The organism is Streptomyces sp. NPDC126497 (genome assembly GCF_040302425.1).
Lineage (GTDB): Bacteria > Actinomycetota > Actinomycetes > Streptomycetales > Streptomycetaceae > Streptomyces.
Genome location: NZ_JBEORT010000041.1, coordinates 1 through 54,653, shown reverse-complemented (window position 1 = coordinate 54,653; position 54,653 = coordinate 1). Strand labels below are relative to the sequence as shown.

The following is a 54,653-nucleotide window of genomic DNA, read 5'->3' as shown; positions in this document are numbered from 1 at the left end:
GGGGCCTCGGGCCCCCGCCCGGGCGCGTACGCACCGAAGCCCCGGGCCTCGCCCTCGAGGTCGCGGGCCGGGTGGTCGCGGGAGCCGTGGTCCCGGCCCGTCGGGGGCATCGGGATCTCCGCGCCCCGGCCCACCGCACGGCGGTGGTGTGCGTCGGCGTCGTCCACGACGACGCACACCCCGGCCGGGCCCGCGCCCGCCATGACGGTCACTCCCGGTGCCCGGCGCGCGCCGAACGTCCGGACGGCGTGCGGTGCGGGGCCGGCCACCGACGGTGACCGGGCGCGTCCGCGGGCGGAAAAGCGGTTGCACGGCCCCGTTAGAATGGCTCGCATGGCCATTCTCCTCGCGCATTAGACGGCGGGAACGCCCTCAGCCGTCCACCGCCACCCCACACCCGCCCAGGAGTCTGTCCGTGATCTCCGCCTCCGGCATCGAGCTGCGCGCCGGTGCCCGCGTCCTCATCGAAAGCGCCACCTTCCGCGTCGCCAAGGGCGACCGCATCGGCCTCGTCGGCCGCAACGGCGCGGGCAAGACCACCCTCACCAAGGTCCTCGCCGGCCAGGGCATCCCCGCCGGCGGCACCGTCACCCGCTCCGGCGAGGTCGGCTACCTCCCGCAGGACCCCCGCACCGGTGACCTCGACGTCCTCGCCCGCGACCGCATCCTCTCCGCGCGCGGCCTCGACGCGCTGATCCGCAAGATGCGCGACAACGAGCAGCGCATCGCCAACGGCCAGGGCGCCACCCGGGAGAAGGCGCTCCGGCAGTACGAGCGCCAGGAGACCGAGTTCCTCACCAAGGGCGGGTACGCCGCCGAGGCCGAGGCCGCCACCATCGCCGCCGCACTGAACCTGCCCGACCGGGTGCTCGGCCAGCCCCTGCACACCCTCTCCGGCGGTCAGCGCCGCCGCGTCGAACTGGCCCGCATCCTGTTCTCCGACGCGGACACCCTGCTCCTCGACGAGCCGACCAACCACCTCGACGCCGACTCGATCGCCTGGCTGCGCGACTACCTCAAGACCTACCGCGGCGGCTTCATCGTGATCTCCCACGACGTCGACCTGGTCGAGACGGTGGTGAACAAGGTGTTCTACCTGGACGCCAACCGCGCCACCATCGACGTCTACAACATGGGCTGGAAGCTCTACCAGCAGCAGCGCGAGGCCGACGAGAAGCGCCGCCGGCGCGAGCGGCAGAACGCCGAGAAGAAGGCCGCCGCGCTCAACGCGCAGGCCGACAAGATGCGCGCCAAGGCCACCAAGACGGTCGCCGCGCAGAACATGGCCCGCCGCGCGGAGAAGCTGCTGTCCGGGCTGGAGGAGGTCCGCCAGTCCGACAAGGTCGCCAAGCTGCGCTTCCCGGAGCCCTCGCCCTGCGGCAGGACCCCGCTGATGGCCGAGGGCCTGTCGAAGTCGTACGGCTCCCTGGAGATCTTCACCGACGTCAGCCTGGCCATCGACAAGGGCTCCCGGGTCGTCATCCTCGGCCTCAACGGCGCCGGCAAGACGACCCTGCTGCGCCTCCTGGGCGGTGTCGAACAGCCCGACACCGGCGCCGTCGTCCCCGGCCACGGCCTCAAGCTCGGCTACTACGCCCAGGAGCACGAGACCCTCGACCCCGACCGCACGGTCCTGGAGAACATGCGCTCCGCCGCGCCCGACATGGACCTCGTCGAGGTCCGCAAGGTGCTCGGTTCGTTCCTGTTCTCCGGCGACGACGTGGACAAGCCGGCCGGTGTCCTCTCCGGCGGTGAGAAGACCCGTCTGGCGCTGGCGACCCTGGTGGTCTCCTCCGCCAACGTGCTGCTCCTCGACGAGCCGACCAACAACCTCGACCCGGCCAGCCGCGAGGAGATCCTCGGCGCGCTGCGCACGTACAAGGGCGCGGTCGTCCTCGTCACGCACGACGAGGGCGCCGTCGAGGCGCTCCAGCCGGAGCGGATCATCCTGCTGCCGGACGGCGTCGAGGACCTGTGGGGCGCCGACTACGCGGACCTGGTCGCCCTCGCCTGAGAGGAGCCGGGCGGGCCGTCCGAAGAGGTGATCCACCGCGTATGGATCATTCGGCCCATCGGTGATCCATCATTCGTGTGAGATCTCCTCATCACGAGGTGTGTCCTACACGCTTTTCGCGGCCGGGCCCCCGGTGAACCGGGGCTCGGCCGTCGCGCCTTTCTGACCTGCCGCTTTGTGGGAGAACCCGTTCGGGGGTACCGCCGACACACTGTGGAATGCCTTATTCCGCATGTGGGGACGTGCTCCCGTCGTCACAACCTTGTCTCACGGACCTTGCCGAATGGGTGGCCATGAGGGCCGGGAGGGGTGATCATGAGGAGACCAGAGCGCACTTCCCATGAGGAGGCACGGGTGGCCGAGACTCTGAAGAAGGGCAGCCGGGTGACCGGCGCCGCGCGCGACAAGCTCGCGGCAGACCTGAAGAAGAAGTACGACGCCGGTGCGAGCATCCGGGCGTTGGCCGAGGAGACCGGCCGCTCGTATGGCTTCGTGCACCGCATGCTCAGTGAGTCGGGCGTCACGCTGCGAGGGCGTGGCGGGGCGACACGGGGCAAGAAGGCCCCCTCGGCCTGACCCCGGGCGTCCACCGTTCCGATGGTGGCCACCCGGTCGGGCAGATGGCCGGCCGGGTGGTTACTGTGCAGTCACTTGACTGACCGCACCCATCGGAGGCGCCCCATGGCTTCGTCCGCCCAGGACCTCGGTCCCGCACTCGACAAGGACGGCGTACGGCTCACCGTCGACGACGCGATCGCCACGGTGACGCTGACCAATCCGGCCAAGCGCAACGCGCAGAGCCCCGCCCTGTGGCGCGCGCTGACCGAGGCGGGCCGGCTGCTGCCCGGCTCCGTCCGGGTCGTGGTGCTGCGCGGGGAGGGCAAGTCCTTCTCCGCCGGGCTCGACCGGCGGATGCTCTCGCCCGAGGGGATCGAGGGCGAGCCGTCGTTCGTCGACCTCGCGCGCCGTGACGACGCCGCGCTGGACGCGACCATCGCCGAGTACCAGGAGGCGTTCACCTGGTGGCGGCGCAGCGACATCGTGTCGATCGCGGCTGTCCAGGGACACGCCATCGGGGCCGGCTTCCAGCTGGCCCTCGCCTGTGACCTGCGCGTCGTCGCGGACGACGTGCAGTTCGCCATGCGCGAGACCGGCCTGGGTCTCGTCCCCGACCTGACCGGCACGCACCCCCTGGTCGGCCTCGTCGGCTACGCCCGCGCGCTGGAGATCTGCGCGACCGGGCGCTTCGTCACGGCCGAGGAGTCCGTGAACACCGGCCTCGCCAACCTCGCCGTGCCCGCGGCCGACCTGGACGCGGCGGTCCGGGACCTGGCCGCCGCCCTGCTGGCGGCCCCCCGCGACGCCGTCATCGAGACCAAGAACCTGCTCCGCGGCGCCCGGGACCGCACCTACGACGAGCAGCGCGCCGCGGAGCGCGCCGCCCAGACCCGCCGTCTCCGCGACCTGGCCGGCCTGGGCGAATAGCCCCGGTCACGCTCCCCCGCACCGCCCCGAGGGCAGTCGTGCCTCCCCGGTGCCTTCCGCTCGGGCGAAGCCGAGGGATGGGGGAGGGCGGGCACCGGGGAGGCCGGCCTCGGGGAACATCGGTGCAGCGGTTATCGGTGAGACCGATCATGGTCGGGGCGCGGGTGCGCCGACCCGGTTCTCGTACTCGCGGCGGGCCTTGCGCTGGGCCGGGACTGCGGGGAGGCCCTGGCCGCCGTCGAGAGGCTGGCAGCGGGCGAGGAGCCCTCGGTGTACGGCGGGGACGGCGCTGACGCGCAGGGTGCAGCCCTGGCCGCGCCGTACGGTCACCCCCTGGTCGAGCGCCGCACGCTCGGCGGGCTCCAACTCCGTGGTGCGGAGGTGGTTGGCGACCTTGCCCGGCATGTCGAGGGTGACCGGCAGCTCCGGGGCGGGCGCGTCTTCCTCGTTGACGGTGTGGTCGGGCAGGAGGCCGGCGACGGCCGTGCGGACGGCGCCGCGGCTGACCCGGTACGCGCGGGCGAGGGCTGCGATGGAGCGCCCTTCCAGGTACGCGGTGCGTACGTCGTCGGTCTTCGAGGCCGCCACCGCGGGGCGGCGCCCGCCCTTGTTGCCCTTGGCCCCGGCGGCGCGCAGCCCGTCGTAGGCCAGCTCGCGCTGGAGGTCGCGCTGGAGTTCGCCGGCGGCGGCGAGGGTCTGCACCATGAACTTCACGGCGGACAGCAGCTCGCCGGTGCGCGGGTGGCGAGCGGTGAGGTCCATCGCGGAGAACGCGCCGTCGTGGATGCGCAGCGCGAGACGGTCACGGTGGAGGACGTCGAGCACGTCGAGGATGTGGTCGGTGCCGCGCACGAGGCGGAGCATCTCGGAGATGTGCACGGTGTCGCCCGGCCGGGCGTAGTCGAGGAGCGCGCGGAACTTCGGCCGCTGGAGGGGGTGGAGGCGGCTGGAGGTCCCCGGTTCTTCCTCGAAGACGACCGCGTCCTCGATCCCGGCCTCGTCCAGGACGGGGTTCTGCCGGGCGGTGGACTGCTGATCGGTCGAAACCCGCTTATGGACCAGGTCCGCCACCGAAGGGCCCCTTCCGTACGGAGGATCGGACCCCGTCTGTCGCCGAACCCTGTCAGCGATCACCAACGGATCCGATGGGATTCCCGCTGCCGCGAACCCCCGGATCGCACGGGCTCATTGGACGCGCCTGCCCCCTGTCGGCAAACGACCGTTTGCCGACAGGGGGGCGAGGCTTGATCCGGCCGTTCGGCCCTCGTGGAGTCCGGGCACGCCCTCGTCCGCCACGCGGGCCTTGTGTATGCACATTGATCTGTGCGGTTCTACGCGTCTTGCCGTGCGGATGCGGGCACGGGTGCGGCAGCTTGGGGCTTGGGTGCGGTGGGTTCGGGCAGGACGCGGAAGAGGAGCCAGCTCAGGGCGGGCATGGCGATCAGGGGGGTGAGGGCGGTCTTCAGGGAGGTGGTGTCGGCGAGGTGTCCCAGCAGGGGGCTGATGAGGCCGCCGATGCTGACGGTGAGGCCGAGGGTGACGCCGCTGGCGGTACCGATGTGGGAGGGCAGGTAGTCCTGGCCGAGGGTGACCTGGAGGGAGAAGGGGACGTACAGGCCGGCTGAGGTGAGGGCCACGAAGAGGAACATGGCCGGGCCGGGTGCGTAGACCACTCCGGTGACGGCGGCGATGGAGAGCAGGTAGGACCAGCGCGAGACGCGGACGCGGTCGTAGCGGTTGGCCAGCGATCCGCCCACGACCGAGCCGACGGCACCGCCCAGGAACAGCAGGAACAGGGCGACGGTGCCCGCGGTGGTGCTGCCCTGCATGCGCTGCTGGGCGTAGAGGGAGATGAAGGTGCTCAGGCCGGTGAAGACGATGGAACGGAAGACGACCGCCAGGGACAGCTTCATGAACGACGCCACATCATCGGCGCCCCGCGGCGTCTCGGTCTTGGCCGTCCCGGCCTCGGGCCGGGCGAGCATCCGGAGCACGGGCACGCACAGGGCGGCGCCGGCGAGCGCCGGGAGGACGAGGACGGGTGTCCAGTGCAAAGAGCCGTGTCCGATCGCGGCCGCGACCATGAGCGGGGCGAGCGCGAAGCCGATGTTGCCGCCGAGGGAGAACCAGCCCATCGCGCTGTGACTGCCCGCGCTGGCCAGCCGGGCTACGCGGGCCGACTCCGGGTGGTAGGCGGCCACGCCGATGCCGGAGACGGCGACGAAGAACAGGGTGAGGCCGTAGGAGCCGCTCAGGCCGCTGAGCGCGATGCCCACCCCGCCCAGCAGGGTGCTGACCGGCAGCAGCCACGGCATCGCCCACCGGTCGGTGAGTGCGCCGAACACCGGCTGGGCCACCGATGACAGCAGGGACGCGGCCAGCACGATGCCGGAGGCGACTGCATAGGTGTAGTCCCGTTCGGCCACGAAGAACGGGATGAGTGCCGCGACGGCACCCTGGTAGATGTCGACGCAGGCGTGTCCCACGGCCAGCAGGGAGATCGATGTATTCCTTTGCACCCCACCCATCCTGGGAGAAGCACCTAGTGTCGCGCTTTCGGTAGATTGACAGATGATGCAGAAAATCCGCCACGAATCCGTTGCGCCGACCCGGACCCAGCGCCTGGTCTCCGGCGGAGAGATCGACGCGCACCGCCATGACGACCACCAGATCGTGTACGCCGGCCGGGGCGCTATCGCGGTGACCACCGACGCCGGTTCCTGGATCGCCCCCGCCACCCGCGCGCTCTGGATCCCCGCCGGCACCGTCCATCAGCACCAGGCCCACGGCGAACTCGATCTCCACCTCGTCGGCCTGCCCATCACCGACAACCCCCTCGGCCTGGACGAACCCGCCGTCCTTACCGTCAGTCCCCTCCTGCGCGAGCTCATCGTCGCCCACACCCGCGACCCCGCCGACGACAGCCCACCCCACCGTCGCCTGCGCGCTGTCATGCTCGACCAGCTCGTCCTCTCCTCTGAACAGCCCCTGCACCTGCCGGTCCCCACCGACCCCCTGCTCCGCGAACTGCACGAGATTCTGCACGCCGACGCGGCCGACAACCGTTCCCTCGACGACCTCGGACGTCAGATCGGCGCCAGCGCACGCACTCTCTCGCGCCGCCTCCGCGACGACCTCGGCCTCACGTACCCCCAGTGGCGCACCCAGATCAGGCTCCATCACGCCCTGATCCTCCTGGCCGACGGCACCCCCGTCACCACCGTCGCCCACCGCTGCGGCTGGTCATCCGCCAGCAGCTTCATCGACGTCTTCCGCCGTACCTTCGGCCATACCCCCGGTACCCGCCCCAGCACCTGACCCGGTCGGCGGACAGGGCCTAGCCCTGTGGGCGACGGCGGCGGCGATGTACTTCGTGGTCCACAGCACGATGGTGTTGAGGACCGGGCCGGGCGCGCCGAGCTGGTCCTCCATGCCGTCGCGGTACGCCTGGTGGATGGTGCCGCGCTTGCCGTGGCACACGTCCCTCGCGAGCTTGTGGCGGGACTCCTGCACGGTGAGCCGGCGGTTCATCTGCCGGCGGTAGGTGTCGTCCACCGGGTCGACCACCCGCAGCAGGTGCTCGGCCCTGGCGATCCGCCCGTACTCGGCGAACGCCGCCCCGAGCGGCGTCGGCGCCCCTCGCGTCCGAACATGCGCAGCAGGTCGTAGGCGCGGACCTGGTTGGTGACCAGGGAACCGGCGGCCTTCAGCATGTCCGGCCAGTGCGTGATCACCTTGTTCAGGCGCACGCGGTTGCGGGCCAGGTCCTCCGCCACGCCGTACGTGCCGGTGGTGACGCCGGGCATCGTGGCCCGCCAGAACCGCTGGTCGTCCAGGTCGCGGAACCGCGGGCTGAAGTTGTAGCCGAGGATCTTGAACAGGTCGAACACCATGTCGGAGTACGAGGCGTTGTCGGTCGCCACCGTCTCCGGCTTCACGCCGCCGTCGAGGTTCAGCAGGGCGTCCAGGATGTGCAGGGAGTCGCGCGGGGTACCGGGGACGACCATCTGCCCGATGCCCGCGACCTGGTCGTTGACGGCGTTGAGCCAGGTGATGCCGCGCTTGAAGCCGAAGTACTTCGGCGACGGGGCGGCGTTGACGGTGCGCACCGGCACCTGGAAGCGCAGTCCGTCCACGGAGGCGAGCAGCCCGTCACCCCAGCGGCGCACGATCGGGATGCCGGCCTGGGCGGTGATGAGAGCTGCGTTCGCCGCGGCGATGGTGCCGGCGCGCAGGCAGTACTGGTCGACGTGCACGAGCCGGGCCCGGGTCAGGGCCTCGTAGCCGGGGTTGACCACCGGGGCCAGGCCGATGTTGCACGCCTCGGACACCAGCAGCGCGACCACCGGGGTGGGCAGGTCCTTCATCCGGGTCTTGCCGTCCCCGAGGTGCACGAACGCGTCGAGGAAGCCGGTCCAGGCGTTCACCTCGAACAGCGGGTCCGGCAGGTCGGCCTTCGGGAGCATCTTCTCGACCCGCCGGCGCAGCCAGGTCAGGGACTTCGGTTCGCCGAGGGCGTCGAGCTTGTCGACGTTCAGCTTCACCCGCCCGTCGTCCTGCACCTCGATGGAGACCTTCGCCGCCGGCCCTGCTTCTTCCAGGCGTGTCGCGAGCTGCTTCCATCCGGCGTCCAGGCCCCGCGCCAGCTCCGCCAAGTGCTCGGTGGCGGGCATGTCCAGGCTCAGGGCCGCCAGGACGTCCTCCTCGACCGCGTCCCAGTCGGGCCGTACAGCAGGCAGGCGCGCGGGTTGGACCAGCGGCGCGAGGGCGAGGCGAAGACGTCGCGGTTGTTCAGGGCCCGGCGCAGCTGCTCCGGTACGCACACCACGTACGCGTCCCGGTCCACCGCGCCCTGCGGCAGAGCGGGGTTGGCATACACCGCCTCCGGACGGCCGGGGCGGCCCCGGTCAGTCGGCCGCCGTGATCAGCACGGCCACCGTGGGCCCGTCCGGGAGCACGGACGCCACCGCCGCCCGAACCTCCCGGGCCACGTCGAGAGCACGGGCGTCCGCCACGACCGCGAGGTCCACGCGCGCGTGACGGCGGGGCAGGGCCGCGCCCCGCCCCGGCTCCCCGGTCAGCCGGACCGACTGCCCCAGCACCTCCGTCAGCCGGCTCACCCCCGCCACCCCGAGCGCCGCCGCGGCGACACGCCCCGCCTCGGGGTCCCCCGGAACCGCCGGCCCGGACGCCCGCTCCCGCCGCGGCGCCGCACCCCGCCCCGGCGCCGCCTCCGGCCCGGGCTCCGCGTCCAGCAGCTCCGTCACCCGCAGATCCACCTCCGCGACGGACAGCCCGATCCCTTCCACCGCCGCTTCGGCCAGCACCGCCCGCAGACGCGCCGCCGTCACCGGTACCGGCCGCGCCGCCGCGGCCGCGAACCCGGCGGTCAGCCGCAACGCCCCCGGCGGCAGCGCGCCCGGCGGAGGCGGTACGACCGCCTCCGCCGCCTCCTGCGCGTCGACGAGCCCGATCCGCACACCGTCCAGCCGTACGTCCGGCGCCTCCCGCGCCACCGTGCGCCGCAGGACCGCCTCCGCCGCCCGCTCCGCGATCCACGCGCCGTCGCACGGCTCTCCCAGGGCCAGGATCCTGCCCAGCCCCACCCGCTGCCGCACCGCCCGAGCCCACCGGTCCGCCGTCATTCCTCCAGCCTGACGCATCCCCTGCGCGGTACCGGGCAACCGCGCATACCGTGGTCGGTGGAGGACGACCGAAGGGACGCACGGCGATGACCGACATGACCGAGGGCGGCTCGGTACGGGCCCCCGACCCGGAGAAGAACCTCCTGGAGACCGCCCCCCGCAGGGACCGGGGAACCCGGCGCGGCGGCGGTGACCCCGCGACCCGCGGCCGCACCACCATCGCCGACGGCGTGGTGGAGAAGATCGCGGGGCTGGCCGCGCGGGACGTGCTCGGCGTGCACGCCATGGGCAGCGGCCTGTCACGGACCTTCGGCGCCGTGCGCGACCGGGTGCCCGGCGGCTCGAAGTCGGCGACGCGCGGGGTGAAGGCCGAGGTCGGCGAGGTGCAGACCGCGCTCGACCTGGAGATCGTCGTCGACTACGGGGTGTCCATCGCCGACGTCGCCAGGGCCGTGCGGGAGAACGTCGTCGCGGCGGTCGAGCGGATGACCGGACTGGAGGTCGTCGAGGTCAACATCGCGGTGAGCGACGTGAAGCTGCCCGAGGAGGAGGACGAGGAGCCGGAGACCCGCATCCAGTGAGACCCGGTGAGCGGAGGAGTACACCATGAACACGGCCGTGGTCGGCATGATCGTCGGCATGGCGTTGGGATTCGCCGGATACTTCGGCGGATTCGGGGCGTTTCTGCTGGTGGCCGCCCTGGGCGCCGTCGGGTTCGTCGTCGGGCGGTTCCTCGAGGGGGACCTGGAACCCGGCGACTTCCTCCGGGCCCGTGACGAACGGCGGCGGTGACGGCGGTGGGCACGGCCGTCGAGCCCGGCCGGGGCCCGGCCGCCGTCGCGGCGGGCGAGCGCGGCGCGACCAGGATCGCCGACCGGGTGGTCGCGAAGATCGCCTCCCGGGCGGCCCGCGAGGCGATCGGCCCCCTGCCGCCGGGCGCCGCCCCCGCGCACGCCACGGTGGTCGTGCGCCACGAGGCGGTCCGGGTCCGGGTGCACGTCGAACTCGGCTACCCCGGCGACATCGGCGGCCGGTGCGCGCGGGTGCGGCGCCGGGTGGTCGACCGGGTGCGCTCCCTGACGGGGATGCACGTGCCGGAGGTCGTCGTCCTGGTGGAACGGCTGCACCTGGCGGCCGCACGGGAAGCGGCCGGGGAGCGGACCCGATGAGCGGACCCGGGGACACGGCCCCGGAGGAGGGCACGCCGCCCGCCCGGAGGCCCGGCGGACACCGGCGCCTCTGGTCGGCCCGCCGGGCCCCCGCGGGTCTGGTCGCGCTGCTGATCCTGCTGGCCGCGGGGGCGTTCCTGTACGACGTCGTCGCCGTACGGGCCCGTCGTCCCGCGCCGGGCTGGCGCCGGGAACTGGCCCGGCAGCTCGCCGGACGGCCCCTGGACGACATCTGGGTGCTGACCGGCGCCGGCGCCGCCACCGCCCTCGGGCTCTGGCTGCTGCTGCTCGCGGCGACCCCCGGCCTGCGCGCCCTGCTCCCGATGCGCCCCACGGACCCCGACGTCCGCGCGGGCCTGCACCGGGACGCCGCCGCCATGGTGCTGCGGGACCGGGCCCTGGAGGTGGCCGGGGTGCGGTCGGTGCGGGTCAGGGTGGGACGTGCCCGGGCGGACGTCCGTGCGGTGTCGCACTTCCGTGACCCGGACGACGTGCGCGCCGACCTGACCGCGGTGCTCGACGACGCGGTGGAGGGGCTGGGTCTGGCCCGGCCGCCCTCGCTGTCGCTGCGCGTACGGCGGCCCGGCCGGAAGGGGCGGTAGCGGTGCTCAAGGGTGTCAACCGGGTGCTGCTGGGGATGGCGGGGCTGGTGCTGGCCGTCCTCGGCGGATCCGTGCTGGCGATCGGGCTGGGGGCGCCGGCGCCCTCCTGGTGGCCGCACGACGGACGGCACGACGTGCTGCTGGACGACGCCGAGCGGACCCGGTGGCGGGACGAGGGCTGGTGGTGGCCGGCCGTCGTCGCCGTGCTCGCCGTCCTGGTCCTGCTCTCCCTGTGGTGGCTGCTCGCGGTGGTGCGCCGGCGACGTCCGGCCGAGGTGCCGCTCGACACCGGGGACGGCGAGGGCGCGTCACTGCGCGGGAGGGCGCTGGAACAGGCCCTCGCCGAGGAGGCGAGCCGCCTGGACGGCGTGGACCGGGCCCACGTCCTCCTCACCGGCCGCCGCAGCACCCCCAGAACGCGCGTCCTGCTCCACCTGCGGCCCCACGCCGACCCCCGGACCACCCTGCGGGCCCTGGCCGAGGGCCCCCTCGCCCACGCCCGCGACTCGGCCGGCCTCCCCGCCCTCCCCACGGAGACCCGCCTGCACGCGGTGAGACACCGCCCGGAACGAGTGACCTAGGGGCGTCGTCCGGATCCTGCCGGTCTCGCGGGGCCCGGTACCGTACCTCTGCCGCGGGCGGTCGTGCCTCCCCCCCCCCGGCGCATCGAGGGCCCGGGAGGCATCCCGTGGACGCCGGGCCGTGCGGCCTCCCCCGCCCGTACCGGCACGGCACGCCCGCCGGCCCCGGCGTCAGAACCCGTGCCGGAAACCCCCGTCCACCGGCAGCATCACGCCGGACAGGTACGACGCCGCCGGCGACAGCAGGAACGCCGCCGTACGCCCGAACTCCTCCGGCGTCCCGTACCGCCGCAGCGGAATCCGCGACTCCGCCGCCTGCCGCGTGGCCTCCGGGTCCGCGGACAACGCGTCCAGCTGCCGCACCCGGTCCGTGTCGATGCGCCCGGGCAGCAGCCCCACCACCCGGATCCCCTGCGGTCCCAGCTCGTCCGCCAGCGACTTCGCGAACCCGGCCAGCCCCGGCCGCAGGCCGTTGGAGATGGTCAGCCCGGGAATCGGCTCGTGCACCGAACCGGACAGCACGAACCCGATGACGCCCCCCGCACCCAGCTCCGCCGCGGCCGTCCGCGCCATCCGCACCGCACCCAGGAACACCGACTCGAACGCCGTCCGCCACTGCTCGTCGGTGGCGTCGGCGACGAACCCCGGCGGCGGCCCGCCCACGCTGACGAGGACGCCGTCGAAGCGCCCGAACCGCTCCCGCGCGGTGGCGATCAGCCGCTCCGGCGCTTCCGGGTCGGCGTTGTCGACGGCCACCCCCGCCGCGTCCGGACCCAGCGCGGACGCCGCCTCGGCGACGGACTCCTCCTCCCGCCCCGTGACGACCACCTTCGCACCGTCGGCGACGAGCTCCCGCGCGGCGGCGTTGCCCAGCCCGCGGGTCGCCCCGGTGACGACGTACACCCGGTCCCTCAGTCCAAGATCCATGGCCCTATCCTGCCCCCTCGTCGCCGAACAGGGCGAGAGCGGTGTTCACCAGGCCGATGTGACTGAACGCCTGCGGGAAGTTCCCCAGCAGCCGCCCGCTCACCGGGTCGTACTCCTCCGCCAGCAGCCCCACGTCGTTGGCGAGCCCCAGCAGCCGTTCGAACAGCTCGCGCGCCTCCCGGGTCCTGCCGGTCATGTGCAGGGCGTCCGCGAGCCAGAACGAGCACACCAGGAACGTGCCCTCCCGGCCGGGCAGCCCGTCGACGGCGTCGGCGTCCGGCGTGTAGCGGTGCACGAGCCCGTCCCGCCCCAGCTCCGCGTGGACCGCGTCGATGGTGCCGAGCACCCGGGGGTCGTCGGGCGGCAGGAAGCCCACCCGGGGGATCAGCAGCAGCGCCGCGTCGAGTTCGCGCGAGCCGTACGCCTGCGTGAAGGTGTTCCGCGCGGGGTCGTACCCCTTCTCGCACACCTCCCGGTGCACCTCGTCGCGCAGCTCCCGCCAGCCCTCCAGGTCCCCGTCGAGCTCCGGGGACTCCTCCAGGGCGCGCACCGCGCGGTCGGCGGCCACCCACACCATCACCTTGGAGTGCACGAAGTGCCGCCGGCCGCCGCGCACCTCCCACAGCCCCTCGTCCGGCTGCCGCCACGCCGTGCGCAGGAAGTCCAGCAGCACCGACTGCAGCGCCCACACGTCCGGCTGCACGGACAGCCCCGAACGCCGGGCCAGCGCCAGGGAGTCCACGACCTCGCCGTACACGTCCAGCTGGAGCTGGTTCACGGCGTCGTTGCCGACCCGTACCGGCGCGGCGCCGCCGAAGCCGGGCAGCCACGCCAGTTCGAACTCCGGCAGCCGCCGCTCGCCCGCGAGCCCGTACATGATCTGCAGGTCCGCCGGATCGCCCGCGACCGCGCGCAGCAGCCAGTTGCGCCAGGCCTCCGCCTCCTCCTTGTACCCGGCGGCCAGCAGCGCGTTCAGGGTCAGCGTGGAGTCGCGCAGCCAGCAGAAGCGGTAGTCCCAGTTGCGCACCCCGCCCGGCTCCTCCGGCAGCGAGGTGGTGGGCGCGGCCACGATGCCGCCGGTGGGACGGTAGGTGAGCGCCTTGAGGGTGATCAGCGACCGGACGACCGCGTCCCGGTGCGGGCCGTCGTAACGGCACCGGGCCGCCCAGGCGCGCCAGTCCGCGACGCTGTGCCGCAGCGAGGAGTACGGGTCGACCAGCGGGGGCCGCGGCTCGTGGGAGGGGTGCCAGGTGAGCACGAACGCGACCTGTTCGCCCTCCCGCACCGTGAACTCCGAGACGGTGGCCCGGTCCTCGCCCCGGGTGTCCACCTCCGGGACGCTGCGCAGCCACGCCGAGTCCGGTCCGGCCACCGCCACCCGGTGGCCGTCCGCCCGGCGCACCCACGGCACGACCGAGCCGTAGTCGAAGCGCAGCCGCAGCGTGCTGCGCACGGTCACCTCGCCCCGTACGCCCCGCACGATCCGCACCAGGTCCGGGGCGAGGTGGCGCTGCGGCATCAGGTCGGTGACCCGTACCGCTCCCCGGGGGGTCTCCCACTCGGTGTCCAGGACCAGCGTGTCCTTGCGGTAGGCACGGCGGGCGCACCGGTCGGCACCGACCGGGGCGATGCGCCAGTGCCCGTTCTCCTCGTCCCCCAGCAGCCGCGCGAAGCAGGCCGCCGAGTCGAAGCGGGGCAGGCAGAGCCAGTCGACCGAGCCGTCCGTGCCCACCAGGGCGGCGGACTGCTCGTCGCCGATGAGCGCGTAGTCCTCGATACGATGCACGGGGTGCGGGTGCCCGGCAGTCCGCCGCGGCAATCCGGGACCGTGGCCGGGGAAGCGGCGGACCGTGCTCCTCCTCGCCGGCCGGGGCCGCTACACCGCCGCCGGCTGCGCCTCCTCGGCGTCCGTCTCCCCGGCCGCCGCCCGGGCCCGCTCCCGCGCCTCGCGGCGGACCAGCACCAGCCAGCCGACCGGCACCGCCGCCGCGAACAGCCACCACTGTATGGCGTAGGCGTAGTTCAGCGCGGAGTTCTCCTCGCCGGGGTCGCCGAGCCGCTCCGGGGTGCCGTCCTTCGGCTCGGGCGCCGTCTGCGCCACATAGCCGCCGAGCACCCGGGCGCCGAGGCGCTTCGCCTCCCGCTCGCTGTTGATCAGCATGATCTGGCGGTCCGGCAGGCCCTCGAGGTCCTTGATGCCGCTCGCCTCGGTCGTCTCGTCCGGCATCAGCCGGCCCTTGATGGTGATCTCGCCGCGCGGCGGCGCGGGGATCTCGGGGAACGCGGTCCGGCCCGCCTCCGCGGGGATCCAGCCCCGGTTGACGAGCAGGACCTTCCCGTCACCGAGGACGAAGGGGGTGAGGACGTGGAAGCCGACCCGGTCGTCGGCGTTGGTGCGGCGGCGGACGACGACCTCGTCATCGGTGTCGAAGCGGCCCTCGGCGGTCACGGTGCGGTACCGCTCGGCGCGGGTCACGGCGTGCCCGGGGGAGGCCAGCCGCTCCACGGGCACCGGGTCGGCGGCCAGCGCGTCGGCGACCAGCCGGTTGCGGGCGTCGCGCTCCTCGTAGCGGTCCATCTGCCATATGCCCAGCCTGATCATCGTAGGGATGAGGAGCAGGGCGACCAGGGTGATGATCACCCATTGGCGGGACAACAGGAAGCGGTACACCCCACGACCGTACAACCCGGCCGCGGGGCGCATTCATGCGGGTACGTCCCCCGCACCCGGCCGACGCGGCGCCGTCGGTTTGCGAGCGCCCTTCCGGCGGCCGACCATGCTGTTTATGACACGTTGCGAAGTGTGCGGGAACGACTACGCGCTGGCGTTCACCGTCGAGACCCAGGACGGTGCCCGTCACGTCTTCGACTCGTTCGCCTGCGCGATCCACCGCATGGCCCCGATCTGCGAGCACTGCCGGGTGCAGATCATCGGCCAGGGCGTCGAGGCCGACGGTCACTGGTACTGCGGCGCCCACTGCGCCCGCGCGGAGGGCAGGGCGGGCATCGTCGACAAGGTGGGGTCGCCGACGTAGGGGTCCGCGCGGCCGCACCGGTGTCCCCGTCAGCCCTCCGACGCGGGTTCGACGTTCCCGAGCAGCTGGCCGAACGCGGCCTCGTCGACGACCGGAGTGCCGTACTGCCGGGCCTTGACCGCCTTGGACGTGCCCGAGTCCGGATCATTGGTGACGAGGAGACTGGTCAGCCGGGACAGGCTGGTGGCGACGTGCAGGCCCGCCTCCGTCGCGCGGTCCTCCAGCAGGTCCCGCTCGGTCGAGGTGTCCCCGGAGAACGCCACCCGCATGCCCTGCTTGAGCCGCGCGCCCGGTTCGTAGCGCCCGGGGTTGGGGTACGGGCACGCGGGCCGCCTGCGGGACGGGCGCCAACCGGCCGGCCGGTGGCCGCCCCGGTCCGCCTGCTGCCCGGTGCGGGGCCCGTCCGTCCACTCGGTCAGCGGCCGGCACTCGAGCAGCGGCAGCCGCACGCCGCCCGCCGCCGCGGCCCGCAGGCTGGGCCGGAACGCCTCCGCCAGCACGCGCGCGTCGTCCAGCGCGTGGTGCGCCCGCCGCTGGACGACACCGAAGTGCGCGGCGAGGGACTCCAGCTTGTGGTTGGGCAGCGGAAGCCTCAGCTCCTTGGAGAGGGCGATGGTGCACAGCCGCTGCTTCACCGGCGCCTCGCTCCGCGCGCGGGCGTACTCCCGGGCGATCATCTGCCAGTCGAAGACCGCGTTGTGCGCGACCAGCACCCGGCCCTCCAGCCGGGCGGCGAACTCCTCGGCGACGTCCTGGAAGAGGGGCGCCCCCTCCAGCACGTCGCTCGTCAGGCCGTGTATCCACACCGGGCCCGGGTCCCGCTCCGGATTGACCATCGTGTACCAGTGGTCCTCGACCTCGCCGCGCGCGTCCAGCCGGTAGACGGCCGCGGAGATGATGCGGTCGTCCCGGGCCAGCCCCGTGGTCTCCACGTCGACGACCGCGTACCCCTGCGGATACGCGGCCGGCCACGGGACGGGGGAGGACGCTGCGGTCGTGAGGTCATCGAGCATGGTTCACGAGGATACGGGCCGGGACCGACACCGCCGACCGACAGGTCCCCCGCGCGGCCCGCGCGTCCGGACGCCGGGAATGTCCGTACGAGTCGGGAAACCCCGTTCACCAGCGGATCGGCACCGGGAGCGCCGTCAGCAGTCCCGACACCGCGACCACCACGCCGAGTGCGTACAGCTCCGCCCGCGCGGGGGAGCACGCGGTCAGCGGGTCCTGCGCGCGGGCCAGCCGGACCCGGGCCCACAGGGCGAGGGCGGCGACCCCGGCCGTCAGGATCACCTTGGCGAGCAGGACCCGTCCGTACGCCGTGTCCGTCAGCTGCCCCAGGACCGTCTCCGGCGGCATCCGGCGCAGCGAACTGCACACGCCCGTCGCGGTGACGGCGGCGAGCAGGACGGCCGCCACGCGCGCGTAGCGCCCCAGCAGCGCGGCGCCCGCCTCCGCCCGCCGCCACAGCCGCAGGGTGCGCAGCGTGTACAGCAGGCCCCCCGCCCAGAGGGACGCGCAGACCAGGTGCACCAGGGTCAGCCCGGAGCCGACGAGCGGGCTGTGCTCGGTCGTCGGATGGGCGCGCAGCGCCTCCGCGACCATCACCGCGGCCAGCGGCCACCCCTGCGTGCCGGGACGGGCGGACGCCGCGCACAGGGCCGCCGCGAGGAAGGCGTTGACCTCCAGGAGGGCGAGTCTGCCGTCCCTGGAGCCGTAGAGGCCGCCGACGTCGATGTCGGCGAGGCCGCCGGGCACCAGGTTGCCGGTGGCCACGACGCAGGCGAGTCCGAGGGCGGCCACGAAGCCGACGGAGTTCGCCGCGGTGGACCAGCCGCGGGGCGCGGCGGGGGGAGCGCCGGGCACGGAACGCGCCAGTCGCCGCACGAACAGCTCGCCGACGGACAGGGAGAGCGCCGCGAACAGCACCGTCCGCAACAGGGCCACGCCCCCGCTGCCGGGCGCGCCGGCCTCCCCGGTGCCGTGCAGCGCGGGCGAGGGACCGAGCAGCGGTATCGACGCGCCCACCCCCACCAGCACGAGCACGGCGACGGCCCGTCCCGGCCCGCTCCGGTCCGCCCCGGCCCTGGATTCCATGAGACTCACCCCAGGATCTTCACAAGCGCGCACAGAACCGGGCAAGTCCGTGGGCGAAGGCGGCTGTTCCGTCGCGGCCGCGGGCAATGGCGCCCCCCAGTGCCCCGAGAAGGCCCGGGAGGCCCCCGGGCGGCACGGGTGGGCGCGGCGGTGTCCCGCCGGCGCCGGCGGGACGCCCCCCGCGGCCCCTCAGGCCCACCGGGCCGGATCGGCCCCCCAGCGACCGGGCGGTCGCGCCCAGTCACGGGGTCCGCCCTCGAACGTCACCGGGGGCAGCGCGTACCGCAGCCTCCCCAGCGCACTGTCCCGCTCCGCGAGCCACCGTCCGGCGGGCACGCCACCGGAGGGCCCGGCGGGCCCGGGAACCGCGCCCTCCAGCAACCACCCGGCCGTCCGCGCCAGCGCCACCCGCACCAGCCGGCTCCCGCCCTCCTCCGCCTGCTCACCGAGCGCCCGCAACACCCCCGCCGCCAGCAGGTACCCCGTGCCGTGATCGAGCGCCTGCGCCGGCAGCGCCCCCGGCCGCCCCTCCGGGGACCCCTCCACCGCCGCGATCCCCGTGGCCGCCTGCACCAGGCTGTCGAACCCCCGCCGGTCACCCCACGGCCCGTACGCGCCCCACGCCGACAGCTGCGCCACCACCACCCCCGGCCGCCGCCCGGCGAGCGCCCCGGGGGCCAGTCCGAAGCGGTCCAGGGCGCCCGGACGGTACCCCGTCACCACCACGTCCGCCGTCGCGAGCAGTTCCTCGAACACCTCCCGGCCGGCCGGGAGGTCCAGCAGCGCCGACCGCTTCCCGAAACCCGTGTCGGCGTGCTGGCCGGCGAGTTCGGGCAGCCCCGGCGGGTCCAGGCGCAGCACGTCCGCGCCGAGCAGGGCGAGCGTGCGGGTGGCGACCGGGCCCGCGATCACCCGGGTGAGGTCCAGCACCCGCAGCCCCGCCGCGGGCAGCAGCGGGTCCCGGCCCACCGGGGCGAGCACCCGCGCGGGGGCCGAGTCCAGCCGCTCGCGTTCCACCAGGGGACGCCCGGCCACCTCCGCGCCCTGCGCGTGCGCCGCCCACTCCCCGGGCGTCCGCACGGCGACGGCGAGACCCCCGGCCGCGTACACCGTCTCCTCGACCTCACGCGCGGACCGCTCCGCGAGCGCCGCGGCCACCGCGTCCGGGTCCTCCGGCACGCCCAGCGCGGACAGCAGCCGGGCCCGGTGGTGCGGGTAGTTGGCGTGCGTGCGCACCCACCCGTCGGCCGTGCGCCAGAACCGGGACAGCGGCGCGAACGTCTCCGGGGCCCGCCCGTCGACCAGCAGGTGCCGTTCGCTGACGAACGCCGTGGCCACCGCCCCGTCGTCCACCCGCACCGCCGGCACCCCGCCGCCCGTCCGCCGCGCCCCCAGCTCGGCGGCGGCCAGCGCGCACGCGCCCGCACAGGCACGCGCCGGCCCCCGCACCGGCAGCCGGGAGGGGAGCGCACCGGGCCGTTCGACGGCCGACACGCGCGCGAGGAGGGCGGGATCGCCGCCCAGGGCGGACCACACGGATGCGAGATCGGTCATGGGCGCACTATGCCGCGGAGGGGGCCGGGCGATCACGCCCGGCCCCCTCCGCCCACGCTCCGTGCGGTTACCGCGTCACCGCGTCCAGCGCGTCGGCCGTGCCCCGGCCGTAGAAGCCGTTGCGGTTCTTCGGGCCCTCGCACACCGCGTCGACCTTGCCGTCGCCGTCGATGTCGTACGGGTCCGTGCACGCGGTGGCGTCGGCCTGCGCGTAGAGCAGGGCCTTCACCAGCGCCGGCGAGGCGTACGGGTGCGTGGACTTGATCAGCGCGGCGACGCCCGCGACGTGCGGGGAGGCCATCGAGGTGCCGGCCATGTAGCCCCACGAACCGCCGGGCAGCGTGCCCAGGATCAGGCCGCTGGTGGCGGGCGCCTGAGGCGTCTGGTACTTCGTCGAGTCACCGCCGGGCGCGGCGATGTCGATCACTCCCCGGCCGTAGTTGGAGAACGACGACTTCAGCCCCTTGGCGCCGGTCGACGCGACCGTCACCACACCCGGCAGCTGGGTCGGGATGTCGAGGCACTCGGACGGGTCGACCACCCGGTCCGACGGGGTGCCGTCGTTCGGGGAGGACGGGTCGGTGATCTCGTCGGCCGCGAGGTCGTAGTTCTCGTTGCCGGCCGCGGCCACGTTCACCGCGCCCTTGCGCTCCGCGTACCGCGACGCCCGGGAGACGGCCTCGACGAGCGCCTTCTGGTCCGGGTCGTCCGTGCAGTTGAAGTACCAGGGGTCGGTGTAATAGCTGTTGTTGGTGACGTCGACCCCGTGTTCGGCAGCCCACACGAAGCCGCACACCACGGCCTCGGTGTAGAAGTAGCCGTCCGGGTTGGACACCTTGATGCCCGACACCTTCACGCCCGGGGCGACACCGGTCATGCCGACGCCGTTCTTCGCGGCGGCGATCTCACCGGCGACGTGCGTGCCGTGCGGGCTCTCCTCGGCGCTCGGCCGCCAGGCGCCGTCGCTGGTGTCCGGCTTGCCCGACACGCAGTTGACCGACGCGGCCCGGTCGAAGTTGGGCGCGATGTCGGGGTGGGTGTCGTCCACGCCGGTGTCGATGACGGCGACGGTCACCTTGTGGCTGCCCAGCGACTTCTCGTGGGCCTTGTCCGCCTTGATGGCCGGCAGGTCCCACTGCAGGCCCTGGAGCGGGTCCTGCCCCTCGGCCGCCGCGGACTCGGCCCGGGCTATCTCGGAGGAGCTGAGCGCCTTCGGGGTGCCCATGTCCGTGGTGGCCGCCGACGGCAGCGGCGCGTTGCGGGTGGCACCGGCCGACTGCACCCCGCGCACCGTGCGGATGGTCTTCGCGAAGTCGGCGTTCGACGAGTGGACGACGATGACGCCGATCTTGTCGTACGACGTCACGATCGTCCCGCCGGCCTTGCCGATCGCCTTCTTCACGTGCGCCGACGTGCCGTGTCCGCCCTTGACGTTGACCACGTAGCTGAGCGGGGCCGCGTCGGCGGAGGCCGTGGCCCGCGGCGCGTCGGCCGGGGCGGCCGTGGCCGTGGTGTGCGGCAGGAAGGCGAGTGCCGTCGCCATGGCCATCCCGGCGGGGACGACGAGCGCGCGGCGGTGGCGCGGGTGAGACGCTGTCATGGGGTCTCCAGTTCGTTCGCGGGTGCGGTGGTACGGGAGGGCGGGGAGCACGGGGCGGCGCGCGTCACTTGACGGCGCGCAGGGCGTCGACGACACCGAAGCCGTAGAAACCGTTGACCCGGCTGCCGCCCTCGCAGGTGGCGTCCTGCACGCCGTCGCCGTCCTGGTCGTACGACTCGGGACAGCCCGGGTTGTTCGCCTGGGCCTTCAGCAGCGCCTGCAGCTGGGCGGGCGTGGCCCGCGGGTGCTCGGACTTCAGCAGCGCGGCGACGCCGGCGGCGTGCGGCGAGGCCATCGAGGTGCCCTGCAGGAAGGCGTACTCGCCGTTCGGCATGGTGGACAGGATGCGGCCGTCCTTCGACGGCGTGTCCGGCAGCTGGTAGCGGCGGTCGCCGCCCGGTGCGGCGACGTCGACGACGCCCTTGCCGTACGTGGAGTAGTACGACTTCAGGTTCTGCACGCCCGTCGCGCTGACGGTGACGACGCCCGGCAGCTGGGTCGGGATGTCGTAGCACTCGCTCGGGTCGATGGTGCGCGTCCCCGGCGTGGTGTCGTTGGGGCTGGAGTCGTCGACGATCGCGTCGGAGGCCAGGTCGTGGTTGGAGTTGCCGGCCGAGGCGAGGTGCAGCGTGCCCTTCCTCTGGGCGTACAGCTGGGCGCGGTTGACCGCGTCGACGATCGCCTTCTGGTCCGGGTCGTCCATGCAGTTGTACAGCCACGGGTCGACGTAGTAGCTGTTGTTCGTGATCTCCACGCCGTGGTCGGCGGCGAACACGAACGCGCAGACGACGTTCTCCGGGTAGAACAGGCCGTTGTCCGGGTCGCTGACCTTGATGCCGGCCACCTTGACGCCGGGCGCGACACCGGCGACGCCGACGCCGTTGCGGGCCGCGGCGATCTCACCGGCCACGTGCGTGCCGTGGTAGTCCTCGTCCGTGTACGGGCGCCAGGCCCCCTCGCTGGTGTCCGCCTTGCCGCCGACGCAGTTGGCCGACTGGGCGGCGGAGAAGTTCGGGGCGAGGTCGGGGTGGGTGTCGTCGACACCGGTGTCGATGACGGCGACGGTCACCTTGCGGCTGCCCGGGTTGATCTTCGCGGCCTTGTCGGCGCCGATCGCCCGCAGGTCCCACTGGTCGGCCTCGAGCGGCTCGCTGCCGGGGGTCTCCGCCGAGGCGGACCGCGTCCGCGCGGCCTCGGCGGCGCTCAGGTAGTCGGCGGCGCCCTCGTCCGTCGTCCCGGCCGCGGTCAGCGGCGCGGTGCGGGTGGCGCCGGCGGACTGGACCCCGCGGGCCTTGCGTATCTCCTTGCCGAAGTCCGGGTTGGCCGAGTGGACGACGATCACGCCGATCCTGTCGTACGTGACGACGACCTTCCCGTCGGCCGCGGCGACCGCCCGCTTCACCGAGGCGATCGTGCGGTGGTCCGCCTTGGTGTTGACGACGTACGCCAGGGCGGGCGCGTCCGCCGCCTGCTCGACCGACACCGTCTGCGGGGCCGCCGAGGCCGCCGCCGGCAGGAAGCCGAGCGAGACGGTCAGGGAGAGCGCGACGGGCACGGCGAGGGCGAGCCGACGTCTGGAACGCAGATGAGCCATGGGGTCTCCACATCATCCGGAAACGGAACCGGCCCGAGCACGGGTGGTGTCCGGGCAGGTACATGACGGGGTGGTGCAGGGTGAAGCTATCCCGCGCTCTCGCTGGTCAGCAATGTTTCGCCGGAAACGGCTTCGGAAAACGCCATGGGAAAAGAACCGCCGGCAGTTGAACCGGTCCTCGCGTGGCGCCGTGCCCTTGGGCAGGAAGCGCGAGGACACTCACCTTCCGTCCCCACCCGAACCAACCCGCAACGCGAGGAGACTCCGTGGCCGCCGAAGCACCGCCCCCCTCGACGGAACAACGCAAACTCCCCACCCCCGAGGAGTTCACCGAGGTGCAGGAGAGCGCTGAGTTCGGTGAACTGCGCCGCTCCCACCGTTCCTTCGCCTTCCCGCTGACCATCGCCTTCATCGTCTGGTACCTGCTGTACGTCCTGCTCTCCAACTACGCGGGCGACTTCATGGGCACCAAGCTGTTCGGCCACATCAACGTCGCCTTCGTCTTCGGCGTCCTGCAGTTCCTCACCACCTTCCTCATCGCGTGGTGGTACTCCCGGCACGCCGCCGCCAAGCTCGACCCCAAGGCCGAGGCGATCAAGACCCGTATGGAGGGCGGCGCATGAGCCCCGCGATCACCCATGTCACCCTCGCCGCGAACGAGGCCAGCGAACACCGCGGGCTCATCATCACGCTGTTCGCGCTGTTCGTCCTCGCGACCCTCGGCATCACCGTCTGGGCGGGCCGGCAGACCAAGGACGCCGCCGACTTCTACGCCGGCGGGCGCCAGTTCAGCGCCTTCCAGAACGGACTCGCGGTCTCCGGCGACTACATGTCGGCCGCGTCCTTCCTCGGCATCGCGGGCGCCATCGCCCTCTTCGGCTACGACGGCTTCCTCTACTCCATCGGCTTCCTGGTCGCCTGGCTGGTCGCCCTCCTGCTGGTCGCCGAGCCCCTGCGCAACTCCGGCCGCTACACCATGGGCGACGTCCTCGCCTACCGCATGCGCCAGCGCCCCGTGCGCACCGCGGCCGGCACCTCCACCATCGTCGTGTCGATCTTCTACCTGCTGGCCCAGATGGCGGGCGCGGGCGTCCTCGTCTCGCTGCTGCTCGGCATCACCTCCGACGCCGGCAAGGTCCTCATCGTCGCCCTCGTCGGCGTCCTGATGATCGTGTACGTCTCCATCGGCGGCATGAAGGGCACCACCTGGGTCCAGATGGTCAAGGCCGTGCTGCTCATCGGCGGCACCCTCCTGATCACCTTCCTGGTGCTGCTGAAGTTCGACTTCAACATCTCCGACCTGCTGGGCAAGGCCGCCGACAACAGCGGCGCGGGCGCGGCCTTCCTGGAGCCCGGCCTGCAGTACGGCGCGAACGGCACCACCAAGCTGGACTTCATCTCCCTCGGCATCGCCCTGGTGCTCGGCACCGCCGGCCTGCCGCACATCCTGATCCGCTTCTACACGGTGCCCAACGCCAAGGCCGCCCGTAAGTCCGTGAACTGGGCCATCGGCATCATCGGCGGCTTCTACCTGATGACCATCGCGCTCGGCTTCGGCGCCGCGGCGCTCATCTCGCGGGACGAGATCATCGCCTCGAACCCGTCCGGCAACACGGCCGCCCCGCTGCTCGCCCTGCACCTGGGCGGCGTCGACTCGACCTGGGGCGCGATCCTGCTCGCCACCATCTCGGCGGTCGCCTTCGCGACGATCCTCGCCGTGGTCGCCGGACTCACCCTCGCCTCCTCGTCCTCCTTCGCGCACGACATCTACGCCAACGTCATCCGCAAGGGCCAGGCCACGGAGAAGGAGGAGATGCGGGCGGCCCGCTGGGCGACCGTCCTCATCGGCATCGTCTCCATCGCGCTCGGCGCCCTCGCCCGCGACCTGAACGTGGCCGGCCTGGTCGCCCTGGCCTTCGCGGTCGCCGCGTCCGCCAACCTGCCGACCATCCTCTACAGCCTGTTCTGGAAGCGGTTCACCACCCAGGGCGCCCTGTGGTCGATCTACGGCGGTCTCATCGTCGCCGTCGGGCTGGTGCTGTTCTCGCCCGTCGTCTCCGGCGACCCCAAGGCGATGTTCCCGGACGTCGACTTCGCCTGGTTCCCGCTGAAGAACCCGGGCATCATCTCCATCCCGTTCGGCTTCCTGATGGGCTGGCTCGGCACCGTCCTGTCCAAGGAGGAGCCGGACGCCGAGAAGTACGCGGAGCTGGAGGTCCGGTCGCTGACCGGCACCGGCGCCCACTGATCCACCCGCTCCGGACGGCCGCGTCGCACGGACCCCAGGAGGTCCCCGCGACGCGGCCGTCCGGCGTCCCGCCCCTCGCTCACGGTGGTTGTCGGCGGCGTCACGTACGCTCACGGGTACGGGACACGAGTGATCCGCGTCGAGGGAGGGGGCCCACGTGCTCATCGACACCTACGGCCGAGTGGCCACCGATCTGAGGGTCTCGCTGACCGACCGGTGCAATCTGCGCTGCACCTACTGCATGCCCGAGGAGGGCCTGCAGTGGCTGGCCAAGCCCGACCTGCTCACCGACGACGAGATCGTCCGCCTCATCGGCGTCGCCGTCACCTCCCTCGGCATCGAGGAGGTCCGCTTCACCGGCGGCGAGCCGCTGCTCCGTCCCGGCCTGGTCGGCATCGTGGAGCGCGTCGCCGCCCTGGAACCACGCCCGCAGCTCTCCCTCACCAGCAACGGCATCGGGCTCCGGCGTGTCGCGCCCGCCCTGAAGGAGGCGGGCCTGGACCGGGTCAACGTCTCCCTCGACACGCTCCGCCCGGCCGTCTTCAAGACCCTCACCCGCCGAGACCGCCACCAAGACGTCCTCGACGGCCTCCACGCGGCCCGCGAGGCCGGCCTGACCCCGGTGAAGATCAACTCGGTCCTGATGCCGGGGCTCAACGACGACGAGGCCCCCGACCTCCTCGCCTGGGCCGTGGAACACGACTACGAGCTGCGCTTCATCGAGCAGATGCCCCTGGACGCCCAGCACGGCTGGAAGCGCGACGGCATGGTCACCGCCGAGGACATCCTCGCCTCCCTGCGCACCCGCTTCGAGCTGACCCCCGAGGGCGACGAGGAGCGCGGCTCCGCACCCGCCGAGCGCTGGCTGGTCGACGGCGGCCCGCACCGGGTCGGCGTCATCGCCTCCGTCACCCGCCCGTTCTGCGCGGCCTGCGACCGCACCCGTCTCACCGCCGACGGACAGGTCCGCACCTGCCTGTTCGCCACCGAGGAGACCGACCTGCGCGCGGCCCTGCGCTCCGGCGCCCCCGACGAGGAGATCGCCCGCCTGTGGAAGCGCGCGATGTGGGGCAAGAAGGCGGGGGCGGGACTGGACGACCCGGCGTTCGTCCAGCCGGACAGGCCGATGTCCGCCATCGGCGGCTGAGCGGGCCTCCGCGGCGGGACCTAGGCCCCCTCCGGGGCCTTCCACTCCTCGAACCGGACGACGTCCTTCAGGAACCCCCGGACCCCGAGGAACTGCGACAGGTGCTCGCGGTGCTCCTCGCAGGCGAGCCACGTCTTGCGGCGCTCGGGGGTGTGCACCTTCGGGTTGTTCCACGCCAGCACCCACACGGCGGCGGCACGGCAGCCCTTGGCGGAACAGATCGGCGTCTCGGGATCAGGGACCATCACACGCCGACCCTAACCCGGCGGGAAAACCGGCGGGAAAAGGCGACGCCGAGCAGCCACGGGGGGAGCTGCCCGGCGTCGGTCCGTCGCTCCGACGGGGGATGCGGAGCGCGTACGAAGTATGTCACGGGACACCCCGCCGTCACCCCCGGATGGACATGATTGATCTGAGGTTTTCCTGAGCTTGGCGGGGAAGTGCCTTCCGTTTCCGGCCCCGCCCCGACCGTCACGACCGCTCGGGCCGCTCCGTTCGCGCGCCCCGACCCGGCGACGACCTCATGTCTTCCGCATCGGGTTCCGCGGAACCGTCGTTCGTCCGGGGCGGCGCGATCATCGGCCTGATCGGCGTCGTCACGAAGGTCGACGGCAGTGACGGCGCGTTTTCACGCCCGGCGTTGGCGATCACCACCGCGATGTACGGCAGGACCGCCCCGAGCACCAGCGCCACGATCGCGACGTGCCGCTCCACGCCCCACAGCGTCGCCGCGAGGATGACCGAGACCGTACGGACGGCCATCGAGATCACGTACCGGCGCTGCCGTCCCCGTACGTCCTCCTGGAGGCCCGTCCGGGCGCCGGTGATCCGGAACACCTGGGCGTCGCCACCACCATGCCGCTTCCGCATCACATTCCACCATCCGCCCGCATCGGACCTTCCCCGTGCCCGGCCGACAGGTGCGTGGTTCCGTGACACCGGGCCGGACATGTCCACGTTACGCCGTGTCCGTGCGCGCCACGCGGGCGGGTCGCCCCGCCCCGCGACGCCCCGCACGCGCCCAGCGCGTGCGGCATGTCCGACATGCGGCGTACCGCCTCTCGGTCGACACTGGCCGTAATGCTCGCGTCGAGCCGTACGAGGAGGCAGCCATGGGCTGGTTGTGGGCGATCATCGTGGGATTCGTGCTCGGTCTGATCGCCAAGGCGGTGATCCCCGGCAAGCAGCACCTCCCGCTGTGGCTGGCCACCATCTGCGGCATGATCGGCGCCGTCGTGGGCAACGCCGTCGCACGGGGCTTCGGGATCGAGGAGACGCGGGGCATCGACTGGGGCCGGCACATCTTCCAGCTGGGCGCGGCGATCGTCGTCGTCCTGCTCGCGGAGATGCTGTACACCGCGATGAAGCGCAGGAAGCACGAACGGCAGCGGGTGTGACCCGCCGCCGCGCGACGGCGGAGGGGCGGCCTCCGGCACCCGCCGGAAACCGCCCCCGGGCACGCGCGGGCCGGCGGCTCAGCCGGCCGTGACCTCCACCGCCGCCAGGTTCTTCTTGCCCCGGCGCAGGACCAGCCAGCGCCCGTGCAGCAGGTCCTCCTCGGCGGGGACGGCGTCCTCGGCGGTGACCTTGACGTTGTTCACGTAGGCACCGCCCTCCTTCACCGTGCGCCGTGCGGCGGACTTGCTCGGCACCAGGCCGACCTCGGCGAACAGGTCGACCACCTGACCCAGCTCGGCCACCTTGACGTGCGGCACCTCGGAGAGCGCGGCGGCCAGCGTGCGGTCGTCCAGCTCGCCCAGCTCGCCCTGGCCGAAGAGGGCCTTGGACGCGGCGATCACGGCGGCCGTCTGGTCGGCGCCGTGCACCAGCGTCGTCAGCTCCTCCGCCAGCGCGCGCTGCGCGGCCCGGGCCTGCGGACGCTCCTGCGTCTGCCTCTCCAGCTCCTCCAGCTCCTCGCGGGACCTGAAGGACAGGATCCGCATGTAGCGCGAGATGTCCCGGTCGTCCGTGTTCAGCCAGAACTGGTAGAACGCGTACGGCGTCGTCATCTCCGGGTCGAGCCAGACGGCGCCGCCCTCGGTCTTGCCGAACTTGGTGCCGTCCGCCTTCGTCATCAGCGGCGTGGCGTAGGCGTGGACGACGGCGTCCGGCTCCAGCCGGTGCAGCAGGTCCAGGCCCGCCGTGAGGTTGCCCCACTGGTCGCTGCCGCCCTGCTGCATCGTGCAGCCGTGGCGCCGGTACAGCTGGAGGAAGTCCATCGCCTGCAGCAGCTGGTAGCTGAACTCCGTGTAGCTGATGCCCTCCGAGGACTCCAGGCGCCGGGCGACGGATTCCTTGGTCAGCATCTTGTTGACGCGGAAGTGCTTGCCGATGTCCCGCAGGAACTCGATCGCGGAGAGGTTCTGCGTCCAGTCGAGGTTGTTGACCATCGTGGCCGCGTTCTCGCCCTCGAAGGACAGGAACGGCTCGATCTGGCCGCGCAGCCGCTCGACCCAGCCCGCGACGGTCTCCGGCGGGTTCAGCGTGCGCTCGGCGGTCGGGCGGGGATCGCCGATCTGCCCCGTGGCGCCGCCGACCAGCGCCAGCGGCCGGTGGCCGGCCTGCTGGAGCCGGCGCAGGGTGAGCACCTGCACCAGGTGCCCCACGTGCAGGGACGGCGCGGTCGGGTCGAAACCGCAATAGAACGTGACGGGACCGTCCGCGAGCGCCTTGCGCAAAGCGTCCTCGTCAGTGGACTGGGCGAACAGCCCGCGCCACTTCAGCTCGTCGACGATGTCCGTCACGGTTCTCGTGTCTCCTTGATGATCTTCGGCCGGTCGGGTGACGGCCGCTTACGACGCCTACGAGGTTATACGCCCTGGCTGACGGAGCTCATGTGGAAATCCGGGACGCGCAGCGCCGGCATCGCCGCCCGGGTGAACCAGTCGCTCCACTCCCGGGGCAGCGTCTTCTCCGTACGCCCCGCCTCCGTGGCCCGGCCCAGCAGGTCCACCGGCGACTCGTTGAACCGGAAGTTGTTCACCTCACCGGTGACCTCCCCGTTCTCCACGAGGTAGACGCCGTCCCGGGTCAGGCCCGTGAGCAGCAGCGTCGCCGGGTCGACCTCGCGGATGTACCACAGGCAGGTCAGCAGCAGCCCCCGCTCGGTGGCCGCGACCATCTCCTCCAGGGAGCGGTCCTCGCCCCCGTCCAGGATCAGGTTGTCGATGCCGGGCGCCGTCGGCAGCCCGGTCAGGCCCGCGCTGTGCCTGCTGGTGGTCAGCCGGTTCAGCTCGCCCTCGCGCACCCACTCCGTCGCCGACAGCGGCAGCCCGTTGTCGAAGACCGACTGGTCACCGCCCGAGGAGTGCGCGATCACGAACGGCGCCGACTCCAGGCCCGGCTCGTCCGGGTCGCTGCGCAGGGTCAGCGGCAGCCCGGTCAGCCGCTCGCCGACCCGGGTGCCGCCGCCCGGCCTGGAGAACACCGTGCGCCCCTCGGACGCGTCCCGTCCCGAGGCCGACCAGAGCTGGTAGATCAGCAGGTCCGCCACCGCGGTCGGCGGCAGCAGCGTCTCGTACCGGCCCGCGGGCAGCTCGAGCCGCCGCCCGGCCCAGCCCAGCCGTACGGCCAGCTCCGCGTCGAGCGCCGCCGGGTCGACGTCCTTGAAGTCCCGCGTGGAGCGCCCCGCCCACGCCGACCGCGTACGGTCCGGGGACTTCGCGTTCAGCTCCAGCGTGCCGTTCGGCTGGTCGTGCCGCAGCCGCAGCCCCGCCGAGGTGCCGAGATAGCTGGAGACCAGCTCGTGGTGGGCGAAACCGTACAGCTCCCGGCCGCCGGCCCGCGCGCGGGCGAACGCCTCGCCCAGCGCCGGGGCGAAGTCGGCGAACACGGCGGAGGAGGTCTCCGCGGGCGCCTCGGTGAACTCCGGGGACGGGGCCACCCCCGTGACCAGCGGCTGCGCGTCCTCCGCCGGCCCCGCGCCCCGCGCGGCGTCCTCGGCCGCCCGCACCAGCGGCTCCAGCTCGTCCACGGTCACCGCGGACCGGGAGACCACCCCGGAGGCCGTGCCCTGCGCGCCGTCCACCGTGGCGATCACGGTGAGCGTGCGCCCGCGGGTGACGCCGTTCGTGGTGAGCGCGTTGCCCGCCCAGCGCAGATTGGCGGTGGACTGCTCGTCGGCGATCACGACACAGCCGTCGGCCCTCGACAGTTCCAGCGCCCGCTCGACGATCTCGTGCGGCTTGGTGGTGCGTGCGCTCATCGCCCGGCCTCCTGCGTCGTGTCGAGGCTGTGCTTTCCCGGGGGGCGCCCCCCGGACCCCCGGCCGATCCCGGTGCTGATGCTCATCGCCCGGCCTCCTGCGTCGTGTTGAGGCTGTGCTTTCCCGGGGGGCGACCCCCGGTCCCCCGGCCGATCCCGGTGCTGATGCTCATCGCCCGGCCTCCTGCGTCGTGTTGAGGCTGTGCTTTCCCGGGGGGCGACCCCCGGACCCCCGGCCGATCCCGGTGCTGATGCTCATCGCCCGGCCTCCTGCGTCGTGTTGAGGATGTTGACTCCCTTGAAGAGGGCGGACGGGCAGCCGTGCGAGACCGCCGCGACCTGCCCCGGCTGGGCCTTGCCGCAGTTGAAGGCGCCGCCCAGGACGTACGTCTGCGGACCGCCGACGGCCGCCATGGACCCCCAGAAGTCCGTGGTCGTGGCCTGGTAGGCGACGTCCCGCAGCTGTCCCGCCAGCCGCCCGTTCTCGATCCGGTAGAAGCGCTGCCCGGTGAACTGGAAGTTGTACCGCTGCATGTCGATCGACCACGACCGGTCCCCGACCACGTAGATGCCCCGGTCCACCCCGCCGATCAGGTCCTCCGTCGACAGCCCCGCCGGGTCCGGCCGCAGCGACACGTTGGCCATGCGCTGCACCGGCACGTGACCGGGGGAGTCCGCGAACGCGCACCCGTTGGACCGCTCGAACCCGGTCAGCCTCGCGATCCGCCGGTCCAGCTGGTAGCCGACCAGCGTGCCGTCCTTCACCAGGTCCCAGGACTGCGCCTCGACACCCTCGTCGTCGTAGCCGACGGTCGCCAGTCCGTGCTCGGCGGTGCGGTCACCGGTGACGTTCATCAGCTCGGAGCCGTACCTGAGCTTGCCCAGCTGGTCGAAGGTGGCGAACGAGGTCCCGGCGTACGCCGCCTCGTAGCCGAGCGCACGGTCCAGCTCGGTGGCGTGACCGATGGACTCGTGGATGGTCAGCCACAGGTTGGACGGGTCCACCACCAGGTCGTACAGCCCCGCCTCGACGCTCGGCGCGCGCATCTTCTCGGCGAGCAGCTCGGGAATCCGCGCCAGCTCGTCGTCCCAGTCCCAGCCGGTGCCCGTCAGGTACTCCCAGCCCCGGCCGACGGGCGGCGCGATCGTGCGCATCGAGTCGAACTCGCCGCTGGAGCCGTCGACGGAAACGGCCGTGAACACCGGGTGCAGCCGCACCCGCTGCTGCGTGGTCGAGGTCCCGGCGGTGTCGGCGTAGAACTTGTTCTCGTGCACGGTGAGCAGCGAGGCGTCGACGTGGTCCACCCCGTTCGCCGCCAGCAGCCGCGCGCTCCACTCGGCCAGCAGGCCGGCCTTCTCCCCGTCGGGCACGGCGAACGGGTCGATCTCGTACGACGACACCCAGGTCTTCTCGGAGTGCACCGGCTCGTCGGCCAGCTCCACCCTCTCGTTCGACCCGGCCGCCCGGATCACCTGCGCGGACAGCTTCGCCATGGCCACGGCCTGCGAGGCGACCTTGGCGGCGGCGTCCTGGGTCAGGTCCACCCCGGACGCGAACCCCCAGGTCCCGCCGTGCACCACGCGCACCGCGTAGCCGAGGTCGGTGGTGTCCGACGACCCGGCGGGCCTGGCGTCCCTCAGCCGCCAGGACGCGCTGCGCACCCGTTCCAGGCGGAAGTCCGCGTGCTCCGCCCCGAGCGCCCGCGCGCGTGCCAGTGCGGCATCGGCGAGGGCGCGCAACGGAAGCGCCAGGAATGACTGATCGACCTCATGGGCCACGGGCGGCCTCCCCTTTTTCTCACCATCCGAGATGTGTTCGTCCGTCAGCAGTGAACCACGGGTGTCCCCGGGGAACGTGACGGACGGCCGCCGCGGTGTGCCACTCGTGCCCGGGGATTCCCGACTGCCTCCGGATCAACGGCTGTTCACCGACCGGCAGAGGTCCCGTCACGGTCCGTGCGTGGAGCCGCCGTACGTTCGCGAGCGCCGGTCCGGACGATCATCCGGACGGCCCGACTCAAGGAGTGCGTATGCGTATGCGTCGTGTGGCCGCCCTGGCGGCCGCGGCCGCCGGTCTTCTCACGGCCCTGTCCGCCCCCGCCGCGGTCGCCGATGGCAAGGCCAGCGCCGGCGGGCTGACGGCCTGCAACCACCGCGCGCAGGACATCACCGTGGAGTTCCCGCTGCGGGGCGGCTTCAGCACCTACCTCATCGACCCCGGCACCTGCCTGCGCACGAACCTGGGCGGCGGCCGGGCTGACGAGCAGGCCGTGGCGTACGCCCACTACAGCGGCGGGCACAAGCTCGCCGTGGACCACTTCTTCTTCGACAGCCGGTCCTGGTACACCCGCCACGTGTACTGAGCCGAAGCGTTACGGGAGCGCTCCCACCGGGCCGGACGGTCCGACGGGAGCGCTCCCGCGCGTCCGGGAGCGCGGTAGGGGCACCATTTCCGTCCGCGAGTTCTCGTACAACCCCAGCGCGGTCCTCGCCCGCGTCGAGAAGGGCGAGGCGATCGAGGTCACCCGGCACGGCAACGTCATCGCCATGCTGTCACCGGCCGGCAGCCCCACGGAGCGGTGCGCGCACCTGGTGGCGCGGGGGAGGATCAAGCCGAAGCCGGTCACCGCCGCCGGCACGCCCGGTTTCGTGGAGACCGTACGGACCCTGGACCTCATGGGGCGCTTCCCGAAGGTCGTGGCGGACCTGGACGCCCGGATCACCGAGATCCTCCTCGCCCGAGAGGCGCGCGACGCGGCAGCTCTGCTGGTCGGGCGTCCGAGGACGCTGGACGCGATGCACGTGGCGAGCGCGCTCTCCCTGCGGGACGCCCTGACCGCCGTGGTGACCTACGACCGGCGGGATGCCCGGGACCGCTCACGCCGAAGGGCTGCCGGCTCACGCACCGGGTATCGCCGACTGACCGAGGCCGCGAACTGTAGGAACCCGACAGGAGGCCATGGGAGCCACTGTGGGTGCCCCAATGTCCGGGGCGGGGACGGGACCGATAGGTTTTGGGGGTAGCCGCCTGTCGTCCAGGTGTCCGGGCGGTGCACCAGACCGCTATCGAAAGGGTGATCCGTTGAGCCGCTCGGTTCTCGTCACCGGAGGCAACCGGGGCATCGGCCTCGCCATCGCCCGCGCGTTCGCCGACGCCGGCGACAAGGTCGCCATCACGTACCGCTCGGGGGAGCCGCCGGCCGCCCTTGCGGAATTGGGCTGCCTGGCCGTCAAGTGCGACATCACCGACCCCGAGCAGGTGGAGCAGGCCTACAAGGAGGTCGAGGAGGAGCACGGCGCCGTCGAGGTGCTCGTGGCCAACGCCGGCGTCACCAAGGACCAGCTCCTGATGCGCATGACCGAGGAGGACTTCACCTCGGTCGTCGACACCAACCTCACCGGCACCTTCCGGGTCGTCAAGCGTGCCAACCGCGGCATGCTGCGCGCCAAGAAGGGCCGCGTCGTGCTGATCTCCTCGGTGGTCGGACTGCTCGGCTCCGCGGGGCAGGCGAACTACGCCGCCTCCAAGGCCGGCCTGGTCGGCTTCGCGCGCTCCCTCGCCCGTGAGCTGGGCTCGCGCAACATCACCTTCAACGTCGTCGCACCCGGCTTCGTCGACACCGACATGACCCGGGAGCTCACCGAGGAGCAGCAGACGAAGATCCTCGCGCAGGTGCCGCTCGCCCGGTACGCGCAGCCCGAGGAGATCGCCGCGACGGTGCGGTTCCTCGCCTCGGACGAGGCCTCGTACATCACTGGAGCCGTCATTCCCGTTGACGGCGGACTGGGAATGGGTCACTGACACACATGAGCGGAATTCTCGAGGGCAAGCGCGTCCTGATCACCGGTGTGCTGATGGAGTCCTCCATCGCCTTCCACACCGCCAGGCTGGCCCAGGAGCAGGGCGCCGAGATCATCCTGACCGCGTTCCCGCGGCCCACCCTGACCGAGCGCATCGCCAAGAAGCTGCCCAGGCCCACCAAGGTCATCGAGCTCGACGTCACCAACGACGAGCACCTGGGCCGGCTGGCCGACGTGGTCGGCGAGGAGCTCGGCGGCCTCGACGGCGTCGTGCACTCCATCGGCTTCGCGCCGCAGGACGCGCTCGGCGGCAACTTCCTCAACACGCCGTTCGAGTCGGTCGCCACGGCCATGCACGTCTCGGCGTTCTCCCTGAAGTCGCTGACCACGGCCTGCCTGCCGCTGATGCAGAACGGCGGCTCCGTCGTCGGCCTCACCTTCGACGCGCAGTACGCCTGGCCGCAGTACGACTGGATGGGCCCCGCCAAGGCCGCCCTGGAGGCCACCAGCCGCTACATGGCGCGTGACCTGGGCAAGCAGAACATCCGCTGCAACCTGATCTCCGCGGGCCCGATCGGCTCCATGGCCGCCAAGTCCATCCCGGGCTTCGGCGAGCTGGCCTCGGTGTGGGACACCCGCGCCCCCCTGGAGTGGGACCTGAAGGACCCGGAGCCGGCCGGCCGCGGTGTCGTCGCCCTGCTGAGCGACTGGTTCCCGAAGACCACGGGCGAGATCATCCACGTCGACGGCGGCCTGCACGCCGTCGGCGCCTGACCGCACGCCTCACCAGGGCCCGCGTCCCGTCACGGGGCGCGGGCCCTTCGCGCGGGCCGGGGTCAGCGGGCGGCGGGCGGACCGAACCGCCCCGGACGGCACGCGAGCGGATGGGCGGCGGCCTCCTCGGCCGCCGTCGCCGCGTCACCCGCGCGGATCGCGTCCACCAGCCGCCCGTGGTCCATGTGCGCCCCGGGCGACATGTCGTCGCCGACGTCGCCGCGCAGCCAGTCCCGCAGCACCTCGCTCAGATCCGCGTACACCGCGGTCATCACGTCGTTGTGCGAGGCGGCCACCACGGCCAGGTGGAAGGTGGCGTCCGCCGCCACGAACGCCTCCGCGTCCCCCGACTCCCAGGCCTCCTCCCGGCGCAGCAGCAGGGCGTCGATCTGCTTGAGGTCCCTCTCCGTGCGCCGCTCGGCGGCCAGCCGCGCGGCGGACGACTCCAGGGTGGAACGGAGCTCGGCGATGTGCCGGGGGTCGGCTTCGGCGAAGCGGCGGTGCATCACGCCGGCCAGCTCGCTGGTGGCCACCACGTACGTGCCCGAGCCCTGGCGGATGTCCAGCAGCCCGTTGTGCGCCAGCGCGCGGACGGCCTCGCGGACCGTGTTGCGGGCCACCCCCAGCTGCTCGACCAGCTCCGGCTCGGTGGGGATGCGCGTGCCGACCGGCCACTCGCCCGAGGTGATCTGCGCCCGCAGGGCGGCGATGACCTGCTCGGACAGCGCCGAGCGGCGCGGATGACTCAGAGGCATGACACACCTTCGCACGATCGGGGCGCCGCCCGGCGCCCTTTTCGCCATGGACAACCAATCATCCCATGATTCTATGATGGGCCTCATGGTTCGCGAGGAAACCCGGATGCCCACGCCCCCGTCCACGAGCGCACGCGCGCCGGGTGCGTCCGAAGCCCGTAAGCCCTCCGGGGACGGCGTCGCGCGCGCGTGGCGGACACGGCTGATCGTGGCCGGCATCGTGCTGGCCGCGCTGAACCTGCGCCCCGCCATCACCAGCCTGGGCGCGCTGCTCGAGGAGGTCCGCGACGGGCTCGGCATGAGCGGCAGCGTGGCCGGACTGCTCACCTCGGTGCCCCCGCTGTGCTTCGCCGTCTTCGGCGTCACCGCGCCGCGCCTGGCCCGCCGCTTCGGCGCGGGCGCGGTGGTCTGCGCCGGCATGGTCGCCATCGGCGCCGGCCTGCTGACACGCCCGTACGTCGGCGGTACGGCGGCCTTCCTGGCCACCAGCGCGCTGACGCTGATGGGCATCGCCGTGGGCAACGTCCTGATGCCGGTCATCGTCAAGCGCTGGTTCCCCGACCGGGTCGGCTCCATGACCGGCCTGTACTCCATGGCCCTCGCCCTGGGCACCGCCACGGCGGCGGCCGTGACCGTGCCGCTGACCGACGCGCTGGGCGGGAACTGGCGGTCGGGTCTCGCCGTGTGGGCGGCCCTGGCGGCCGTCGCCGTGCTGCCGTGGCTCCCCTTCGTACGGGATCGGGACGGGAACGGGAACCGGGAACAGGGGCAGGACGGGGCGCGGGGCGGCGCGCGCCCCGGGCGGACCGCCGCCGCGGAGGCGCCCGCGCTGCGCATCACCCGCAGCCGCACCGCCTGGGCGCTGGCCGTCTTCTTCGGGCTCCAGGCCACCGCCGCCTACATCACCATGGGCTGGATGGCGCAGATCTTCCGGGACGCGGGCGTCCCCGCCGGCACGGCCGGACTGCTCCTCGCGGTCACCATGGTGATGGGCGTGCCACTGGCCTTCGTCATCCCGCGCCTCGCCACCCGGCTGCCCCGCCAGGGTCCGATCGTGCTCGTGCTGGGCGTCAGCGGCCTCGCCGGGTACGCGGGCCTCTACCTCGCGCCGGCCGCCGGAGCCTGGGCCTGGGCGGTGCTGCTGGGCATCGCGAACTGCGCCTTCCCGCTGGCGCTCACCATGGTCGGGATGCGGGCCAGGACCGGCGCGGGCGTGGCCCAGCTGTCGGCCTTCGCGCAGAGCACCGGCTACCTGATCTCCATTCCCGGCCCGCTCCTGGTGGGCGTGCTCTACCAGCACAGCGGTGGCTGGGGAGCGCCGATCGCGCTGATGGCCGGCCTGATGATCCCGCAGATGGCCGTGGGCGTCCTGGCGGGCCGCGACCGCACGGTGGAGGACGAGGCGACGGCCTCCTAGCGGCCCCGGCGCCCCCGCCGCTCAGGGGCGCGGGGCTGTGCCGACGGGCGGCCCCCCCCCGGCCCGGCCGCACCCGGGGCCCGCCCGGCGGACCACCCGCGTCACGCGGACCCCCGGAGCCCGCCGCGGGCGAACGGGGTGCGAGACTTGCCGCATGCCAGTCCTCGACCCGAATCCGCAGAACGGCCAGAAGAAGCTGCTGCTCGTCTTCGGCGCCTTCCTCGCCATCTTCGTCGTCATCGGAGTGATCGCGACCGTCCTCGCGCCGTGACGGCCGCCGGCGCCCCGTTCCGGGCCCGTGGTGGTGCTGGCACCCCCATCCCCTAGGGGGCCAGGCTCAGGGTCAAGTGGGTGGATCACCGGATGGGTTGGTGCCACGAGGATCCGTACCTTCGAGATGTGGCCGCGGACGGCGGACCACGGACCATGCGAGGAGCGGAGGCCCCATGTCGGCGCACACGCACACCCGGCCCCACCCGGCCCCCCGGGGCGGCGTCGCCACCCGCCTGCCGTGGTGGGCCCTGGCCCTGCCCACCCTCGCCTTCGTCGCCCTGCTGGCCCTGGTCCTGAACCCCTCCGACACCCACGCGGCCGCCGGCGAACCCGCGCTCACCCACCTCGTCGAGCGCGCGCAGCAGCTCATAGCCCGCTGAACCGCCGGAAGCGCTGGTCAACTCCCTGCGCCCCGTGGCCTGTTTCATGCGAAGCTGGGGCACATGAGCGTCGCAGAACCCCGCAGGATTGTCCTTTTCCGGCATGCGAAAGCCGACTGGCCGCCGGTCGCCGACCACGAGCGCCCGCTCGCCGAGCGGGGCCGCATGGATGCCGCCGTCGCCGGACGCAAGCTCGCCGACACCGGCATCGCCTTCGACCTGGCCCTGTGCTCCACCTCGGTCCGGACCCGCGAGACCTGGAAGCTCGCGGTCCACGAGTTCCCGGAGCGACCGAAGACCGTCTACGAGGAGCGGATCTACGAGGCCTCGCCCGGCGAGCTGATCGCCCTGCTCAACGAAACCCCCGACGACGCGCAGAACGTCCTGCTGATCGGCCACAACCCGGGCGTCCAGGGACTCGCCGACATCCTGGCCGGCGCGGCGGAGGGCGACTCCCGGGAGCGCATGGACCGCCTCGGCTACCCGGCCGCCGCCTTCGCCGTACTGTCCTTCACCGGATCCTGGAAGTCCCTCGAGCCCGGTGTCGGCACCCTGGTCGACTACTGGGCGCCCACCGAGTGACACCCCGCACGGCAGGAGCCCGGCACCGAAGGGATGCCGGGCCCGCCGGGGCCGCTTCCGGACGCGTTCAGCCCACGTCGAGCGTGTCCGCCGCCTCGACCTCTTCGCGCGTGACACCCAGTAGATACAGGACCGTGTCCAGGAAGGGGAAGTTCACCGCCGTGTGCGCGGCCTCGCGCACCACCGGCTTGGCGTTGAAGGCGACCCCGAGCCCTGCCGCGTTCAGCATGTCGAGGTCGTTCGCTCCGTCACCGATCGCCACCGTCTGCGACAGCGGCACGCCCGCCTCGGCGGCGAACCGGCGCAGCAGCCGCGCCTTCCCCGGCCGGTCCACGATCTCGCCGGTGACCCTGCCCGTCAGCTTCCCGTCGACGATCTCCAGGGTGTTGGCCTGGGCGAAGTCCAACCCCAGCCGCTCCTTCAGATCATCCGTGACCTGGGTGAATCCGCCCGAGACCACGCCCACTTGATAGCCGAGGCGCTTCAGCGTACGGATCAGGGTGCGGGCGCCTGGTGTCAGCCGCACCTCGCTGCGCACCTTCTCCACGACCGAGGCGTCCAGCCCCTCCAGCAGCGCCACGCGCGCGTGCAGGGACTGCTCGAAGTCCAGTTCCCCGCGCATCGCGGCCGCCGTCACCTCGGCGACCTCGTCCTCGCAGCCGGCGTGCGCGGCGAAGAGCTCGATCACCTCGTCCTGGATGAGGGTGGAGTCCACGTCCATGACGACCAGGCGCTGCGCCCGCCGGTACAGCCCCGCCCCGACCACGGCCACGTCGACCCCGAGCCGGGCCGCGTCGGTCACCAGAGCGGTGCGCAGCGGTTCCGTCTCCACACCGGACACCGCGAACTCCACAGCCGTCACCGGGTACTTGGCGAGCCGGAAGATACGGTCGATGTTGCCGCCGGCCCCGGTGATCCGGGAGGCGATCGCCGCGGTCGCCTCCGACGTGAGGGGGTGGCCCAGCACGGTGACCAGGGAGCGGCCGAGCCCGCGCGGACGGTTGTCGCCCTTGCCGGAGATGATCTCCGCCTGCATCTTCATCGACTCCGCCCAGCTGTGGACGGTCGCCCGCAGATCCCCTTCCAGCCCCTTGGCCGGCTCGGTCACGAGGGCGCAGAGCACGATGCGGCCACGGGTGACGACCTGCTCGATGTCGACGACGTCGACCGAGTAGGCGGCGAGGGTGTCGAAGAGGCCGGCCGTGAGGCCCGGCCTGTCCTTGCCGAAGATCTTGACAAGGAGAGTGGGAACGTCGGTGGTCTGCGATGCGTCCATGGTGTTCCCACCGTATCCGGCACCCCGTGCCCCCCGCCTCCGAGGTCCGCCAGCCGGACAGCGAACACCGCCCGTCACCGGGATGTACCGGAGCCTACGCACCGCCCGGCCCCCGGGGCGGCGGGGGAGGCGGGGGAGGCGGCGAAGACGGGGGCGGGGGCGGCGGCTCGTCCGGCCACGACGACCGGTCCCGGCCCCGTGCCCCGGGCCCCCGTCGCGGTGGCTTCACCGGCCCGATCACCGTGGACGCCCCGTAGACGTCGTCCTGCCCGTCGCGGACCCCGGACGGGCGCGGGCCGCCGGCGCCCGACGCACCGCCCGGCTCCCGCACCGCCCGGCTCCGGCGCCCGGTGCCCCGGGGACGCCCAGGTCTCCCGTTCCACCCGCAGATACGGATTGGTGTCCGGGTCCGGGGGCCGGCAGGGGATTCCCGGTGCGTACGGTCCGGCGGCCGGCACCCCGCCCGGCCCCCCGGCCGCCGGTGCGGGCCGCTGCTCCCCGGACGGCCCCGTGTCACTCCGTGCCGGCGGTGCCGCACGGGCGCCCGCCGTACCGCTCGCTCATGCCAGGAGCGCCCCCGCGGCCCCCGCGCCCGCACCCCACACCGCGCCCAGCAGGAGCGCCGCGCCGGCCCGGCCGCGCAGCTCGATGCCGGCGCCGAACGCGTCGAGGCCCAGCACGGACAGCGAGGCGTTCGCGGACACCTCCGTCAGCCGGGCCAGCGACGGCAGGGCCAGCGCCGTGGCGGCACCCAGGCACAGCGCGCACCGCCCCGTGAAGGAGGCCGCTCCGCGACCCGCCGCGCCCCCGGCCGGCGTGCGCACGCCCGTCAGCACACCCGCCAGCAGCATCAGCAGCGCGGCGGCCACCGCCGGCAGCCACACCCGTTCGTCGAACTCCGCCAGCCGCCCCAGCGTGACGGGCTGCTCCGGGCCGGCCCGCAGCAGATCGTCCACGGGGTGCGGCAGCACCCCGAGCAGCGCCCCGCTCGCCCGTCCGTCCCACGGCACGAACAGGCCGACCGGCACTCCGGTCCACACCCCGTTCGGCGTCCCCAGCAGTGCCGCCCCCACGATCCGCCGGGGACGGCCGTCGCCGGCCGCCGCGTACCCGGCCGCCGCGAGTCCCGCCGCCACCGCCACCAGCAGCAGCACCGTGACGACGGCGGACACCCGCCGGCCGTACGACACGGCGCACGGCTTCCCAGCCGCGCGGCAGGGGAGCGCAGCGGGACGCCGGCAGCGCGACGAGCAGGACACCGGTCACCCAGCCGAGACCACCGAGCAGCGTCGGCACCGTGTCGACGGTGAACCCCACCGTCGCCCCGGCGTCGACGAGGTCCCCGATCCGGTCCGGCAGCAGCCCCCCGACGTCGCCCAGCCCCGGCGGACCGCCCGCCCCCGGCGGGCCGCCGTCGAGGGGGACGACGTCGCGCCCCGCCCGGACCAGTCCGCCCGCCATCGCGACGAACAGCGCGACCACCGCGCCCGCCCGCGCGAGGAGTTCGGCGGCGGGGACCACGGCCCCCGCCGCCCGCAGGGACCGCAGGAAGAAGGACGACAGCAGCAGCGCACCCACCAGACCCACCCCCAGTGGCGTGATCTGGACGGCCGTGCCGGCCTCCGCGCCCGACAGCCCGTAGGCGGACACGTCGCCGGACGGCGTGACCGAACCACCCGCCCCCAGCGCCACCACCGCAGCGGTCATCGGCCCCGGCGCGGCGGCCGCGTCCGCGCCCAGCAGGTGCAGCCCGAGCGCGGCCGTCGCCGCCATTCCGATCAGTGCCCAGCTCACCGCGGTGATCGCGCACACCACCGCGTCGGCCCAGGGCACGCGCGCGCCCCGCCCCGCGGTGCGGACACCCGTGGCAGCACCCATGGCAGACCCCCCCGATCCGCGACGCGGCGTGACGGCCGCTCATGTCCCCCTCGCGTGGTTTACCACTCTCCGGGAGGTTTTCAACCCCGCCGTCGAAAGCCGGTGAACACCTTGGTGCGCGCTCGTGACAAGGCCCGACTTTCGGTCAGAGGGCCGGGCCTGAAATAGTTCCCCCCGATGTTCGACATCCCTAGACTCCCTGCGATGGGGGAAATTCGGGGGACAACTCAGTGGGGCATGGAGTGCCGGAACTCGTACTGGAATCAAACGGACGGACCTGGACGCTCGATCCGTCCAGGTCCTACACCCTCGGACGCGATCCGCAGGGCGACGTCGTGCTGGACGACGCCAGGGTCTCCTGGCGTCACGCCACGATCAGCTTCAACGGACGCGGTTGGGTCGTCGAGGACCACGGCAGCACCAACGGCACGTTCGCGCAGGGGCGGCGGGTCCACCACCTGGAGCTCGGCTCCGGCACGGTGCTGAACCTGGGCAACGCGACCGACGGCCCGCGCGTGACCCTGTCCGGCGCCGCGACCCCGGCCGCCACGCCGCAGCAGCCGTACGCCGCCCAGGGCGCGAGCGCCGGCTGGGCGCAGCAGGCACCGCACCAGCCTCCGGCCCAGCAGCCTCCCGCCCAGCAGCCCGGCTGGCAGCAGCCGGTGCCGCAGCAGCCCGCGCCGCACATCCCGCAGCAGCAGGGCGGCGGGGCGGGGGCGCCGTCCGTCCACGGGGACCGCAGCCCCACCACGTTCCACCAGTTCTCCCTCGGCCGCGTGATGCGCATCGGCCGTGCGCTGGAGAACGACCTGGTCGTCTCCGACCTCCAGGTCTCCCGCAACCACGCCGAGTTCCACTCGACGCCCGACGGCCGCATGGAGATCCGCGACCTCGGCTCGCACAACGGCACGTACGTCAACGGCCAGCCGATTCCCAAGGGCGGCGCCCAACTGCTCGGCCCCACCGACGTCGTGGGCGTCGGCCACTCGACGTTCCGGATCGTCGGCGACCGGCTCGAGGAGTTCGTCGACACCGGTGAGGTGTCCTTCTCCGCCCGCCACCTGACGGTCACCGTCGACGGCGGCAAGCAGATCCTCAAGGACGTCTCCTTCGGCGTCCCCGAGAAGTCGCTGATCGCGGTCATCGGCCCGTCCGGCTCCGGCAAGTCCACGCTGCTCAAGGCCCTCACCGGTTACCGCCCCGCCGACCAGGGCGAGGTCCTCTACGACAACCGGAACCTCTACAAGCAGTTCGCCGAGCTGCGCCAGCGCATCGGTCTGGTCCCGCAGGACGACATCCTGCACAAGGAGCTGACCGTCAAGAAGGCCCTCAAGTACGCGGCCAAGCTCCGTTTCCCCGCCGACACCACGGCCGCCGAGCGCCAGTCCCGCATCGACGAGGTGCTGCGCGAGCTCAAGCTGGACATCCACAAGGACAAGAAGGTCACCTCCCTGTCCGGCGGCCAGCGCAAGCGCGTCTCCGTCGCCCTGGAGCTGCTCACCAAACCGTCCCTGATCTTCCTGGACGAGCCGACCTCCGGCCTCGACCCGGGCATGGACCGCGACGTCATGCAGCTGCTGCGCGGCCTCGCCGACGACGGCCGCACCGTCCTCGTCGTCACCCACTCGGTGGCCGAGCTGGCGATCTGCGACAAGCTGCTGGTGATGGCGCCCGGCGGCTCCGTCGCCTACTTCGGCCCGCCCGAGGAGGCGCTGAACTTCTTCGGCTACGACACCTGGGCCGACGTCTTCTCCGCCTTCGAGAACTACCGCGACTACGACTGGGCGGGCCGCTGGAAGGGCTCGCAGCACTACCAGATGTACGCCGCGGACATCGACGCGGTCGCGCCGCAGTCCGTACCGGTCCCGGCGATGCAGGCGATGAAGCCGCCGAAGCCACAGGGCTGGATGTCACAGTTCGTGACCCTGGTGCGCCGCTACGTCTCGGTGATCGTCTCCGACAAGGGCTTCCTCGCCCTGATGGTGATCCTGCCGGCCGTCCTCGGCGCGGTCAGCCTGCTCATCGACGCGGACAAGGGCCTGCTGCCCAACCCGCCCAACCCGCAGACCGGCCGGATCATCCCGAACGGCACGGCGACCACGGTCCTGCTGATACTCGCGGTGGGCGCCTGTTTCGCGGGCGCGGCGAACTCCGTGCGCGAGCTGATCAAGGAACGGGTCATCTACGAGCGGGAGCGCGCCACCGGCCTGTCCCGCTCGGCGTACCTGATGTCCAAGGTGTTCGTGCTCGGCATGATCACCGTGCTGCAGGGACTGCTGGTCGGCGTGATCGGCTTCTCCAGCCGGGAGATCCCGGAGGAGGGCCTGGTCCTCGGCGGCTTCACGCTGCTGGAGCTCTCCGTGCCGATCATGGCGCTCGGCTTCACCTCGATGATGTTCGGCCTGATCATCTCCTCGCTGGTGAAGACCGCGGAGAAGACCATGCCGCTGCTGGTGATGTTCGCGATCATCCAGGTCGTCTTCACCGGCTGTCTGTTCACCCTGCACGGCTCCATCGGCGTCAGCCAGTTCTCGTTCCTGATGCCGTCGCGCTGGGCGGTCGCCGCCTCGGGCGCCACGCTGGACTTCAACAGGATCAGCCCGCCGGAGACGGCCGGCGACACCGACCCGCTGTGGGAGCACACGGCCGGGGCCTGGGCGATGGACATGTCCGCGCTGATCGTGCTCGGCGTGATCTGCGGCTTCTTCGTGGCCCGCTTCCTGCGCCGGCACGAGCCCGAGGTCATGCGCAAGTAACCCGTGCCGTACGGCCCCGAAGGGCGGCACCCCGTCAGGAGGGTGCCGCCCTTCGGCGTCCGTGTCCGCGAGAAGAGGTCCGCGCCGACCTCAGTACGCGCTGTCGACGTTGTCCATGGTGCCGTACTTGTCGGCCGCGTAGTTGCAGGCGGCGGTGATGTTGGCGACCGGGTCGTAGATGTCCTTCGGGGTGCCCGGGACGTGGTAGGCATCGAACGTCGGCGGGATCACCTGCAGCAGCCCCTTGGAGGGGATGCCGTTCCGGGCGTTGATGTCCCAGAGGTTGATCGCCTTCGGGTTGCCCGAGGACTCGCGCATGACGTTGCGGTGGATGCCCTCGTAGGAGCCCGGGATGCCGTGCTTCTTCATGATGTCCAGGGACTCGCGGATCCAGCCGTCCAGGGTGTCGCTGTAGCTCTTCTGCGGGGCGGCCCTCTTCACCTCGGCGCGCTCGGCGGCGCGGCCGGCGCTCTCCTCGGCCTGGCGGGCCCTCTCGGCCTCGGCCTCGGCCTCGGCCGCAGCGGCGGCCTTCTTCTCGGCGACGGCCTCGGCCGCGGCCTGCTTCTTCGCCGCGATCCGCTCGACCTTGAGGCTGGCGCCGGCGAGCTGGTCGGTGACGTCGGCGTGGACGTCCGTGATCCGCTCGGTGCTGTAGGCGACGTTCGCGGTCGGAGCGACGGCCTCGCTCGTGGTGGTCGTGGAGGCGTTGCTCGGGATGGCCGAGAAACCGATGGCGGCGGCACCGAGGGCCGCGACACCGGCGGCGGCGATCCTGTGGTGACGGGTCAGGGCACGACTGTGACCACGGGTGAGGATGTGCTTCGGCATGCGGAGTGGACCTCTTCGAATAGCGCGGAGGTCGCTCAACGTCCGGTGCGGACTCGGTGCTTCCGGCACAAACGCCGCGGATCGGGATCCACGGCGCTGAGCGACGCAGCCATTCTTAGCGGCCGCAAAAAGGACTGGCAAAGATGTGACGTACGAAGTCGGGTAGTGGATCAGGGAGGGAGGAAACGGGGCAGATGGGGTCGTATGACCCGCTCATATGGGCGATATGTCTCTCCTACTCCCCTTCGTACGTGATGTGCGCCCTATGCCCGGCCTCACATCGCCCACCCCGCCACCTCACCGTTTGTTGCTGGAGCAATGCGTGGCGTGAGGGGGCTCCGCCACCCCGCCGACGCCAGCCGCACACCCCCGGCCCGCCGCCCGGTCCCGCGGTCCCGCCGCCCCGCCCGGGGCGGCGGGACCTCCGGCCTAGGTCCTGCGGCCCGCCCGAGGGGCGACACACGTCCGATCCCGCCGTCGCGACCCGCCGGTACGGTGAGGACATGAGCCACGGCCCCCGGTCCGGCCTCGCCGCGGTGAGCTCCGCGTTGCTGGCCATGAGCAGGCACCTCGAGGTGCGCGACGTCCTCAAGACGATCGTCGCCTCCGCCCGCGAACTCCTCGACGCCCAGTACGCCGCGCTCGGCGTACCCGACGACCACGGCGGCTTCGCCCAGTTCGTGGTCGACGGCGTCGGCGACGACCAGTGGAAGGCCATCGGCCCCCTCCCGCGCCGGCACGGCGTCCTCGCCGCGATGCTCGACGAGGCCGCCCCGCAGCGCCTCGCCGACGTGCGCCGCGACCCCCGGTTCGAGGGCTGGCCCAGCGCCCACCCCGATCTCGTCGACTTCCTGGGCCTGCCCATCCGGGACGGCGACGAGGTCATCGGCGCCCTGTTCCTCGCCAACAAGAACTGTCCCAAGCCCGAGGGCACCTGCGGCTTCACCGCCGACGACGAGGAACTGCTCGCCATCCTCGCCCAGCACGCCGCGATCGCCCTCACCAACGCCCGGCTCTACGAACGCAGCCGCGAACTGACCATCGCCGAGGAACGCTCCCGCCTCGCCCACGAGCTCCACGACGCCGTCAGCCAGAAACTCTTCTCCCTGCGGCTCACCGCCCAGGCCGCCGCCCGCCTCGTCGACCGCGACCCCTCCCGCGCCAAGGGCGAGCTCCAGCAGGTGGCCGCCCTGGCCGCCGAGGCCGCCGACGAACTGCGCGCGGCGGTCGTCGAGCTGCGCCCCGCGGCCCTCGACGAGGACGGCCTCGTCGCCACGCTCCGCACACAGGTCCAGGTCCTCGACCGCGCCCACACCGCGCGCGTGACCTTCACCGGGCACGGCGTACGCGCCCTCCCGGCCGCCCAGGAGGAGGCGGTGCTGCGCGTCGCCCAGGAGGCGCTGCACAACGCGCTGCGGCACTCCGGCGGCGACCGCGTCGACGTCACCCTGGAGCGCAGGGGCGGCGGAGCGGTCCTGCGGGTCACCGACGACGGCCGCGGCTTCGACCCGCGGACCGTTCGCCGCGCGGGCCGCCATCTGGGCCTGGTCTCCATGCGGGACCGGGCGAGCGGGGTCGGCGGCACGCTGACCGTGGAATCGGCGCCCGGCAAGGGCACCACGATCGAGATGGAGGTCCCCGGTGGCTGACGCAATCAGGGTGCTGCTGGTCGACGATCACCAGGTGGTGCGCCGGGGCCTGCGCACCTTCCTCGAGGTGCAGGACGACATCGAGGTCGTCGGCGAGGCCGCGGACGGCGCCGGAGGGGTCGACCTGGCGGAGGAGCTGCGGCCCGACGTCATCCTCATGGACGTCAAGATGCCCGGCATGGACGGCGTGGAGGCGCTGCGCCGGCTCCGCGAACTGGACCACCCCGCGCGCGTGCTGATCGTCACCAGCTTCACCGAGCAGCGCACGGTCGTCCCCGCCCTGCGCGCGGGGGCCGCCGGTTACGTGTACAAGGACGTCGATCCCGACGCGCTCGCCGGAGCGATCCGCTCCGTGCACGCCGGGCACGTCCTGCTCCAGGCGGAGGTGGCCGGCGCGCTGCTGTCCCAGGAGGAGACCGGATCGGGCCCGGGGCGCGCCGGATCCCTCACCGAACGGGAGCGCGAAGTGCTCGGGCTGATAGCCGACGGCCGCGCCAACCGGGAGATCGCCCGCGCCCTGGTGCTCTCCGAGAAGACCGTGAAGACCCACGTCTCGAACATCCTGATGAAACTCGACCTCGCGGACCGCACCCAGGCCGCCCTGTGGGCCGTACGCCACGGACTGAGCGGCTGACCCCGGACGCCACGCGTCCGGCGGAAGGTTCCCCTCCGGTCCGAGATTCATACCGTAGTGGGAATGTCCCCCGGATGGCCGTATCCCGGGTCGGCCCCGGCCGTTCTCCAGTGCACGCCGCGGCACCTGCCGCGGCCATCGCAAGGAGGGCATCGGAAAGTGAAGAACCTGAAGAAGGCCATGGCCGTGACGATGGTGGCCGGCGGTCTGCTCGCGGCCGGCACCGGAATGGCCTCCGCCACCGACGGCAGCCACGCCGACGGCAAGGCCGTGGGCTCCCCGGGCGTCGCCTCCGGCAACCTCGTCCAGGTCCCGGTCCACGTCCCGGTCAACGTGTCCGGCAACAGCGTCAACGTCATCGGCCTCCTGAACCCGGCCTTCGGCAACACCGCCGTCAACCACTGACGCGCACCCGGCACAGCCCCGGCCGCCCGCCCCCACCGAGCGCCGGGGCTCACCCACGCCCACCACCGTCCCCGACGCGCTCACCACACCCCGTGCCTCCGTTCCCGCCGGCAGCCGTGCCGCCGGCAGCCGTGCCGCCGGGGGCGGCACGGGTGGGCGCGACGGCCCCCGGCAAGCACCGGGCTGCGCGAACGACCCCGGCCCGCACCAGCCCCGGCACCGAGCGAACGGACCTCACCCCACCCCCCGCTCCTCCACGACGGAGTTGTACGCCGCCACCTGCGCCCGCCGGGCCGTACGCTCCACGGGCCGCAGCGCCGCGGCCCGCGCAGCGATCTCCGACGCGCTCACCGCACCCCCGTGCCCCCCGCCCTCCGCCAGTGCCACCAACGCCCCCACCCGCTGAGCCAGCTCCAGCACCCGCACGGCCCGCGGCGGGTACCCCGGCGCCAGCACCTCCCGCCCCCGAGAGGCCAGGGCCCGCGCCCGGTACGCGTCGATCGCCGCCTCCGCCACCGGCCCCGACCCGGCCACATCCAGCCGCGTCAGCACCTCGGTCGCCTCCCGCAACGCCTCCGCCAGCTCCCGCTCCGCCTCCCCGAGCGAGGGCACATCCGCCGGCGGCGCCTCCCGCACCGGCAGGCAGTGCCAGACGACCTCGACGTGCACATCACCGTCGGGCCCGGCCTCGCGCACCTCCGGCACCAGCCCCAGGGCGGCCCCGGAACACACCACCGCCTCCTCCGCCTCCAGCGCCCGCGCGTTGAACTCCGGCGGCCCGCTCAGCCCCAGCGGATGCCCCGGCGCGGGCAGCGCCACCCGCAGTCCGGTCGCCCCCAGCGCCCGCAACCGCCCCAGCGCCAGCGTGAGCCCCACGGGCGCCGGCTCACCGGGCAGTCCCCCCACCCGGTGCACCGCGTCCTCCCCGACGATCGCGAGCACGGCGTCGTCCGGCGGGACGAGTCCGGTGAGAAGGGCGTTCCCCCAAGCGGCGAGGCGTCCAGAGCGAGGTTCCGAGAGCATGTGTACACCCTAGACAGAGCCCGGGAACCGGACCGGAGGAATGTCCGGGTCGGACGGTGGCGTAGATTTCATGGAGGGCTGCGCCCACGGGTGCGGCGGACCGACCCACAGGCGTACGCGACAGCCGAGACCGGCCACACTGCAAGGGGAGACAACGCGCTCATGAGCGATGTTCTGGAGCTTCAGGACGTATCCGTGGTCCGGGAGGGCCGGGCTCTGGTGGACCAGGTCTCCTGGTCGGTCAAGGAGGGCGAGCGCTGGGTCATCCTCGGTCCCAACGGCGCCGGCAAGACCACCCTCCTCAACATCGCCTCCAGCTACCTCTATCCCAGCACGGGCACCGTGAGCATCCTCGGCGAGACCCTGGGCAGGCCCGGCACCGACGTCTTCGAGCTGCGCCCGCGCATCGGCATGGCCGGCATCGCCATGGCCGACAAGCTCCCCAGGCGCCAGACCGTCCTGCAGACCGTGCTCACCGCCGCCTACGGCATGACCGCCGGCTGGCAGGAGGAGTACGAGGACGTCGACGAACAGCGCGCCCGCGCCTTCCTCGACCGCCTCGGCATGTCCGAGTACCTCGACCGCAGGTTCGGCACGCTCTCCGAGGGCGAGCGCAAGCGCACCCTCATCGCCCGCGCCCTGATGACCGACCCCGAGCTGCTGCTCCTCGACGAGCCCGCCGCCGGACTCGACCTCGGCGGCCGCGAGGACCTCGTGCGTCGCCTCGGCCGGCTCGCGCGCGACCCGATCGCCCCCTCCATGATCATGGTCACGCACCACGTCGAGGAGATCGCCCCGGGCTTCACCCACGTCCTGATGATCCGTCAGGGCAAGGTCCTCGCCGCCGGCCCGCTGGAGCTCGAGCTCACCTCCCGCAACCTGTCCCTCTGCTTCGGCCTGCCGCTCGTCGTGGAACAGGTCGGCGACCGCTTCACCGCCCAGGGCCTCCCGATGTCCTGAGCCCTCCCGGACACCGGACCCGATGCCCAAGACCCGGAGCCGCGCGGCGTGTTCAAACTGATCGGCGCCCTGTCGGCGACCGGGTGCGCGGTCCTACCATGACCACGTGGACATCGACGCATGGCTGTGGTGGCTGATCGGCGCGGCGGTACTCGGCATCGGGCTCGTGATCACCGCGATGCCCGAACTCGGCATGCTCGCGGTGGGCGCCGTCGCCGCGGCAGTGGTCTCCGGGATCTTCGGCGGCGGCGCCGTCGCCCAGGTCGTGGTCTTCGCCGTCGTCTCGACCGCCCTCATCGCCGTGGTGCGGCCCATCGCGAACAGGCACCGCACGGGGCGGCCCCGACTCGCCACCGGAGTGGACGCCCTGAAAGGGAGACAGGCCGTCGTCCTGGAGCGCGTCGACGGCTCCGGCGGCCGGATCAAGCTGGCCGGCGAGGTCTGGTCGGCACGCGCCCTCGACGCCGGCCGCGCCTATGACGTGGGCCAGGAAGTGGACGTCGTGGACATCGAGGGGGCCACAGCCGTCATCATGTGACCTCCCACGACACAACTGGGGCGAACAACCCCCCAGTTGCACCGACGGTCTGTCAGACTCGACCAGCAAGATCTTCAACAGCGAGATCTTCCACAGGCACAAGAGCTGCCGTAGGCGCCGAGGCGAAGAAGGGTTCGGGGAACCGACGATGCAACCGATCATCATCGTCCTGATCATCCTGGTGGTGTTGGTCTTCATCGCCCTGATCAAGACGATCCAAGTCATCCCACAGGCCAGCGCCGCCATCGTCGAGCGCTTCGGCCGCTACACGCGGACGCTCAACGCGGGCCTCAACATCGTCGTCCCGTTCATCGACACCATCCGCAACCGCATCGACCTGCGCGAACAGGTCGTCCCGTTCCCGCCGCAGCCGGTGATCACCCAGGACAACCTGGTCGTCAACATCGACACCGTCATCTACTACCAGGTGACCGACGCCCGGGCCGCCACCTACGAGGTCGCCAGCTACATCCAGGCCATCGAGCAGCTCACCGTCACCACCCTGCGCAACATCATCGGCGGCATGGACCTGGAGCGGACCCTCACCTCCCGCGAGGAGATCAACGCGGCCCTGCGCGGCGTCCTCGACGAGGCCACCGGCAAGTGGGGCATCCGCGTCAACCGCGTCGAGCTCAAGGCCATCGAACCGCCCACCTCCATCCAGGACTCGATGGAGAAGCAGATGCGCGCCGACCGCGACAAGCGCGCCGCGATCCTCCAGGCCGAGGGCGTCCGCCAGTCCGAGATCCTGCGCGCCGAGGGCGAGAAGCAGTCCCAGATCCTGCGCGCCGAGGGCGAGGCCAAGGCGGCGGCCCTGCGCGCCGAGGGCGAGGCCCAGGCCGTCCGTACGGTCTTCGAGGCCATCCACGCCGGCGACCCCGACCAGAAGCTCCTCTCCTACCAGTACCTCCAGATGCTCCCCAAGATCGCCGAGGGCGACGCCAACAAGCTCTGGATCGTCCCCAGCGAGATCGGCGACGCCCTCAAGGGGCTCTCCGGAGCGATGGGCAACTTCGGCGCGATGGGCGGCGGCAACGGCGCCCCGGCCCCCAACGTCCCCGCCCAGGAGCGCCGCGAGAAGCCGTCCATCGACTGAAACCCAGGGGCGCGGGACCTGCGCGGACCACCACGCGCACCCCGCGCCCGGGGAACACCCCGACCCTGCGGCGAAGCCCTAGGCCGCGTCCAGCGTCAACCACTCGGGCAACGCCTCGAAGTCCTCGGCGCCCAGCGCCAACAGCATCGCATCGGCCGGCGTGGGCTCGAACGGCCGCCGCAACAGCGGCATCCCCGCCTGCTCGGGCGTCCGGTTCGCCTTCCGGTGGTTGTCCTCCGCACACGAGGCCACCGTGTTCAGCCACGTGTCCTGCCCACCGTGCGACCGCGGTACCACGTGGTCCACGGTCGTCGCCCGCCGCCCGCAGTACGCGCACCGGTGCCGGTCCCGCACCAGGACGCCCCGCCTGGACCACGGGGCTCGTCTTCGGAACGGCACCCTCACGTACTGGCAGAGCCTGATCACCCGGGGCGCCGGTATGTCGACCGCGGCTCCACGCATCCGCAGCTCGGGGTGGGCCTGCTCGACGACGGCCTTGTCCTGGAGCACCAGAACGACGGCTCGGTTCAGCGTCACCGTCGACAACGGCTCGAAGCTCGCGTTCAGTACCAGCGTGTCCCGCATACCAGCCCACCTCCCGTGTGCACCGGCCCACCCCTCGGCGAGCTGGGATCAACTCTGGCCGGGCACGCCGGGATGGACAACGCAATATCCACTGCTCCCGCGGGAGGCGACCCCCGCGGTCCCCGGCGACAAAAATGCCCGCCCCTGATCAATTCCAAGACCAGGGGCGGGCAAACGTTCCACGAACGCCCGGGACCGCGCGGACCGCTTCAGGACTCCGCGGGCACCTCGTACTCACCGATCAGCTGGGCGCGCGCCAGCGTGTGGAACCGCAGGTTGAAGCCCACCACCGCGGGGGACGCGTCCGCGTCCGGACCGAGCTTCTCCTGATCCACGGCGTACACCGTGAACACGTACCGGTGCGGCCCGTCCCCGGGCGGCGGCGCGGCACCGCCGAAGTCCCTGTCGCCGTAGTCGTTGCGCGCGTGGACGGCGCCCTCGGGCAGGCCCTCGAACGCGCCGCTCCCCGCACCGGCCGGCAGCTCGGTCACCGACGCCGGGATGTCGAACACCACCCAGTGCCAGAACCCGCTGCCCGTCGGGGCGTCGGGGTCGTAGCAGGTCACGGCGAAGCTCTTGGTCTCCGCCGGGAACCCCTCCCACCGCAGGTGCGGTGAGGTGTTGCCGGCCGCGTGGACCTGAGCCTCCTTGAGCGTCGTCCCCTCCTGCACGTCCTCGCTCGACACCGCGAACGACGGCACGGGCGGATGGAAGTCGTGGGGGAGCGGCCGCCGCTTGAGCTCGGTCACCTCGGTACCTCCTGATCGGTTGCGTTCAGTCGCAGACCGAGCCTAGAACCAGTTGCGCCTGCTGCCGACCTCCGACAGCCACTGGTTGAGGTACGCCGTCCAATCGGTCCCCTGGTAGTCGTTCAGTCCCACCTTGAAGGAGCGGAAGGTGTCGCTGCCCTCGCTGAACAGACCCGGCTTCTTGTCCATCTCCAGCACCACGTCCATGGCCTGCTCGTCGGCCACGAAGCTCAGCTCGACCTGGTGCAGCCCCCGGTACTGCTGCGGCGGGAAGAACTCGATCTCCTGGTAGAACGGCAGCTTCTGCCGGGTGCCCCGGATGTGGCCGCGCTCCATGTCCGCGTTCTTGAAGCGGAAGCCCAGCTGGATGAACGCGTCCAGGATGGCCTTCTGCGCCGGCAGCGGATGCACGTTGACCGGGTCCAGGTCGCTGGAGTCCACGGCCCGCGCGATCGCCAGCTCGGTGCTCACCCCGATGTTCATCCCGCGCAGCGCCTGCCCGTCGATCATCGTGATCGGCGTCTCCCACGGGATCTCCAGCCCGAACTGCACCGCGTGCACCGCACCGGCCTGCAGCTCGAAGGCACCCCCCAGCTGCGACTTCGTGAACTCGATGTCCTGCTTGTACTCCTGGTCGCCGCTCTCCACCTCGACCTTGGCCTGCAGTCCGGCCGACAGACCCTCGATCTGCTGGTTCACGGACCCGCCCTGGATCCGCACCTCGCCCTGGACGACACCGCCCGGAACGACGTTGACCTCGTGCAGCACCGTCTCCACCGAGGCCCCGCCGGCACCCAGACTCGCCAGCAGCTTCTTGAACGCCATGTCTCTCCCTCTGTCGCCCTGCCATCGCTTCCGTGCAAGGACCCGCTGATCCCTAACAACGCGATCCGGCCGTGGCCGGTTCCGTCGGCCCCCTCACCCTGACGAGTGCGGCGCCCGGTGACCACCCCGCGGCACAGGCCGTCTCCAGTACCCTCGGACGGCATGATCGCGACCCCCGACCGTACGCCCCTGCCCGGGGGCCTCTCCGACCGCCTCGTCCGCGATGCCGCTCCTGACCTCGCTCCCGGTGCGCCCGGCCGCGCATACGTCCGCTTCACCCGCAGCACGTCGGGTCGGACAGCATGAACGTCACGGATCTCGCTCACCCCGCTGAAGAAGTCGCCCCCAGGCTGCTCGGTGCCGTCCTCACCCACGAGACGCCCGAGGGGACCGTGAGCATCAGCATCACGGAGACCGAGGCGTACTCCGGTACGGCCGACCCCGCCTCCCACGCCTACCGGGGCAGGACACCCCGCAACGCCGTGATGTTCGGGCCGGCGGGACACATGTACGTCTACCGGTCCCACGGTCTCCACTGGTGCGCCAACATCGTCACCGGGACGGACGGCGTCGCTTCAGCCGTCCTCGTCCGGGCAGGCAGGGTCATCGAAGGGGAAGACCTGGCGCGTGAGCGGCGGGGGGCGAAGGTCGAGAGCCCACGCCTCGCGCGGGGGCCGGGGAACTTCTGCCAGGCGCTCGGCATCACGGCAGAGCACAACGGCGCGGACCTGCTGGCAGGCGCCCAGGTCAGGCTGTCCGAGGGGGAGCCGGTGCCCGACGGGCTCATCCGGATCGGCCCCCGGGTGGGCGTGAGCAGGGCCCACGACTGGCAGCACCGTTTCTACCTCGCCGGTGACCCAACGGTCTCGGCGTACCGGCTGAGCCCGAGAGCCAAGCCGTCCGCCGGAGCCTGAACCGCTGCGCACCCGCGGCGCGCCGCAGCCGAAGTTGACTCGACTCCGGAAGGTGCGTAAAGTGGCACGAGCCGCTTGAACCGGGTACGGCGATCGCCTGCAGCCGGAAGCGGCCAACCCACTACCTAGAACCACCCCTCGACGGGGTTGAAATCGTCATGTTCGCATGCCTGAATTTCAAACCGCAGAGCCCGATTATGAATCGGATGGGGAATCGGCTAGCGTAGTGAATGTCGAAAGGCCGACAGGCGGAAGCCGAAAGGCCGACGACAAACCCCGCCGACGGGGAATCAGGTCCGAAAGGATCTGATAGAGTCGGAACCGCCGGAAAGGGAAACGCGGAAGCGGGAACCTGGAAAGCACCGAGGAAATCGGGTCGGAAAAGATCTGATAGAGTCGGAAACGCAAGACCGAAGGGAAGCGCCCGGAGGAAAGCCCGCGAGGGTGAGTACGAAGGAAGCGTCCGTTCCTTGAGAACTCAACAGCGTGCCAAAAGTCAACGCCAGATATGTTGATACCCCGACCCGGTCGGTTCGATCGGGTTGAGGTTCCTTTGAAGAAACACACAGCGAGGACGCTGTGAACCGCCGGATCATTCCTCCGGTGGTTCCGCTCTCGTGGTGTGGCACCGGATCACCGGTACACATTCACGGA

Annotated in this window: 54 protein-coding genes and 2 pseudogenes; 30 read left to right on the top strand and 26 right to left on the bottom strand. The window is 72.5% G+C overall.

The genetic code is table 11. From position 1 onward, the window contains the following. A partial coding sequence (locus ABTY20_RS18820; RefSeq protein ID WP_502991838.1) for a VOC family protein occupies positions 1-203 on the bottom strand: 203 nt, incomplete at its 3' end. Between the two features lie 212 nt (positions 204-415). Here ABTY20_RS18820 and abc-f point away from each other — a divergent pair. From abc-f to ABTY20_RS18805, 3 genes are all read left to right on the top strand, one after another. Next, positions 416-2,014, top strand: coding sequence for a ribosomal protection-like ABC-F family protein (abc-f, locus tag ABTY20_RS18815; protein WP_351998122.1), 1,599 nt, complete (start codon positions 416-418; stop codon positions 2,012-2,014). Between the two features lie 354 nt (positions 2,015-2,368). Continuing rightward, the gene (locus ABTY20_RS18810; protein ID WP_029385158.1) at positions 2,369-2,590 is read left to right on the top strand and encodes a helix-turn-helix domain-containing protein; all 222 of its coding nucleotides are present in this window, start codon (positions 2,369-2,371) and stop codon (positions 2,588-2,590) included. Between the two features lie 105 nt (positions 2,591-2,695). Then, a complete protein-coding gene (locus ABTY20_RS18805; protein WP_351998121.1) occupies positions 2,696-3,499 on the top strand; it encodes an enoyl-CoA hydratase/isomerase family protein in 804 nt (267 codons plus the stop codon). Positions 3,500-3,646: 147 nt separating this feature from the next. Here ABTY20_RS18805 and ABTY20_RS18800 read toward each other — a convergent pair whose 3' ends face one another. Then, the gene (locus ABTY20_RS18800; RefSeq protein WP_351998120.1) at positions 3,647-4,570 is read right to left on the bottom strand and encodes a recombinase family protein; all 924 of its coding nucleotides are present in this window, start codon (positions 4,568-4,570) and stop codon (positions 3,647-3,649) included. A 260-nt stretch (positions 4,571-4,830) separates the two neighbouring features. After that, entirely contained in the window at positions 4,831-6,018 is a 1,188-nt protein-coding gene (locus ABTY20_RS18795; RefSeq protein WP_351998119.1) for an MFS transporter, read from the bottom strand. Between the two features lie 52 nt (positions 6,019-6,070). On the opposite strand from ABTY20_RS18795, the gene ABTY20_RS18790 reads away from it, so the two are divergent. Continuing rightward, a complete protein-coding gene (locus tag ABTY20_RS18790) occupies positions 6,071-6,817 on the top strand; it encodes an AraC family transcriptional regulator (protein ID WP_351998118.1) in 747 nt (248 codons plus the stop codon). A 33-nt stretch (positions 6,818-6,850) separates the two neighbouring features. Here the strand turns inward: ABTY20_RS18790 and ABTY20_RS18785 are convergent. Together ABTY20_RS18785 and ABTY20_RS18780 are read right to left on the bottom strand one after the other, a co-directional pair. Further along, positions 6,851-8,345 (bottom strand): annotated as a pseudogene (locus ABTY20_RS18785) (Tn3 family transposase); the annotation flags it as partial. A 61-nt stretch (positions 8,346-8,406) separates the two neighbouring features. After that, on the bottom strand, positions 8,407-9,144 hold the full coding sequence (locus ABTY20_RS18780) for a nucleopolyhedrovirus P10 family protein (RefSeq protein ID WP_351998117.1): 738 nt from the start codon (positions 9,142-9,144) through the stop codon (positions 8,407-8,409). Between the two features lie 86 nt (positions 9,145-9,230). On the opposite strand from ABTY20_RS18780, the gene ABTY20_RS18775 reads away from it, so the two are divergent. Genes ABTY20_RS18775 through amaP form a run of 5 tightly spaced genes read left to right on the top strand, consistent with a single transcriptional unit; the run spans position 9,231 to position 11,496 of the window. Further along, entirely contained in the window at positions 9,231-9,725 is a 495-nt protein-coding gene (locus tag ABTY20_RS18775; RefSeq protein WP_351998116.1) for an Asp23/Gls24 family envelope stress response protein, read from the top strand. A gap of 25 nt (positions 9,726-9,750) precedes the next feature. Continuing rightward, positions 9,751-9,936, top strand: a complete 186-nt coding sequence (locus tag ABTY20_RS18770; RefSeq protein ID WP_351998115.1) for a hypothetical protein — start codon at positions 9,751-9,753, stop codon at positions 9,934-9,936. Then, complete coding sequence (locus ABTY20_RS18765; protein ID WP_351998114.1) at positions 9,933-10,313, top strand: hypothetical protein; 381 nt, start codon at positions 9,933-9,935, stop codon at positions 10,311-10,313. Before ABTY20_RS18770 ends, ABTY20_RS18765 begins: the two co-directional genes overlap by 4 nt. Further along, positions 10,310-10,915, top strand: coding sequence for a DUF6286 domain-containing protein (locus ABTY20_RS18760; RefSeq protein WP_351998113.1), 606 nt, complete (start codon positions 10,310-10,312; stop codon positions 10,913-10,915). The genes ABTY20_RS18765 and ABTY20_RS18760 overlap by 4 nt, the downstream gene beginning before the upstream one ends. A 2-nt stretch (positions 10,916-10,917) precedes the next feature. Next, positions 10,918-11,496 carry an alkaline shock response membrane anchor protein AmaP gene (gene amaP / locus ABTY20_RS18755; protein WP_351998112.1) on the top strand — a complete coding sequence of 193 codons (579 nt, stop codon included), beginning with the start codon at positions 10,918-10,920 and terminating at the stop codon, positions 11,494-11,496. Between the two features lie 171 nt (positions 11,497-11,667). Here the strand turns inward: amaP and ABTY20_RS18750 are convergent, their stop codons facing one another. The 3 genes from ABTY20_RS18750 to ABTY20_RS18740 all read right to left on the bottom strand — a co-directional run bounded on the left by ABTY20_RS18750 (position 11,668) and on the right by ABTY20_RS18740 (position 15,094). After that, positions 11,668-12,423 carry an SDR family oxidoreductase gene (locus tag ABTY20_RS18750; RefSeq protein WP_351998111.1) on the bottom strand — a complete coding sequence of 252 codons (756 nt, stop codon included), beginning with the start codon at positions 12,421-12,423 and terminating at the stop codon, positions 11,668-11,670. A 4-nt stretch (positions 12,424-12,427) separates the two neighbouring features. After that, positions 12,428-14,209: a glycoside hydrolase family 15 protein gene (locus tag ABTY20_RS18745; RefSeq protein WP_351998110.1), complete on the bottom strand. Its 1,782-nt coding sequence runs from the start codon at positions 14,207-14,209 to the stop codon at positions 12,428-12,430. Between the two features lie 90 nt (positions 14,210-14,299). Further along, the gene (locus ABTY20_RS18740) at positions 14,300-15,094 is read right to left on the bottom strand and encodes an SURF1 family cytochrome oxidase biogenesis protein (protein WP_351998109.1); all 795 of its coding nucleotides are present in this window, start codon (positions 15,092-15,094) and stop codon (positions 14,300-14,302) included. A 115-nt stretch (positions 15,095-15,209) separates the two neighbouring features. Between ABTY20_RS18740 and ABTY20_RS18735 the strand changes: the two genes are divergently transcribed. Further along, positions 15,210-15,458 (top strand): metallothionein, encoded by a 249-nt coding sequence (locus tag ABTY20_RS18735; RefSeq protein WP_351998108.1) that lies wholly within the window; start codon positions 15,210-15,212, stop codon positions 15,456-15,458. Between the two features lie 29 nt (positions 15,459-15,487). On the opposite strand, the gene ABTY20_RS18730 is transcribed toward ABTY20_RS18735, so the two are convergent. The 5 genes from ABTY20_RS18730 to ABTY20_RS18710 form a co-directional block, all read right to left on the bottom strand. Next, positions 15,488-16,471, bottom strand: a complete 984-nt coding sequence (locus ABTY20_RS18730) for a DEDDh family exonuclease (protein ID WP_351998107.1) — start codon at positions 16,469-16,471, stop codon at positions 15,488-15,490. Between the two features lie 106 nt (positions 16,472-16,577). Further along, positions 16,578-17,555, bottom strand: a complete 978-nt coding sequence (locus ABTY20_RS18725) for a CopD family protein (protein WP_351998106.1) — start codon at positions 17,553-17,555, stop codon at positions 16,578-16,580. A gap of 189 nt (positions 17,556-17,744) precedes the next feature. Next, positions 17,745-19,109, bottom strand: a complete 1,365-nt coding sequence (locus tag ABTY20_RS18720; protein ID WP_351998105.1) for a CoA transferase — start codon at positions 19,107-19,109, stop codon at positions 17,745-17,747. A gap of 67 nt (positions 19,110-19,176) precedes the next feature. Further along, complete coding sequence (locus ABTY20_RS18715) at positions 19,177-20,709, bottom strand: S8 family peptidase (protein ID WP_351998104.1); 1,533 nt, start codon at positions 20,707-20,709, stop codon at positions 19,177-19,179. Between the two features lie 64 nt (positions 20,710-20,773). Then, a complete protein-coding gene (locus ABTY20_RS18710; RefSeq protein WP_351998103.1) occupies positions 20,774-22,303 on the bottom strand; it encodes a S8 family peptidase in 1,530 nt (509 codons plus the stop codon). 266 nt (positions 22,304-22,569) lie between these two features. On the opposite strand from ABTY20_RS18710, the gene ABTY20_RS18705 reads away from it, so the two are divergent. From ABTY20_RS18705 to moaA, 3 genes are all read left to right on the top strand, one after another. Continuing rightward, positions 22,570-22,926 carry a DUF485 domain-containing protein gene (locus ABTY20_RS18705; RefSeq protein ID WP_351998102.1) on the top strand — a complete coding sequence of 119 codons (357 nt, stop codon included), beginning with the start codon at positions 22,570-22,572 and terminating at the stop codon, positions 22,924-22,926. Further along, positions 22,923-24,551, top strand: a complete 1,629-nt coding sequence (locus ABTY20_RS18700) for a monocarboxylic acid transporter (RefSeq protein ID WP_351998101.1) — start codon at positions 22,923-22,925, stop codon at positions 24,549-24,551. Before ABTY20_RS18705 ends, ABTY20_RS18700 begins: the two co-directional genes overlap by 4 nt. Positions 24,552-24,708: 157 nt before the next feature. After that, positions 24,709-25,698 (top strand): GTP 3',8-cyclase MoaA, encoded by a 990-nt coding sequence (moaA, locus tag ABTY20_RS18695; protein WP_351998100.1) that lies wholly within the window; start codon positions 24,709-24,711, stop codon positions 25,696-25,698. Between the two features lie 20 nt (positions 25,699-25,718). Here the strand turns inward: moaA and ABTY20_RS18690 are convergent, their stop codons facing one another. Further along, positions 25,719-25,943: a hypothetical protein gene (locus ABTY20_RS18690; RefSeq protein WP_351998123.1), complete on the bottom strand. Its 225-nt coding sequence runs from the start codon at positions 25,941-25,943 to the stop codon at positions 25,719-25,721. A gap of 226 nt (positions 25,944-26,169) precedes the next feature. Beyond that, entirely contained in the window at positions 26,170-26,568 is a 399-nt protein-coding gene (locus ABTY20_RS18685) for a DUF3099 domain-containing protein (RefSeq protein ID WP_351998099.1), read from the bottom strand. Between the two features lie 242 nt (positions 26,569-26,810). Here ABTY20_RS18685 and ABTY20_RS18680 point away from each other — a divergent pair, with 242 nt between their 5' ends. Then, positions 26,811-27,095, top strand: a complete 285-nt coding sequence (locus ABTY20_RS18680; RefSeq protein WP_351998098.1) for a GlsB/YeaQ/YmgE family stress response membrane protein — start codon at positions 26,811-26,813, stop codon at positions 27,093-27,095. Positions 27,096-27,173: 78 nt separating this feature from the next. Here the strand turns inward: ABTY20_RS18680 and tyrS are convergent, their stop codons facing one another. The 3 genes from tyrS to ABTY20_RS18665 all read right to left on the bottom strand — a co-directional run bounded on the left by tyrS (position 27,174) and on the right by ABTY20_RS18665 (position 31,680). Beyond that, entirely contained in the window at positions 27,174-28,442 is a 1,269-nt protein-coding gene (tyrS, locus tag ABTY20_RS18675; RefSeq protein WP_351998097.1) for a tyrosine--tRNA ligase, read from the bottom strand. A gap of 65 nt (positions 28,443-28,507) precedes the next feature. After that, positions 28,508-29,902, bottom strand: a complete 1,395-nt coding sequence (locus ABTY20_RS18670) for a metallopeptidase TldD-related protein (protein ID WP_351998096.1) — start codon at positions 29,900-29,902, stop codon at positions 28,508-28,510. Positions 29,903-30,156: 254 nt separating this feature from the next. Further along, positions 30,157-31,680, bottom strand: a complete 1,524-nt coding sequence (locus tag ABTY20_RS18665) for a TldD/PmbA family protein (protein WP_351998095.1) — start codon at positions 31,678-31,680, stop codon at positions 30,157-30,159. A gap of 251 nt (positions 31,681-31,931) precedes the next feature. Between ABTY20_RS18665 and ABTY20_RS18660 the strand changes: the two genes are divergently transcribed. From ABTY20_RS18660 to fabI, 4 genes are all read left to right on the top strand, one after another. Then, a complete protein-coding gene (locus tag ABTY20_RS18660; protein WP_351998094.1) occupies positions 31,932-32,264 on the top strand; it encodes a hypothetical protein in 333 nt (110 codons plus the stop codon). A gap of 184 nt (positions 32,265-32,448) precedes the next feature. After that, positions 32,449-32,925: a hypothetical protein gene (locus ABTY20_RS18655; RefSeq protein WP_351998093.1), complete on the top strand. Its 477-nt coding sequence runs from the start codon at positions 32,449-32,451 to the stop codon at positions 32,923-32,925. Between the two features lie 58 nt (positions 32,926-32,983). Beyond that, positions 32,984-33,703, top strand: coding sequence for a 3-oxoacyl-[acyl-carrier-protein] reductase (fabG, locus tag ABTY20_RS18650; protein WP_351998092.1), 720 nt, complete (start codon positions 32,984-32,986; stop codon positions 33,701-33,703). 5 nt (positions 33,704-33,708) lie between these two features. Beyond that, on the top strand, positions 33,709-34,476 hold the full coding sequence (gene fabI / locus ABTY20_RS18645; RefSeq protein ID WP_351998091.1) for an enoyl-ACP reductase FabI: 768 nt from the start codon (positions 33,709-33,711) through the stop codon (positions 34,474-34,476). A 62-nt stretch (positions 34,477-34,538) separates the two neighbouring features. Here the strand turns inward: fabI and ABTY20_RS18640 are convergent, their stop codons facing one another. Beyond that, positions 34,539-35,231, bottom strand: coding sequence for a FadR/GntR family transcriptional regulator (locus ABTY20_RS18640; protein ID WP_351998090.1), 693 nt, complete (start codon positions 35,229-35,231; stop codon positions 34,539-34,541). A gap of 85 nt (positions 35,232-35,316) precedes the next feature. Between ABTY20_RS18640 and ABTY20_RS18635 the strand changes: the two genes are divergently transcribed. The 4 genes from ABTY20_RS18635 (at position 35,317) to ABTY20_RS18620 (ending at position 37,883) form a co-directional block, all read left to right on the top strand. Continuing rightward, positions 35,317-36,648 (top strand): CynX/NimT family MFS transporter, encoded by a 1,332-nt coding sequence (locus tag ABTY20_RS18635; RefSeq protein ID WP_502991836.1) that lies wholly within the window; start codon positions 35,317-35,319, stop codon positions 36,646-36,648. 154 nt (positions 36,649-36,802) lie between these two features. After that, positions 36,803-36,919 carry an SGM_5486 family transporter-associated protein gene (locus ABTY20_RS18630; RefSeq protein ID WP_351998088.1) on the top strand — a complete coding sequence of 39 codons (117 nt, stop codon included), beginning with the start codon at positions 36,803-36,805 and terminating at the stop codon, positions 36,917-36,919. A 175-nt stretch (positions 36,920-37,094) separates the two neighbouring features. Continuing rightward, positions 37,095-37,301, top strand: a complete 207-nt coding sequence (locus ABTY20_RS18625; RefSeq protein ID WP_351998087.1) for a hypothetical protein — start codon at positions 37,095-37,097, stop codon at positions 37,299-37,301. Positions 37,302-37,364: 63 nt separating this feature from the next. After that, on the top strand, positions 37,365-37,883 hold the full coding sequence (locus ABTY20_RS18620) for a SixA phosphatase family protein (RefSeq protein WP_351998086.1): 519 nt from the start codon (positions 37,365-37,367) through the stop codon (positions 37,881-37,883). Between the two features lie 67 nt (positions 37,884-37,950). Here the strand turns inward: ABTY20_RS18620 and serB are convergent, their stop codons facing one another. Then, complete coding sequence (gene serB / locus ABTY20_RS18615; RefSeq protein ID WP_351998085.1) at positions 37,951-39,159, bottom strand: phosphoserine phosphatase SerB; 1,209 nt, start codon at positions 39,157-39,159, stop codon at positions 37,951-37,953. Between the two features lie 94 nt (positions 39,160-39,253). Further along, positions 39,254-41,037 (bottom strand): annotated as a pseudogene (locus tag ABTY20_RS18610) (streptophobe family protein). Positions 41,038-41,279: 242 nt separating this feature from the next. Between ABTY20_RS18610 and ABTY20_RS18605 the strand changes: the two are divergent. Continuing rightward, the gene (locus ABTY20_RS18605; RefSeq protein WP_351998084.1) at positions 41,280-43,793 is read left to right on the top strand and encodes an ABC transporter ATP-binding protein/permease; all 2,514 of its coding nucleotides are present in this window, start codon (positions 41,280-41,282) and stop codon (positions 43,791-43,793) included. Between the two features lie 90 nt (positions 43,794-43,883). Here the strand turns inward: ABTY20_RS18605 and ABTY20_RS18600 are convergent, their stop codons facing one another. Next, the gene (locus ABTY20_RS18600) at positions 43,884-44,621 is read right to left on the bottom strand and encodes a transglycosylase SLT domain-containing protein (RefSeq protein WP_351998083.1); all 738 of its coding nucleotides are present in this window, start codon (positions 44,619-44,621) and stop codon (positions 43,884-43,886) included. A gap of 503 nt (positions 44,622-45,124) precedes the next feature. Between ABTY20_RS18600 and ABTY20_RS18595 the strand changes: the two genes are divergently transcribed. The 3 genes from ABTY20_RS18595 (at position 45,125) to ABTY20_RS18585 (ending at position 47,309) form a co-directional block, all read left to right on the top strand. Then, positions 45,125-46,270 (top strand): GAF domain-containing sensor histidine kinase, encoded by a 1,146-nt coding sequence (locus ABTY20_RS18595; RefSeq protein WP_351998082.1) that lies wholly within the window; start codon positions 45,125-45,127, stop codon positions 46,268-46,270. Further along, on the top strand, positions 46,263-46,904 hold the full coding sequence (locus ABTY20_RS18590; RefSeq protein WP_351998081.1) for a response regulator: 642 nt from the start codon (positions 46,263-46,265) through the stop codon (positions 46,902-46,904). The genes ABTY20_RS18595 and ABTY20_RS18590 overlap by 8 nt, the downstream gene beginning before the upstream one ends. A 159-nt stretch (positions 46,905-47,063) precedes the next feature. Then, entirely contained in the window at positions 47,064-47,309 is a 246-nt protein-coding gene (locus ABTY20_RS18585; RefSeq protein ID WP_351998080.1) for a chaplin, read from the top strand. 234 nt (positions 47,310-47,543) lie between these two features. On the opposite strand, the gene ABTY20_RS18580 is transcribed toward ABTY20_RS18585, so the two are convergent. Then, positions 47,544-48,332: an Rv1486c family protein gene (locus tag ABTY20_RS18580; RefSeq protein ID WP_351998079.1), complete on the bottom strand. Its 789-nt coding sequence runs from the start codon at positions 48,330-48,332 to the stop codon at positions 47,544-47,546. Between the two features lie 162 nt (positions 48,333-48,494). On the opposite strand from ABTY20_RS18580, the gene ABTY20_RS18575 reads away from it, so the two are divergent. The 3 genes from ABTY20_RS18575 to ABTY20_RS18565 all read left to right on the top strand — a co-directional run bounded on the left by ABTY20_RS18575 (position 48,495) and on the right by ABTY20_RS18565 (position 50,926). Next, the gene (locus ABTY20_RS18575; protein ID WP_351998078.1) at positions 48,495-49,292 is read left to right on the top strand and encodes an ABC transporter ATP-binding protein; all 798 of its coding nucleotides are present in this window, start codon (positions 48,495-48,497) and stop codon (positions 49,290-49,292) included. 106 nt (positions 49,293-49,398) lie between these two features. Beyond that, complete coding sequence (locus ABTY20_RS18570) at positions 49,399-49,830, top strand: NfeD family protein (RefSeq protein WP_351998077.1); 432 nt, start codon at positions 49,399-49,401, stop codon at positions 49,828-49,830. Between the two features lie 148 nt (positions 49,831-49,978). Further along, entirely contained in the window at positions 49,979-50,926 is a 948-nt protein-coding gene (locus ABTY20_RS18565) for an SPFH domain-containing protein (protein ID WP_030834003.1), read from the top strand. 78 nt (positions 50,927-51,004) lie between these two features. Here the strand turns inward: ABTY20_RS18565 and ABTY20_RS18560 are convergent, their stop codons facing one another. The 3 genes from ABTY20_RS18560 to ABTY20_RS18550 form a co-directional block, all read right to left on the bottom strand. Further along, positions 51,005-51,511 carry an HNH endonuclease gene (locus tag ABTY20_RS18560; protein WP_031019974.1) on the bottom strand — a complete coding sequence of 169 codons (507 nt, stop codon included), beginning with the start codon at positions 51,509-51,511 and terminating at the stop codon, positions 51,005-51,007. A 209-nt stretch (positions 51,512-51,720) separates the two neighbouring features. Then, the gene (locus tag ABTY20_RS18555) at positions 51,721-52,260 is read right to left on the bottom strand and encodes a YbhB/YbcL family Raf kinase inhibitor-like protein (protein ID WP_351998076.1); all 540 of its coding nucleotides are present in this window, start codon (positions 52,258-52,260) and stop codon (positions 51,721-51,723) included. Positions 52,261-52,302: 42 nt separating this feature from the next. Next, entirely contained in the window at positions 52,303-53,085 is a 783-nt protein-coding gene (locus ABTY20_RS18550) for a sporulation protein (RefSeq protein ID WP_351998075.1), read from the bottom strand. Positions 53,086-53,387: 302 nt separating this feature from the next. On the opposite strand from ABTY20_RS18550, the gene ABTY20_RS18545 reads away from it, so the two are divergent. Then, positions 53,388-53,999 carry a DNA-3-methyladenine glycosylase gene (locus ABTY20_RS18545; RefSeq protein WP_351998074.1) on the top strand — a complete coding sequence of 204 codons (612 nt, stop codon included), beginning with the start codon at positions 53,388-53,390 and terminating at the stop codon, positions 53,997-53,999. The last annotated feature ends 654 nt before the right edge of the window (positions 54,000-54,653 follow it).

Bases quoted from the DNA above. Each gene is read 5' to 3' on its own strand.
- ABTY20_RS18805 (WP_351998121.1), top strand. From the start codon at position 2,696: ATGGCTTCGTCCGCCCAGGACCTCGGTCCCGCACTCGACAAGGACGGC.
- ABTY20_RS18790 (WP_351998118.1), top strand. From the start codon at position 6,071: ATGATGCAGAAAATCCGCCACGAATCCGTTGCGCCGACCCGGACCCAG.
- ABTY20_RS18780 (WP_351998117.1), bottom strand. From the start codon at position 9,144: ATGACGGCGGACCGGTGGGCTCGGGCGGTGCGGCAGCGGGTGGGGCTG.
- ABTY20_RS18775 (WP_351998116.1), top strand. From the start codon at position 9,231: ATGACCGACATGACCGAGGGCGGCTCGGTACGGGCCCCCGACCCGGAG.
- ABTY20_RS18770 (WP_351998115.1), top strand. From the start codon at position 9,751: ATGAACACGGCCGTGGTCGGCATGATCGTCGGCATGGCGTTGGGATTC.
- ABTY20_RS18760 (WP_351998113.1), top strand. From the start codon at position 10,310: ATGAGCGGACCCGGGGACACGGCCCCGGAGGAGGGCACGCCGCCCGCC.
- ABTY20_RS18750 (WP_351998111.1), bottom strand. From the start codon at position 12,423: ATGGATCTTGGACTGAGGGACCGGGTGTACGTCGTCACCGGGGCGACC.
- ABTY20_RS18735 (WP_351998108.1), top strand. From the start codon at position 15,210: ATGACACGTTGCGAAGTGTGCGGGAACGACTACGCGCTGGCGTTCACC.
- ABTY20_RS18730 (WP_351998107.1), bottom strand. From the start codon at position 16,471: ATGCTCGATGACCTCACGACCGCAGCGTCCTCCCCCGTCCCGTGGCCG.
- ABTY20_RS18725 (WP_351998106.1), bottom strand. From the start codon at position 17,555: ATGGAATCCAGGGCCGGGGCGGACCGGAGCGGGCCGGGACGGGCCGTC.
- ABTY20_RS18720 (WP_351998105.1), bottom strand. From the start codon at position 19,109: ATGACCGATCTCGCATCCGTGTGGTCCGCCCTGGGCGGCGATCCCGCC.
- ABTY20_RS18715 (WP_351998104.1), bottom strand. From the start codon at position 20,709: ATGACAGCGTCTCACCCGCGCCACCGCCGCGCGCTCGTCGTCCCCGCC.
- ABTY20_RS18710 (WP_351998103.1), bottom strand. From the start codon at position 22,303: ATGGCTCATCTGCGTTCCAGACGTCGGCTCGCCCTCGCCGTGCCCGTC.
- ABTY20_RS18700 (WP_351998101.1), top strand. From the start codon at position 22,923: ATGAGCCCCGCGATCACCCATGTCACCCTCGCCGCGAACGAGGCCAGC.
- ABTY20_RS18690 (WP_351998123.1), bottom strand. From the start codon at position 25,943: ATGGTCCCTGATCCCGAGACGCCGATCTGTTCCGCCAAGGGCTGCCGT.
- ABTY20_RS18685 (WP_351998099.1), bottom strand. From the start codon at position 26,568: ATGCGGAAGCGGCATGGTGGTGGCGACGCCCAGGTGTTCCGGATCACC.
- ABTY20_RS18680 (WP_351998098.1), top strand. From the start codon at position 26,811: ATGGGCTGGTTGTGGGCGATCATCGTGGGATTCGTGCTCGGTCTGATC.
- ABTY20_RS18670 (WP_351998096.1), bottom strand. From the start codon at position 29,902: ATGAGCGCACGCACCACCAAGCCGCACGAGATCGTCGAGCGGGCGCTG.
- ABTY20_RS18660 (WP_351998094.1), top strand. From the start codon at position 31,932: ATGCGTATGCGTCGTGTGGCCGCCCTGGCGGCCGCGGCCGCCGGTCTT.
- ABTY20_RS18655 (WP_351998093.1), top strand. From the start codon at position 32,449: ATGCTGTCACCGGCCGGCAGCCCCACGGAGCGGTGCGCGCACCTGGTG.
- fabI (WP_351998091.1), top strand. From the start codon at position 33,709: ATGAGCGGAATTCTCGAGGGCAAGCGCGTCCTGATCACCGGTGTGCTG.
- ABTY20_RS18640 (WP_351998090.1), bottom strand. From the start codon at position 35,231: ATGCCTCTGAGTCATCCGCGCCGCTCGGCGCTGTCCGAGCAGGTCATC.
- ABTY20_RS18635 (WP_502991836.1), top strand. From the start codon at position 35,317: ATGGTTCGCGAGGAAACCCGGATGCCCACGCCCCCGTCCACGAGCGCA.
- ABTY20_RS18630 (WP_351998088.1), top strand. From the start codon at position 36,803: ATGCCAGTCCTCGACCCGAATCCGCAGAACGGCCAGAAGAAGCTGCTG.
- ABTY20_RS18625 (WP_351998087.1), top strand. From the start codon at position 37,095: ATGTCGGCGCACACGCACACCCGGCCCCACCCGGCCCCCCGGGGCGGC.
- ABTY20_RS18620 (WP_351998086.1), top strand. From the start codon at position 37,365: ATGAGCGTCGCAGAACCCCGCAGGATTGTCCTTTTCCGGCATGCGAAA.
- serB (WP_351998085.1), bottom strand. From the start codon at position 39,159: ATGGACGCATCGCAGACCACCGACGTTCCCACTCTCCTTGTCAAGATC.
- ABTY20_RS18600 (WP_351998083.1), bottom strand. From the start codon at position 44,621: ATGCCGAAGCACATCCTCACCCGTGGTCACAGTCGTGCCCTGACCCGT.
- ABTY20_RS18595 (WP_351998082.1), top strand. From the start codon at position 45,125: ATGAGCCACGGCCCCCGGTCCGGCCTCGCCGCGGTGAGCTCCGCGTTG.
- ABTY20_RS18580 (WP_351998079.1), bottom strand. From the start codon at position 48,332: ATGCTCTCGGAACCTCGCTCTGGACGCCTCGCCGCTTGGGGGAACGCC.
- ABTY20_RS18575 (WP_351998078.1), top strand. From the start codon at position 48,495: ATGAGCGATGTTCTGGAGCTTCAGGACGTATCCGTGGTCCGGGAGGGC.
- ABTY20_RS18565 (WP_030834003.1), top strand. From the start codon at position 49,979: ATGCAACCGATCATCATCGTCCTGATCATCCTGGTGGTGTTGGTCTTC.
- ABTY20_RS18560 (WP_031019974.1), bottom strand. From the start codon at position 51,511: ATGCGGGACACGCTGGTACTGAACGCGAGCTTCGAGCCGTTGTCGACG.
- ABTY20_RS18550 (WP_351998075.1), bottom strand. From the start codon at position 53,085: ATGGCGTTCAAGAAGCTGCTGGCGAGTCTGGGTGCCGGCGGGGCCTCG.
- ABTY20_RS18545 (WP_351998074.1), top strand. From the start codon at position 53,388: ATGAACGTCACGGATCTCGCTCACCCCGCTGAAGAAGTCGCCCCCAGG.